Below are 57,671 nucleotides of genomic sequence, written 5' to 3' on the forward strand. Positions count from 1 at the left end.
ATCACCACTGACCTGACGTTTATAGCGCTGATCGCTGGAGCAGGCTGCCAGTAACACGACAAGTGACAGGCCAGCAACCTTCATAACCTTCGATTTTTGCAATAATGTTGCCATTAAAATTCCCTAAATTTTACAGTAAACCTGCGAGTTTCAAGGCATCTTCAATCTTTTGCTGTCCAGATACAGTTAACGGTGTCATTGGTAACCGTAAAGTATCATCCGCAATAAGACCTAAACGATGACAAGCCCATTTCGCAGGGATTGGATTCGGCTCAACAAATAACTGATGATGAAGTCCCATCAGCTGTTTATTCAATTCACGGGCCTCAGTATATTTGCCCGCAAGCGCTAAGTCACACATTTTTACCATCTGCGCAGCCGCGACGTTGGATGTGACCGAAATGACGCCCTTTCCACCGAGTTGCATAAAATCAAGTGCGGTTGCATCATCGCCAGAAAGCAGAACAAAATGGTCATCAACCAACTCTTTGATTTGATGAACACGTGCTAAGTTCCCTGTAGCTTCTTTAATTGCCACAATATTCGCCAATTTCGCCAAGCGGCCCACAGTTTCAGGTAATAAATCACACCCAGTACGCGATGGTACATTATAAAGAACTTGTGGCAAGCTGGTGTTTTCTGAAATCGCTTTAAAATGCTGATATAAGCCTTCTTGTGACGGTCTATTATAATAAGGCGTTACTGTTAGGCACGCAACTACGCCACTGTTTTCAAACTCATTTGTTAGCAAAATCGCTTCTGCGGTCGCATTTGCACCTGTTCCCGCTATAATTGGGATACGGCCATCAGCTAACTCAAGCGTCACTTTCACTACATCAACATGCTCTTTATGGTTTAATGTTGCTGATTCCCCAGTTGTTCCCACTGATACTATCGCAGAGGTTTTATTTGCGACATGGTAATCCACCAGCTGTTTTAAGCTTTTTCTATCAACGTTACCCGCTGAATCCATTGGTGTGATCACAGCAACAATACTGCCTTGTAAAAAGTCTTTGTAGTTTACGTTTTGATTAGCCATCGCAATGCCCCCTAAATAGATGAGTTTCCATGTTACGTTTTCATTTCACAGAAGAAAACCACCCAAACGCAAGATTTTAATGAATTTTGTTAATGCCAGTGACATTAACTTAAATAGAAGTAATAATTCACCCACATTTGTCGCAAGAGTGAATTGCCCCACTTGGCAGATTCATAATTTTATGGTTTCCTTACCACCATCCTGAGTCAATATCATTGACCTAAATTTAGTCAAAATAAGGAAGATACTTTGCCTAAGACTGAACCGCAATTTCTTGTTATTACTGCGCTGGGAACAGATCGTCCGGGCATTGTGAATACAATTACACGCCTTGTCAGTGAATGTGATTGTAATATTGAGGATAGTCGACTCGCTATGTTTGGCGAGGAATTTACTTTTATAATGATGTTATCCGGCAGTTGGAATGCTATCACTCTTCTGGAGGCGATTTTACCGACTAAAGGGGCAGAGTTAGATTTGCTGATTGTGATGAAACGCACGCAAAGCGTGCAAAAAACCTACTACCCGTCTACTGTAACAGTAAATGTGATGGTGGATGATGCGCCACGTATTATTGAACAATTTACTAATTTGTTTACCACTCAACAGTGCAACATCGCAGAATTAATTTCTAAAACACAGCCTGCAAATGATACACAACCGGCTCAATTGGAAATCCAAATTACAGCCCATGACCCACTAGATGATAATGGCATAATTATAAAGAATAAATTTCAACAACTATGTACAATGCTAAATGCCAAAGGCAACATCAGTATTGTTAACAACCCCAAAATGCAGAGTTAACGGAGATATATGTAATGAACCCATTGAAAGCCGGTGATAAGGCGCCTCAATTTAGCCTTCCTGACCAAGATGGTGAAATCATCAATCTTTCTGATTTCCAGGGTCAACGCGTATTAGTTTACTTTTATCCTAAAGCGATGACTCCAGGCTGTACAGTTCAAGCATGTGGACTGCGTGATGAGATGGATACACTAAAAGCAAAAGGTGTCGAAGTTTTAGGTATTAGTACAGACAAACCAGAAAAATTGGCTCGTTTCGCTGAAAAAGAGTTATTAAACTTCACACTATTATCCGATGAAGATCATCAAACTTGTGAACAATTTGGTGTGTGGGGTGAAAAACAATTTATGGGCAAAACTTATGACGGTATCCACCGCATTAGTTTCCTTGTCGATGCAAATGGTACCATCGAGCACGTATTTGACGATTTCAAAACCAGTAATCACCATGAACTTGTATTAGCGTATATCAACGCTCACGCCTAATGACTAAAAAGGGATGCTAATTTAGCACCCCTTTTTTCTTAATGACTCTCTTTTCTAGCCTTCTGCTTTTTCTGTTGTCTCACTATCACTCAAATCTTGTGGCCACACGTTAATCACCGCTTTGATTAAGGTTGCTAGCGGGATAGCAAAAAACACCCCCCAGAATCCCCATAATCCGCCGAAAATGACCACTGACAAAATAATCACTAATGGATGTAAATTCACCGCTTCAGAATACAACAGCGGTACGACGATGTTACTGTCTAACCCTTGGATCACCAGATAAACAATAAACAGTGACCAGAACTCGGAACCAATGCCCCATTGGAATAATGCGACTAAAACCACCGGAATGGTGGCCGCCACAGCACCGATATACGGAATCAAAACAGAAACCCCAACCAATACGGATAACAGCACTGAATAACGCAGATCAAAATAGGCAAAACCAATGTAGGTACAGACGCCAACAATCACCATTTCCGTAACTTTACCACGCAAATAGTTAGTAATTTGCTGATTCATCTCTAGCCAAACTTTACTGACTAACAGGCGATTTTTCGGTAACAGTTTTAAAAAACTTTTTGCGATTTTTTCTTTATCTTTTAATAAGAAAAACATCATCAGTGGCACTAAAACCAGATAGATTGCTAACGTGAAAATACCAATTAATGAAGCAACTGACGCTTTCACCACAGATTCCGCAACAACTGACAACCTACTGCGCACATTATCTGCCATCATATCAATGATGCCAGCATCAACCAGTGCAGGATATTGCTCCGGTAATCGGCGAGCAAACTCGCTAAAACGATTGACCATGTTAGGTAAATCCGCCACAAGATTAATCCCTTGTTGCCACGCCGTTGGTGCAATAATTAAGATCACCATGGCACTTATTCCAGCAAACAAGGTCAAAATGATGCTCACCGCTAAAACGCGGGATAATCCAAGCCGTTGGAGTAAATGTGTTGGCCATTCAAGTAAATATGCCAAGACAATTGCGACTAATAATGGAGCCAGTATACTGCTGAAGAAAAAAATGACCAGAAAGCCAACAACCAGCAAACTAAACAATGCAACTGCTTGCGGGTCAGCAAAGCGCCGACGGTACCATTGTAAAAACATTTCTAACATTCATTGGCTCCTGGGAATGTAAAACAAAGACAGTTCCTAAATTAAAGAAAATTATACCGAATAACAGATTTTGCGATAGCTTTTGCTATCATATCTCCCAATTAATTCGTATTTTCTGTAGGTAATAAGTGAAGATATGCACTATGACTAAAAAATTGAAATATCCACTGCTCGCTATCCTGATATCCGCACTTCTCCATGGTGCTGTATTACCTGCCTATAGTGCTGTTGAAGATACCCTGCCTGATATTGGTACAACTGCAGGAGGAACTCTCAGCATTAACCAAGAAATCATTATGGGTGATGCCATTACTCGTCAAATTCGAGGAAGTACCCCCCTCATTTATGACCCATTACTGACCCAGTACGTGAATAAGCTGGGACAACGTTTAGTGACGAATGCAGATTCTGTCAAAACACCATTTAAGTTTTACCTTGTCAATAACCCGAATATTAACGCTTACGCCTATTTTGGCGGTAACGTGGTTCTTCACTCTGCGCTATTTCGTTATAGCCAAAATGAGAGCCAGCTTGCTTCCGTTATGGCGCACGAAATCTCCCACGTGACTCAGCGCCACCTCGCGCGAATGATGGAAGACCAAAAAGCCACAACGCCATTAGCCATCGCGGGCACTATCGGTTCTCTATTACTGGTGATGGCGAACCCACAAGCTGGTTTCGCCGCATTAACGGGAACATTCGCGGGAGTGCAACAAGGGATGATCAGCTTTACACAAGCCAATGAGCAAGAAGCCGACCGCATTGGTTTACAAACGTTACGCCGCTCTGGGTTTGACCCCCATGCCATGGCTGATTTTATGCAAATCATGTCTGACCAAACTCGCTATATGTCTAAACCGCCAGAAATTTTGCTGACTCACCCCTTACCAGACAGCCGTTTAGCCGATGCCCGTAACCGTTCAAACCAATATCCGAAAGTCCATGCCCCATCCTCATTAGACTTTATGTTGGCACGCGTTCGCATTTTGTCTATGTATAGCCCGGCAGATCAACGCAATGCGCTAGACCAAATCATCGAAAACTACAGTAAAGGCAATGCTCAAGAGCAAATGGCGGCGAAGTACGGCAAAGCATTATTGTTATCTCAAGATAAAAAATACAGTGAAGCGGGCGTTATTATTTCTGAGTTGTTAGCTAAACAGCCTGATAACCCGTGGTTTATCGATTCCATGACAGATATCGATATTGAGCAAAAACAAGTCAGTAAAGCTATCGCTCGCCTGAAAGATGCCTTGAAGAAATCGCCGAAAAATACGGTATTTATTGTTAACCTTGCGAACGCATATGTCAGCAACGGGCAGTATAAAGATGCCACTAACTTATTGAATAAATACACGTTTGATTACCCTGATGACCCTATTGGTTGGGATCTGCTGGCTGAAGCCTCAGCAAAACTTGGGGATCGCAATGCAGAATTGGCGGCGTATGCCGAAGGCATGGCACTGCGCGGTAACTATGACACTGCCATTAATTATTTAAGTGAAGCGAGCCGTAAAAGCCGCTTAGGCAGTTATGAACAACAACGTTTTGATGCGCGAATCGATGAACTCACTCGATTAAAAGAGCGCGATAGCAACGCAAAACCGTAAGGAATAAAGATAATGACGGATTCAATTAAAATTTATCACAACCCTCGCTGCTCCAAAAGCCGTGAAACACTGGCTTTATTGCAAGAAAAAGGCATCACGCCAACGGTGGTTGAATATTTAACGACGCCACCTTCAGTGGCTGATATTGAAAAATTACTGAAGATGCTTGGATTCACTGATGCTCGTCAGTTAATGCGCACCAAAGAAGATATCTATAAAGAGTTAAAATTAGCGGATAACAGCGTCACTCAAGGGCAGCTTATTCAAGCCATGCATGACAATCCAAAATTAATTGAGCGCCCGATTGTGGTAAACGGTAAAAAAGCCAAGTTGGGTCGACCACCTGAGCAAGTGCTAGAAATTTTATAAACAGACTATTTGGCAGTCGATGGGCTGCCAAATTTTTATAATTTGAGAATGTCTTTAACGAAAGGAATGGTCATTTTACGCTGAGCGACAATCGAAGCATGATCAAGCTTATTTAAGATATCAAATAAGGTGCCCATCTTTCTGTCTAACCGTTTTAATACAAACCGGCAAACATCTTCAGGCAATTCAAATCCACGAATACTGGCACGTAATTGCAGCGCACAAATTTTGTCTTCATCACTTAAAGGGTGCAGTTTATAAATTTGCCCCCAATCGAGGCGAGAAGCTAAATCCGGGAGTTTCAAATCAATCTGGCGCGGTGGACGGTCCCCGGTGATGAGTAAGCACGTTCGACCAATTTCTAAAATGCGGTTATACAGATTGAAGATGGCCATTTCCCACTCTTCATCTCCCGCGATGCATTGAATATTATCAATACAGACCAGAGAGAGATGTTCCATACCTTCGAGCACATCGGGCACAAAGTAAGCGCGCTTATCCAGCGGTACATAACCTACAGCAACACCTTGCTCAGACAACTCAGCACATGCCGCATGCAGTAAATGACTCTTCCCGCCCCCTTCTCTTGACCAGTAATAGATATAACTACCATGAGGCTGATTAATCGCCGTTTTGAGCGCAGAGAGTAATCCCTCATTTTCCCCAGCATAGAAACTGGCAAAGGTTTCATCATCAGGAAGAGAAAGTGGTAATGAGAGTTGAGATGGTGTATTCAGAAGCGCCTCTGATTGTACAGTTCAATTAACGCCATTGAGTTTATCATAAATAACAAGAAGAGATGAACAGCCTGACGGTTAATTGCCGGAGCTTTAGCCACTCCGGCAATTTATTTATCTTAATACTGATTTATTTTTTGTTTTCGTCTAAGACTTTCACTTCTGAAGTCACAAACTGTTTTTCTGGGCGAACAAAGGTAATAAAGCGGAACAACAGCGCCATCAAAATACCGACAATTGTCGCCAACGCCATTCCTTTCAGTTCTGCTTGACCAATGTGGATCACCGCGCCACTCACACCGATGATTAAAATCACTGAGGTTAAAATCAGGTTTTGTGGTTTGTTATAATCCACTTTCGAATCAATCAGAACACGAATACCCGAAGCTCCGATTACACCGTACAGTAACAGTGAAACACCGCCCATGACAGGTACTGGCACTAATTGAATCGCTGCCGCTAATTTACCGACACAAGAGAGTAAGATAGCGATAATTGCCGCGCCACCGATGACCCACGTACTGTAGACCTTAGTAATCGCCATTACGCCAATATTTTCACCGTACGTGGTATTTGGTGTCGAACCAAAGAAACCCGATAACACGGTAGAGAAACCGTTTGCGAACATGGAACGATGTAAGCCAGGGTTTTTCATTAAATCGCGCTCAACGATATTCGCTGTCACCACTAGGTGCCCCACGTGTTCCGCAATGACCACTAACGCCGCAGGCAGGATGGTTAAAATCGCGAACCACTCAAAACGCGGTGTATAGAAAGTCGGAATGGCAAACCATGGCGCTTCAATAACCGGTGTAAAGTCAACAATCCCCATGAAGTAGGAAAGTGCGTAACCTGAAAGGAAACCGATTAAGATTGGGATAATCGATAAGAATCCACGGAAAACCACAGCACACAAAATAGTGACCGACAATGTGGTGATTGAGATAATTAAGGTATTTGAATCAACCGCCGCGCCTTCTTTTGGTAACAGCCCAGCCATGCTAGCTGCGGTTTGCGCTAATTCAAGACCAATAACTGCAACAATCGCCCCCATCGCTGCGGGTGGGAACATCACGTTGATCCAGCCGCGCCCGGCCACTTTGACGATCAATGCCACGATACAAAATAGCACTCCGCAGATAATAAACCCGCCAAGCGCTAGCTCATACCCAAGCGGCAGTAAAATTAATACCGGAGAAATAAAGGCGAAGCTCGACCCTAAATAAGCCGGGATTTTGCCCTTACAGATAAATAAATACAGCAGCGTACCGATCCCGTTGAATAATAAAATCGTTGCCGGGTTCACGCCAAACAAAATAGGAACAATAACCGTTGCCCCAAACATGGCAAACAAATGTTGAAAGCTTAATGGAATGGTTTGTAGTAATGGTGGTCTTTCTTCAACACTTATCGTGCGGCGTGTCATGCTCATCATCCTCTTATGCGTCGTGAATATTATTTTTTTATCAAAAAAAAGCCGACTCTTCAGTCGGCTTCATTATTATTTAGTACCAAATATCTTATCGCCCGCGTCTCCTAGACCCGGAACAATGTAACCTTCATCATTTAAGTGTTGGTCAATTGAAGCCGTGTACAATTCAACGTCTGGGTGCGCTGCTTCTAATGCAGCAATACCTTCCGGTGCAGCAACTAAAACTAAGACTTTAATTGAATTACAGCCGGATTTTTTCAGAAGGTCGATGGTTGCAATCATAGAACCACCGGTTGCTAACATTGGGTCTACAATCAGCGCCATGCGCTCATCAATGTTAGAAACTAATTTTTGGAAATAAGGGACAGGTTGTAACGTTTCTTCATCACGGTAAATACCCACTACGCTGATACGTGCACTTGGGATGCTTTCCAATACGCCGTTCATCATGCCAATACCGGCACGTAGAATAGGAACTACAGTGATTTTTTTACCTTTAATTTGTTCAATTTCTACAGGACCACACCAACCATCAATTGTTACTTTTTCAGTTTCTAGGTCAGCGGTCGCTTCATAAGTCAGTAGGCTACCAACCTCTGAGGCCAGTTCACGAAAGCGCTTAGTGCTTATGTCATGATCTCGCATCAGGCCGAGTTTATGTTTAACGAGAGGGTGTTTTACCTCAACGATCTTCATGGGTTTCTCCTACTTTTTTAAAACGTCACCGGACAAAAAAATCGCGGGATTATACCGCTTTTTTCCCTCAATGCCACTAGTATCATCTTGATTCAGGTCAAACAATCATCAATCAGGCGTTATTTGCTTAATTAGTATACACATACTATTTTTTATGGTGTAGGGCGCGAATAAAATCATGCGCTTTGCATCACGACATCACAATTTATTGCATCAAATATTTCAGTCAGAAAGCTATCGCAAACGTTTGCGGAGCCTGATAGAATATCGGCAAATGAAGTTATTTTTTTCCAAAATGCAATTGCCTTGGGGGCCGTAGTGACTGATAAAACCTCTCTCAGCTATAAAGATGCCGGTGTTGATATTGATGCAGGTAACGCATTGGTTGAACGTATCAAAGGTGTGGTGAAAGAAACTCGCCGTCCAGAAGTAATGGGAGGATTGGGAGGGTTCGGCGCACTGTGTGCCCTGCCACAAAAATACCGCGAGCCTGTTTTAGTATCAGGCACTGACGGTGTGGGAACTAAACTACGCCTCGCGATGGACTTAAAACGTCATGAATCCATCGGTATCGATTTAGTCGCTATGTGCGTCAACGACCTGATTGTCCAAGGTGCTGAGCCACTGTTCTTCTTAGACTATTATGCAACTGGCAAGCTGGATGTGGATACCGCTGCAAGCGTGATCACCGGTATCGCGGAAGGCTGTAAGCAGTCTGGCTGTGCATTAGTCGGTGGTGAAACCGCTGAAATGCCAGGCATGTACCACGGCGAAGATTATGATGTTGCAGGCTTCTGTGTGGGTGTCGTTGAGCGCTCTGAAATTATTGATGGCACAAAAGTCAGCGCAGGCGACGCGCTGATCGCGTTAGCCTCAAGCGGTCCTCACTCTAACGGTTACTCATTAGTGCGTAAAATTCTGGAAGTCAGCAAAACCAATCCAGAAACCACGCAATTGGCGGGCAAACCTCTCGCTGACCATCTGTTAGAACCAACCCGTATTTATGTTAAAAATGTCTTAGAATTGATCGCTAAAAACGATATTCATGCCATTGCACACATTACTGGCGGCGGCTTCTGGGAAAATATTCCTCGCGTTTTACCTGACAACACTCAAGCTATCATTGACGGCAACAGCTGGGAATGGCCTGCGGTATTCGAATGGCTGCAACAAGCAGGTGATGTCACCACCCACGAAATGTATCGCACATTTAACTGCGGCGTGGGTATCATCATTGCTCTGCCGCAAACCGAAGTTGAGTCCGCATTAAAACTGCTAACTACGCTAGGTGAAAATGCTTGGCAGATCGGGACAATTGCTGAATTACCTGCGGGTGAAGAGCAGGTTGTTATCCGCTAATGAAAAACATCGTTGTTTTGATTTCAGGCAGTGGCAGTAATTTACAATCGATGATTGATGCCTGCCAACGCCATGAAATCGACGGGCAAATCGTCGCGGTGATCAGTAATAAAAGTGATGCTTACGGTTTGGTTCGCGCACAAGAGGCTGGCATTCCAGCCCTTTGTGTTAGCTCAAAAGCGTTCACCGACCGCCAAGCTTACGATGCTGCACTGTTAGACGCTATCGAGCAGTATCAACCGGATTTAGTGGTCTTGGCTGGGTTTATGCGCATTTTAACCCCTGAGTTTGTGAAACATTTCACAGGGAAAATGCTGAATATTCACCCGTCTTTGCTGCCTAAATATCCGGGGCTGCATACCCATCGACGCGCACTTGAAAATGGCGATAGCGAACACGGCACTTCCGTGCATTTTGTTACCGAAGAGCTCGATGGCGGCCCAATTATTTTGCAAGGGCATGTGCCTGTTTTACCGCAAGACACCGAAGACGATTTGGTTGAACGCGTTAAGCTGCAAGAGCACCTGATTTATCCTCAAGTTATTGCGTGGTTTGTTTCTGGTCGCCTCGTGATGCAAGAGGGTAAAGCCCTGCTCGATGGCCAGCCGTTATCGGCAACGGGTTATCAAGCAAATTAATACGCAGTTAGGTAAGTTTAAATGTATTCGCTCAGATTTGGTTGGCAGGTCTGAGCGAATAACGGATACCTGAGTGAAGTAAACAGACACCCCCAATGATATTAGCCCGAAAGATTATTTAACTCGTTTTCCAGTTTCATCAATGACCTTTTTACCATCCTCTTTAGTAAAAGAGCCTTTCTGAGTTTCGGGTAAAATATCCAGCACAACTTCTGAGGGACGACAAAGAGCTGTACCAAGCGACGTAACTACAATTGGTCGATTAATCAGGATCGGATGCTGGAGCATAAAATCAATCAACTGCTCATCCGAGAACTTGTCTTCATCAAGACCCAATTCCTCATAAGGTTCAACGTTCTTACGCAGCAATGCACGTACAGAAATTCCCATATCTGAAGTTAGTTTGATAAGCTCATCGCGGGTTGGTGGTGCATCAAGATAGTAGATAATGGTCGGTTCGTTGCCACTGTTACGTATCATCTCCAGTGTGTTACGTGAAGTGCCACAGGCTGGGTTGTGATAAATAGTAATGTTGCTCATATCAGTATCTCATTACAAAGTGATAGATAGCCGCCACGCTAGCGCAGCCAGAGTAAAAAATAATACTGGCAAGGTCATGATAATGCCGGTGCGGAAGTAATACCCCCACGTGATTGTCATATTTTTTTGTGCCAGCACATGAAGCCATAATAGTGTAGCAAGACTGCCTATCGGGGTGATTTTAGGACCTAAGTCGCAACCAATCACATTGGCGTAAATCATTGCCTCCTTAATGACACCAGTCGCAGCACTCCCGTCAATCGATAGTGCGCCAATCAGTACCGTCGGCATATTGTTCATCATCGACGACAGAAATGCTGTCAGGAAGCCAGTACCAAACGTGGCAGCCCACAAACCGTTGTCTGCCAGCATATTGAGTACGGAAGAAAGATACTCAGTGAGTCCTGCATTACGTAGACCATAGACGACCAAATACATACCCAGCGAGAAAATCACTATCTGCCAAGGTGCACCACGAAGCACTTTCCCGGTATCAATGGCTTGTCCCCTCTTGGCCACCACTAACAATACCACTGCGCCAACAGCAGCTATAGCGCTGACAGGGATCCCCAACGGCTCCAGAACAAAGAAACCGACCAGCAGGAACAACAGAACAACCCAGCCTGCCCTAAACGTCGCAGGATCCTTAATCGCACTGCTAGGCATCCTCAGCAATGAAACGTCATATCTGGCAGGAATATCGCGGCGGAAGAAAAGATGCAACATGACCAGCGTGGCAGCAATGGCCGCCAGATTCACAGGAACCATCACGGAGGCATACTGCGTAAATCCCAGACCGAAGAAATCCGCTGAAACAATATTGACTAGGTTAGAGACAATCAGCGGTAGGCTAGCGGTATCAGCGATGAATCCTGCAGCCATGACAAATGCCAGTGTCGTCCCCTGACTGAACCCCAGAGCGAGTAACATTGCAATCACAATCGGTGTCAGTATCAAGGCTGCACCGTCGTTTGCAAACAGTGCAGCAACAGCAGCACCAAGCAGGATTATCCAGGTAAACAACAGACGACCGCGCCCGTTCCCCCAGCGGGAAACATGCAATGCAGCCCATTCAAAGAAACCAGATTCATCTAGCAGTAAGCTGATGATGATGACCGCAATAAATGCTGCTGTCGCATTCCAGACGATATGCCAGACGACGGGGATATCATCGAATTGAATCACCCCCGTTCCTAGTGCTAGCACAGCTCCAATACTTGCACTCCAGCCAATACTGAGTCCTTTAGGTTGCCAGATGACTAGAACCAAGGTCAGTATAAAGATACTCCCGGCAAGAAACATTTCCAGATTCCTTTATATATGTTTAAGTGTATGTAATTAAACTTATCAGCAAGAAGTACATGCAGATTTTTTCAGGCGTTCACGTATATCATCGCGCAGGCAATGCCATGCCGTCGTTATCGTTTCGCTGGCCCATGCAGGAATGTGGGGTGAGAGACGATAGTGAACCCATTTTCCTTCTCGACGATCTAATACCAGTTCAGCCTCACGCAGGATAGCCATGTGACGAGAAATTTTAGGCTGTGATTCTGTCGTAACCGCACATATATCGCATACGCATAGCTCACCCGATTCCCGAAGAAGCATGACAATGGCGAGGCGAGTTTCATCCGATAAGATTTTAAAAAGCTGTACTGGTTGTAGCATTACTTACTCCGTTTATCATGCTTGACACATATGGAATATCATATATGTTTACTGTAAAATTACCACCCCTCTTGTTGGAGAAATAAAACACTTTCCTACCCTGAATGCTTCGATCAATATATTACTAAACGCTTACCGCCCTTTTTATTTCTAATCACTTATTTTCCGCTGTCATCTTCACTTTTTTGGTCTAAACCCACCACCAACCTCCCCCCAACTATTTCCCCTTAAACGAACTAATCTTCGACAAACTCTCCCTCACCCTGCTTTCTGTCATTATTTTATTGCAAATAAGTGGTATCCTTATTAACGCGCTAAGTAATTAATTTTCTAGTTGATACTTTCGCCTTAAATAGTTTTATAATTAACAACAATCGAGGTGTTTTATGACGACCGGGCAAGCTCATCTGTTTAGATTGCGCCCACTTGAGCGTGAAGATTTAGCTTTCATCCACCAGCTGGACAATAACGCCAATATTATGCGTTATTGGTTCGAAGAACCTTATGAGGCATTCGTTGAGCTCAGTGATCTTTACGATAAGCATATTCATGACCAATCTGAACGCCGCTTTATTGTCGAATCTGACAGTGAAAAAGTCGATTTAGTCGAGCTGGTTGAAATTGATTATGTTCACCGTCGTTCTGAATTCCAGATTATCATTGCACCCCGCTACCAAGGCAAAGGGTATGCAAGCCGCGCTGCAAAACTGGCAATGGATTACGCCTTTTCAGTGCTCAATTTGTACAAACTTTATCTGATAGTCGATAAAGAAAATGTCAAAGCTATCCATATTTATAATAAACTCGGCTTCCACACAGAAGGCGAACTGATTGATGAGTTTTTTGTTAATGGGCGCTACCACACCGCAATCCGTATGTGTGTGTTCCAGCACCAATATTTTGCAATGAAACAGCAGTCTGAAAACGCGTAATATTTCCAAGAATAGCGCTATAGAAGTCAAAGGTGATAATCGGTTTTTATCAGCATTAACCAGCCAAATACGGAGCAACAATGTCCCAAGAACGCCTCTATCATGAAAAAGAGCTCAGCTGGCTCTCTTTTAACGAACGAGTTCTCCAAGAAGCCGCAGATAAGCGGAACCCTCTTATAGAACGAATGCGTTTTTTGGGCATTTACTCCAATAACTTAGACGAGTTCTATAAAGTCCGTTTTGCGGATGTAAAACGTCGCATCTTAATCAATGAAGAGCGCGGTTCCGCCAGCGGTGCCCGTCATCTACTTAAACGAATTCAGTCTAAAGTGGCCAAACAAGAGCAAGAGTTCGACGTTCTCTACAACGACCTACTCCTTGAAATGGCACGTAACCAAATATTCTTAATTAACGAGCGTCAAATTTCACCTCGCCAGCAAATTTGGTTACGCCAATACTTTCGTCAAAATCTACGCCAACACATCACGCCGATTTTAATCAATCGTGATACCAACTTAGTGGAATTTCTGAAAGACGATTACACCTACCTCGCCGTTGAGATTATTAATGGTGCTGAAGTGCAATACGCCTTATTGGAGATCCCATCGGATAAAGTCCCGCGTTTTGTGAATCTCCCACCAGAGATGCCAAAGCGTCGCAAATCAATGATTTTGATTGATAATATCCTTCGCTACACCCTTGATGAAATTTTCAAAGGCTTCTTTGACTACGATAAGCTCAACGCTTATTCCATGAAAATGACCCGTGATGCGGAATATGATATCGCCACGGAAATGGAATCTAGCCTGCTAGAAATTATGTCATCCACGTTGAAACAGCGTTTAACGGCTGAGCCGGTTCGCTTTGTTTATCAACGGGATATGCCCGATGAAATGGTCGCCCTGCTACGAGAAAAACTGGGGTTATCGAGTGATGACTCGGTGATTGCCGGTGGCCGTTACCATAATTTTAAAGATTTTATTAACTTCCCGAATGAAGGAAATAAAAACTTACTCAACAAACCGTTACCGCGTTTGCGTCACCGCTGGTTTGATAATTTCCGTAACGGATTTGATGCTATCCGTGAGCGCGATGTGTTGCTCTACTACCCGTATTACACCTTCGAGCACACATTAGAATTACTGCGCCAAGCGTCGTTTGACCCGAATGTATTATCCATCAAAATCAATATTTACCGCGTGGCAAAAGATTCTCGCATTATCGACTCTGTGATCCACGCAGCTCATAATGGTAAAAAAGTGACCGTGGTGGTGGAGCTGCAAGCGCGCTTTGATGAAGCCGCCAATATTCACTGGGCAAAACGTCTGACTGAAGCGGGCGTCCACGTTATTTTCTCCGCGCCGGGGCTTAAAATTCACGCCAAGCTGTTTATTATCTCCCGAATGGAAGAAGGCCAAATTGTTCGCTATGCCCATATCGGTACCGGTAACTTTAACGAAAAAACCGCGCGCCTCTACACCGACTACTCATTACTCACCTGTAATGAGCAAATCACCAACGAAGTGCGCCGCGTATTTAGCTTTATTGAAAACCCGTATCGCCCTGTGACTTTCGATAATTTGATGGTATCTCCGCAAAATACACGCATCAAAATCACTGAATTAATTGACCAAGAAATTGCGAATGCTCAAGCTGGATTACCTAGTGGCATCACACTGAAAATTAATAATTTAGTCGATAAAGAACTGACCGATAAGCTCTACGATGCGTCTAATGCGGGCGTTAAAATTCGCTTATTAGTGCGTGGCATGTGTTCACTCGTCTCAGGGCAACAAGGCTATAGCGAAAATATCCAAGTCACCAGTGTGGTGGACCGATTCTTAGAGCATGACCGCGTTTATGTCTTTACCAACGCCGGTGATGAAAAAGTCTTTATCTCCTCGGCCGACTGGATGACCCGTAACATCGACTACCGTATCGAAGTCGCCGTTCGTTTGCTGGATCCGCGACTTAAACAATTGGTTTTAGATATCCTGGAATTACAGTTCAGTGATACCGTCAAAGCCCGCTTTGTTGACAAAGAACTCAGTAATCATTATGTTCCTCGCGGCAATAAGCGCAAAATTCGCGCTCAATTAGCCGTTTATGAATTTTTAAAAGCACTCGAAATGCCAGAAACAAGAGCTTGATACTATGCCAATTGCCAGTTCACCTACCCCAAGACCACAAGAGATTGCCGCGATTGACTTGGGTTCAAACAGTTTTCATATGGTTATTGCGCGTATTGTCAATGGAGCACTACAAGTTCTAACCCGTTTAAAAAAACGTGTTCATCTTGCTGATGGGCTGAGTGATACCAATGAACTCAGTGAGGAGGCGATGGAGCGCGGCTTGGCGTGTTTATCGCTATTTGCTGAGCGTCTACAAGGTTTTACTCCCGATAACGTCTGTATCGTTGGCACCCATTCATTACGAGTCGCCACCAACGTTGAAGAGTTTCTACGTCGTGCCAAATCCATTATTCCCTACCCGATTGAAATCATTTCAGGGCAAGAAGAAGCCCGCTTGATTTTTATGGGTGTTGAACACACTCAGCCAGAAAAAGGACGCAAACTGGTTATCGATATTGGCGGCGGATCCACGGAGCTGGTGATCGGTGAAAAATTTGAACCGATTTTAATTGAAAGCCGCCGTATGGGCTGCGTTAGCTTCGCGCGTCACTATTTCCCTAATGAAACGATTTCCCCGGAAAATTTTAATCGCGCTTATTTAGCCGCCTGCTTAAAACTGGAAAGCACCGCGACCCTATTTAAAAAGCAAGTCTGGGACGTCGCAATGGGGGCATCCGGCACCATTAAAGCTGCACATGCTGTGATTATTGAGATGGGCGACCGTGATGGGATTATTACCCGCGAACGCCTCGAAAAAATCAAACAGCTGGCACTGAAGCATAAAACATTTCGTTCATTAGAAATTCCAGGACTTTCTTCTGATCGCAAACAGGTTTTTGTACCCGGTTTAGCTATCTTAATTGCGGTATTTGATTCCCTCGAAATCAAAGAGTTACGGCTCTCAGACGGCGCCTTACGTGAAGGTGTTCTCTATGAAATGGAAGGTCGCTTTCGCCACCAAGATATTCGCCAGCGTACCGCATTAAGCCTTGCTGAGCACTATAATATCGACCGTGAACAAGCCAAACGGGTTTTGAAAACCATGGAAGAGCTGTATTATCAGTGGCGCCAACAGAACCCTAAACAGGCCAACCCACAATTAGAATCCATTTTAATTTGGGCGGTGATGCTGCACGAAGTGGGATTGAGCATTAACCATAGTGGTATGCATCGTCACTCCGCTTATATCTTACAAAACACCAACTTACCGGGGTTTAGCCAAGAGCAGCAGTTACTATTAGCTACGTTGGTTCGTCATCATCGTCGCGCCATTAAATACGATGAAATACCTAAGTTTAATTTGTTTAAACGTAAACAATTTATGCCGTTGATTCAGATTTTGCGCTTATCCATTTTGTTGAATAATCAGCGCCAATCAACGACGACACCTTCGTCTATGCGCATTGAAACCGACGAAGGTCATTGGACACTTTTCTTGCCTGCACAGTATCTCGCCCACAATGCGTTAATGCTGCTCGACCTTGAAAAAGAGAGTCGCTACTGGGAAGAGGTTCCAGGCTGGAAACTCACCATTTGTGCAGAAAATGAGCCGTAGGCTTATGTCACTCAGAAATGAGCATGACTTAGAAAATAGAAACAAAAAATAATGATTTGCGGTCAGTGTTGTTTTGTTCTTCTTATTCAAAATATGAACAAATTTGATATTTTTTTGGGATCAGCGACAATACTGAGTAGAAGTTTCGTCACCTCGCAGGCGAATTAATTTAAAGCGCTTCAGCGCCGAATGGTTTAAGGATTAACATGTCACAAACTGCTTTTTCAACTGATGCGGCACCAATAATCAATCCGCATTCACAAAGACTGGCGTACATCCGCCAGCAAATACTGACGTTATTCATGGAAGACGAAGAGTTTGTCCACGCTCTTGTCGAAAAAGACCAACACGTCAGTATGGATGATAAAGCATTCAGTGAAAAAATTAGCACAGTTAAAGAACTGCTTGTTGACCTCCACACCGCGGATATCGCCGATATCCTTGAAATGCTACCGTACGACGAGCGTCTCGCACTTTGGCGCTTAGTTGATAACAACGAACGCGGTGAAGTATTGGTGGAAGCCTCCGTATCGGTGTGGGATAGCCTGATTAAAGATATGTCAGACCGAGAACTGCTGCGAGCGGTTGCCGGCTTACATGTTGACGAACAAGCGTATATCGCCGAGCACTTGCCCCGCGATACCATGCGCCGTCTTCTCACCTACTTAGACCCAAGCTTACGCAGCCGCATTCGTGAAGTTCTCCAATACGCCAAAGACAGCGTTGGGCAGATGATGGATTTCGAATTCGTCACCGTGCGTTCAAATATCACCCTAAAAACAGTGCAACGTTATCTACGCCAACGAGGAAAAATTCCTGAAGCAACAGATAAAATTTTCGTTGTCGATAAAAATAATTATCTGCAAGGTGAATTACCGCTGACCACCATTTTGATCCAACCGCCAGAACGTATTGTGGCCGACGTGATGAAAACCGATACCGTCACCTTCTTACCCGATGAAAAAGGGGAAGATGCGGCGAGCGCGTTCGAACGTTACGACTTAATTTCTGCCGCGGTTGTAGACAGCAACGGTTTGCTGATGGGACGCCTAACCGTTGAGGACATCGTTGATAATATCAGCGAAGAAAACGACAACAGTATCCGCCGTATGGGGGGATTAAGCCCTGAAGAGGACGTATTCGCCCCTGTTGGTCAAGCCGTTAAAACCCGTTGGACATGGCTTGCCATTAACCTGTGTACCGCTTTCGTTGCTTCCCGTGTTATCGGTGTGTTCGAAGATACGATTTCACAGTTAGTTGCCCTCGCAACATTAATGCCAATCGTGGCGGGTATCGGTGGTAATACCGGTAACCAGACCATTACGATGATTGTCCGTGCCATCGCTTTACACCAAATCCAGAACGGTAGCTTCTCCTTCCTGATGGTCCGAGAGCTTGGGGTCGCCTTTATTAACGGGGTGGTTTGGGGTGGTATTATGGGCGTTGTCACCTATCTCCTGTATGGGGATCTCGCTATGGGCGCCGTAATGACCCTTGCGATGGTGCTCAACCTCTTGATGGCTGCCATCATGGGTGTCCTGATCCCATTAATTATGATTAAGATGGGTAAAGACCCTGCTATCGGTTCTAGCGTGATGATCACGGCAATCACAGACACTGGCGGTTTCTTTATCTTCTTAGGGTTAGCTACCCTGTTCTTAGTTTAACTGCCTACCCGCATACCTTAAGCTAGGTGTGCGGGTTTATAAAAACCTGTCATTTACTGCAAAACCTCTCAATCCCACCAAAATAGAAATAGTTAACAGATCATATCAGCGAGTATTATTTATTTAAATAGCCTTATCCCCTGAAACTTAATTATATTAATTTATTTGTATCTGTTACTCACTCTATTTAATTTCACACTTAATAAATTAGCACCATTATATTTATTGCCTTTTTTTCCATTATTTTGCACCTCAAAATATACAATCGTCTGTAATTACTCGTTTATTAATATCATATCATGACATTCAATTGCCATTTGGAGCAACAAACTTAACATACTAAACTAAATAGAATCTTATGCTTGTTTTCAAGGTGATGGTTTACAGAATATGAAACTTTCTGCTATAAATGAAGGCACGTTATAGATACAGAGTATTACCTTGGTTTATTTTTCCTCGTTTTATCTCTCATATCCTTTGCCAAATAATATTAATTACTTCGCTATTTAACGTACCTATTATTACAAATAACCTCATCGCGCTAATATTGAAATGTTGTGTATTTAGAAGGACAGAATTATGACATCGCAAACAACCAGCCAGCCTGCGGCTAGACCGTTAGGCAAAGAAGATTATAAAACGTTGGGCTTATCCTCTTTGGGTGGCACATTAGAATTTTATGATTTCGTTATTTTCGTTTTTTACGCGAAAATTATCTCCCAGCTATTTTTCCCGGGCGATAATGAATTTCTCGCATTGATGGCGACGCTGGGTCTGTTTGCTGCGGGTTATCTTGCTCGCCCATTGGGCGGCATTATTATGGCTCACTTTGGCGATAAAATCGGTCGTAAGAAAATGTTTACCTTAAGTATTTTCTTGATGGCATTCCCAACTTTTATTATTGGTTTTTTGCCTACATTTGAGACCATTGGCGCCGCTGCTCCCCTGTTACTGTTATTAATGCGTATCATGCAAGGAGCTGCTATCGGCGGTGAAATGCCGGGTGCATGGGTGTTTATTGCCGAACATACTCCAAAACAGCGTTATGGTTTAGGCGTGGGAACATTAACCTCAGGGATCACAGGCGGGATTTTATTAGGCTCTATCGTCGCTATTATCATTGAGCGCTCCTATACCACCCAAGAAGTGCATGATTTTGCGTGGCGTATTCCGTTTATCTTAGGGGGCATTTTTGGTTTTATCTCTGTCTATCTGCGTCGCTTCTTACAAGAGACCCCAATTTTCAAAGAGATGGCAGCTAAAAAAGCATTAACCAAAGAGTTACCAGTAAAAACTGTGGTTAAATCCCATAAACAAGCTTGCATGATCACCGCTGCACTGACGTGGTCGCTGTCTACTGCTATCGTTGTCACCATTTTGATGACGCCAGACGTGGTATTAAAAGGTATTTATGGCATCGACCGTGATATCGCTTTGCAAGCCAACTGTGCTGCAACCTTGACCTTAACCTTAGGTTGTATTTTCTGGGGCTGGTTAGGGGATAAAACTGGAACACGTACGTCGATGACATTATCTTGGGGCGGATTAGCTGTCACGGCTATCTACTTCTATTCCTCATTGTCATCCGATATTTCTGCGAATACCTTGACGTTTAATTACGCATTAATGGGCTTCTTCGTAGGGGCAATTGCGACAACGCCAATTATCAGTACTCGTGCGTTTCCACCAGAAATTCGTTTCTCTGGATTATCCTTTGCGTATAACTTGGCGTATGCCGTATTTGGTGGATTAACCCCAATCTTGACAGGAGCATGGTTACAGCAATCCCATATGGGGCCAGCATACTATGTGGCGGGGGTTTCCTTGTTAGCCGTTGCTGTGGCGTTTATCCCTCTGTCATACAAAGGTTGGACTCGTACCACAGAAGAGGAACGTAACCCTGCAGCAGCATTAAAAACCAGCGTAACTCAATAAAACGAATGAGAACAATGACTCGCCTGTGGCTGTAAAGTCACAGGCTTTTTTATTTCCTTACGAAAAACCGTGCTTTTATCCATAGTTCTTTTCCATTTTTTCATATTTCCTCCATTTTCTTTTGTTCCCCTCACGCTAAACTATTAAGATACGCAACTGATTAATTTTTAATATATACCTTATTATATTCAGTTAAATTTATTGGAATGGTTCCTAACTGATTTTACTCAACCTTGAGTTAAGCGAATTACCCACCATGACGACACAGAAACGACGTACAATTTTAACTCGCTCTGCCCTATTTGTTGCTCTGTTAGCGGCGGCTGGCGCAACGTGGTATGCCTACCATAAAAATAACCAAAATGAAGTACCAACAACTGCGAGAGCGACCCAAGGTGGTCAAGCAAAAAATGTCAGTGGAAGACCATTACGTCCACTTGCACCCGTTCAATTTTCCACTGCTCAAGAAAAAGTCGTGCCGCGCTTCCTATCTGGTTTAGGTACCGTGCAGGCCGCTAACATGGTGACGGTCACTAGCCGCGTTGAAGGTCAATTAATGAATATCTACTTCACTGAAGGGCAATCTGTCAAAGCTGGCGATTTATTAGCCCAAATTGACCCACGTCCTTTTGAAGTGCAACTTGCCCAAGCGGAAGGTCAATTAGCCAAAGATAAAGCCACGTTAGCCAATGCTCGATTAGACCTAGCTCGCTATCAAAAACTAGCAGGAACCAAAGTCATCTCCCAACAAGAACTGGATAACCAGCGAGCTACCGTATTACAAGCTGAGGGTAGTATCAAAGTTGACCAAGCCGCTGTTGATAATGCCAAGCTGCAACTGACTTACAGTAAAATTACCGCCCCCATTTCTGGACGCATTGGTTTAAAGCAAGTGGATGTGGGTAACTTTATCTCTTCCGGAACTTCCACACCGATTGTGGTGATCACCCAAACACAACCTGCTGACGTGCTATTTGCCTTACCTGAAGGCGATATTCCCGCTATTCAGCAAGCACAAGCTGCGGGCAATAAAGTCCTGATTGAAGCATGGGATCGCAATAATATTGCCATGATTGCACGCGGTGAATTACTGAGTACCGATAACCAAATTGACCCAGCAACGGGCACACTGAAAATCAAAGCGCGCTTTACTAACGAAGAGCAAAAACTGTTCCCGAACCAGTTTGTGAACGTCAAAATGCAAATAGAGACCTTACAAAATGCCGTCGTAATCCCAACTGCTGCCCTGCAAATGGGTAATGAAGGTCATTATGTTTGGGTATTGAACGACGATGATACGGTCGCAAAACACCTCGTCACGGTGGGCATTCAAGATAGCCAACAAGTGGTGATTGAAAGCGGTTTATCCGCCAATACCAAAGTCATTACCGATGGCGTCGATAAGCTAACAGATGGCGCAAAAGTTGAAGTGATAACTGCTTCAACCCTTGAAAAGAAACCTACTTCCGCTGAGAGAAAACCTCGTAATAGTGCGGAGAAAGCCTAATGCAACCGGAAACACTTAAAGGCGGTGGACCATCCCGCCTCTTCATTCTACGCCCTGTTGCAACCACCTTATTTATGGTGGCGATTTTGCTGGCGGGGATCATCGGTTATCGTTTTTTACCTGTATCGGCGCTACCGGAAGTTGACTACCCAACCATTCAGGTTGTGACCTTGTATCCCGGCGCCAGCCCTGATGTGATGACGTCAGCTATCACTGCGCCGCTAGAAACTCAATTTGGACAAATGTCCGGTTTGCAACAGATGTCATCACGCAGCTCCGGCGGCGCATCGGTGATCACCTTAATGTTCCAGCTCTCTTTGCCTCTCGATGTGGCAGAGCAAGAAGTCCAAGCGGCGATTAACTCCGCCACCAGCTTGCTGCCCTCAGATTTACCGTACCCACCGATTTACAACAAGGTAAACCCAGCAGATCCCCCCGTTTTAACGCTAGCGGTCACCTCCGATACGATGCCATTAACGCAGGTACAAGATATTATTGAAACCCGTGTGGCTCAGAAAATTTCCCAAGTGACTGGGGTCGGCTTAGTCACCTTAGCGGGGGGGCAACGCCCTGCTGTACGCGTCAATCTTAATCCTCAAGCCATGGCGGCGAAAGGGTTAGACAGCGAAACCATTCGTACTGCTATCAATAATGCGAACGTTAACTCCGCGAAAGGGAGTTTTGATGGTCCAACCCGTTCTGTGACTTTATCTGCCAATGACCAAATGAAATCCCTTGAGGATTACCGCAAGTTGATTGTGGCCTTCCAAAATGGTGCCCCTGTGCGTTTGGGAGATATTGCCACCATTGAGCAAGGGGCTGAGAACGCCTATCTTGGTGCATGGGCCAATAGCCAACAAGCGATTGTGATTAACGTTCAGCGCCAACCGGGAGCTAACGTCATTAGCACCACGGATACTATCCGCGCGTTGTTGCCTGAATTGATTGAAAGCTTACCGGCGTCTGTTAACGTCGATATTTTGACCGACCGCACCAGCACCATTCGCGCCTCCGTCAATGATGTCCAATTCGAATTAATGCTCGCTATCGCCCTAGTGGTCATGGTGATTTACCTATTCCTGCGTAATGGTATTGCGACGCTGATCCCCGGCATTGCCGTACCGTTATCGTTAGTCGGCACCTTTGCCGTCATGTATTTTTGCGGTTTTTCCGTCAATAACCTCACATTGATGGCGCTAACCATCGCCACGGGATTCGTGGTGGATGACGCTATCGTAGTGATTGAAAATATCTCTCGTTACCTCGAACAAGGAGATAAACCGATTGTTGCCGCATTAAAAGGCGCAGGAGAAATCGGTTTTACCATTATATCCCTAACCTTCTCCTTGGTTGCCGTGCTGATCCCGCTGCTGTTTATGGGAGATATTGTCGGGCGTTTATTCCGTGAGTTTGCGATTACGCTGGCGGTGGCGATTTTGATCTCCGCCGTGGTGTCGCTCACCCTCACCCCAATGATGTGCGCCCGCCTACTCAAACCAGAGTCTCAGCATAAGCACAACCGCTTTGAAATTGCCTGTGAGCGTTTCTTTGAGTGGATGATTGCAGGTTACGGAGTCTGGTTAAAACGCATTCTTAATCATCAATGGTTAACTCTGTGTGTCGCACTGGGAACCTTGGTACTGACCGTACTGCTGTATATGTGGATCCCGAAAGGATTCTTCCCACTGCAAGATAGCGGCATTATTCAAGGTACCATTGAAAGTCGCCAATCCATTTCGTTTGCCGCAATGTCGAAGAAGCAGCAAGAAGTGGCGGGTATTATTCTGGCGGATCCCGCCGTTGAAAACGTCACCACCTATGTAGGAATTGATGGCAATAATGCCACGCTGAATAACGCCCGTATTCAAATCACATTGAAGCCCCTTGATGAGCGTGATGATCGTGTCCCTACGATTATTCCTCGCTTACAACAAGCCACCAGCGGCATTGCAGGGGTCAATCTTTACTTGCAACCGTCACAAGATTTAACCATTGATACGCAAGTTTCCCGTACCCCTTATCAATTCACGTTACAAGCAGGCTCCCTTGATGAACTCAGCACTTGGGTACCAAAATTGCTGGAAGCCTTAAAGCAGCAACCTGCACTCATCGATGTCAGCAGCGACTGGCAAGATAAAGGTTTAGTGGCGTATGTGAATGTGGATCGTGATACTGCGAGCCGTTTCGGTATTACTATGTCGAATATCGATAACGCACTGTATAACGCCTTTGGTCAGCGGATGATCTCCACCATTTATACCCAAGCTAACCAGTATCGCGTGATTTTAGAACACAATACCCAAACCCGTGATGGAATGGATGCGCTCAATGATATCCGCTTAAAAGGCACCGATGGCGCCATTGTCCCGCTAAATACCCTCGTCAATATTCAAGAAGGCTATGGACCTTTGGCGATTAATCACCTTGATCAATTCCCTTCAGTGACGTTCTCTTTCGATGTGGCGGGAGATTCCTCATTGGAGGAAGCAGTCAATGCGGTGAAACTGGCTGAAAAACAGATTGCAATGCCAAAATCGATTACCACCCAGTTCCAAGGGGCAACCCTCGCCTTTGAAGCGGCACTGAGTAGCACTGTTTGGCTGATTTTTGCCGCTATCATCGCAATGTATATCGTGCTTGGTATCCTGTACGAAAGCTTTATTCACCCCATCACCATTTTATCCACTTTACCGACTGCTGGCGTGGGGGCTTTGCTCGCGCTAATGATGGCGGGAAATGAGCTCGATGTCATCGCCATTATCGGGATTATCTTGCTGATTGGGATAGTGAAAAAGAACGCTATTATGATGATTGACTTTGCCCTCGCCGCGGAGCGTGAACAAGGTTTATCCCCGTATGATGCGATTTATCAGGCTTGTTTACTGCGTTTTCGCCCGATCCTAATGACCACCATGGCAGCGTTACTCGGTGCACTGCCGCTGATGCTCAGTACCGGTGTTGGAGCTGAGTTACGTCAACCGCTGGGAGTCTGTATGGTGGGGGGGCTTATCATGAGCCAGATTTTAACTCTGTTCACCACACCTGTGATCTACCTGATGTTTGACCGTTTAGCCCATCGCTTCAATCGCCATGAGCACAAGGTACAGGAGTCTTAATGAAACGCTTCTTTGCTTTGTTTATTAGCCGTCCGGTGGCGACCACGTTAATCAGTGTCGCCATTACCCTGTGCGGTGCATTGAGCTTTCTGTTTTTACCTGTGGCACCATTGCCACAGGTGGACTACCCCGTGATAAGAGTGACAGCGTCACTTCCAGGTGCTTCCCCTGAAACCATGGCATCCTCCATCGCGACACCGCTTGAACGCTCACTAGGCAGCATTGCAGGCTTAAATGAGATGACCTCAAGCAGTTCGTTAGGGCGAACCACCATTACCTTAGAGTTTGATTTAACTAAAGATATCAATAATGCGGCGCGGGAAGTGCAAGCGGCGTTGAATGCCGCACAGAATTTATTACCTAGCGGTATGCCAAGCCGACCGCGTTACTATAAATCAAACCCGTCTGACGCGCCGATCATGATTTTAACCCTCACATCAAAAACCCTCAGTACCGGGGAAATGTATGATGTGGCGTCCACACGCTTAGCTCAGCGTATTGCACAAATCGAAGGGGTCAGTGAAGTTGCCGTAGGGGGAGGGTCTCTTCCTGCCGTGCGTGTGGAACTCAACCCAACCGCCCTATTTAATCAAGGGGTTTCCCTTGATGCTGTACGTTCAGCCATCAGTAGTGCCAACGTACGCCAGCCCCAAGGTTATATCAATAATGACGATAATCGCTACCAAGTTCAGACTAACGACGAACTGAAAAAAGCCGCAGATTACCGTCCGATTATTGTGCATTACAGTAATGGCAATGCCGTCAAACTCAGTGATATTGCCCTCGTAAAAGATTCTGTCCAAGATGTTCGTGCCGCAGGGATGTCCAGTGGTGAACCGGCGATTTTGATCATTATTCGCCGCGAAGCGGGTGCCAATATCATTGAAACTGTCAAACGTATTCGTGAGGAACTTCCTGAATTTAAGGATATGATCCCCGCCGCCATTGATTTACAGGTTGCTCAAGACAGAACACCGACAATCAAAGCTTCATTGGCAGAAGTCGAACGCGCCTTAATGATTGCGATTGCACTGGTGATCCTCGTCGTATTACTATTTTTGCGTTCAGGCCGAGCTACTTTAATCCCTGCTATTGCAGTGCCAGTCTCATTAATTGGTACCTTTACAGCTATGTATTTATGCGGGTTTAGCCTCAATAACTTGTCATTGATGGCCTTAACCGTCGCCACCGGATTTGTGGTGGATGATGCCATTGTGGTGCTAGAGAACATTTCTCGGCACATTGAAAATGGTCGAAAACCGTTTATCGCGGCAGTGAAAGGGGTGTCTGAGGTAGGTTTTACCGTTGTTTCTATGAGTATTTCTTTAGTGGCAGTGTTTATCCCTCTGTTACTAATGGATGGATTAGTTGGGCGATTATTCCGTGAATTTGCCATTACGCTCTCTACTGCTATCGGGATTTCACTGATTATCTCGCTAACGTTAACTCCGATGATGTGCGCGCATTTACTGAAAAAACGCGGCACTGCCAATACCAAACAACGAGGATTTGGACGCGTTCTTATTCGGCTACAAGAAAGTTACGGCGTCACGTTGAATTGGGTGTTATCTCATCGTCGCAGTGTGCTGGCGGTGCTGATTGCGGCAATTGGCTTAAATGTTTATCTGTATATTTCGATCCCTAAAGCCTTTTTCCCTGAGCAAGATACGGGACGATTACTGGGATTCGTTCGAGCAGACCAAAGCATTTCATTCCAGTCAATGAAACAAAAAATGACCCGCTTTATGCAGCAAGTGAAGGCGGACCCTGCCGTGGATAGTGTTACCGGATTTACGGGTGGCAGCCGCGTCAACAGCGGTTCTATGTTTATCTCCTTAAAGCCACTGGATGAGCGCAAAGAGAGTGCCAACAGCGTGATTAACCGCCTGCGTATGAAACTGGCAAAAGAACCCGGTGCCAACTTATTTATGATGCCCGTACAAGATATTCGTGTGGGAGGACGCCAATCCGAAGCCAGCTACCAATTTACCCTGTTAGCAGACGAGCTGGATGCGTTACGTGCCTGGGAGCCAGCTATTCGTCGAGCGCTGGGAGATTTACCTCAGTTAACCGATGTAAACTCCGATAAAGAAGATAAAGGCGCGGAAATGGCATTAACCTATGACCGCGATTTAATGGCACAACTGGGTATCGATGTGCGCGATGCTAACAATCTGCTCAACAACGCTTTTGGCCAGCGTCAAATTTCCACCATTTATGAAGCCATGAACCAATATAAAGTGGTGATGGAAGTGGCGCCGGAATATACCCAAGACGTCAGCTCGCTGGATAAAATGTTTGTGGTGAATAAGCAAGGAGAAGCCATTCCCCTCTCCTATTTTGCCCGCTGGCAACCTGCCAATGCACCGTTAAGTGTTAACCACCAAGGGTTATCCGCTGCATCTACCATTTCCTTTAACGTAGCAGACGGTTATACCTTGGACGATGCCATTGTCGCTGTGGAAAAAACCATGACCGCGTTAGGGGTGCCATCGACGGTACGCGGCACTTTCGCTGGAACCGCTCAAGTTTTCCAAGAAACCTTAAAATCTCAGTTATTTTTAATCTTAGCGGCGATTGTTACGGTCTATTTGGTGCTGGGTATTTTGTATGAGAGCTATATTCACCCGCTCACCATTTTATCGACACTGCCCTCCGCGGGTGTCGGCGCATTATTAGCCTTAGAATTATTTGATACGCCATTTAGCTTAATTGCCCTAATCGGCATTATGTTGCTTATCGGCATTGTGATGAAAAACGCCATTATCATGGTGGATTTTGCCCTTCAAGCCCAACGTAATGCGAACTTATCGGCGAAAGAAGCTATTTTACGCGCGAGCCTGCTACGTTTTAGACCGATTTTAATGACCACCCTAGCCGCCATTTTTGGGGCGCTCCCCTTGATGCTCGGTACGGGTGATGGCGCAGAGTTACGCCAACCGCTGGGGATTGCGATTGTCGGAGGTTTGGTCATGAGCCAGTTGCTGACGCTATTTACCACACCGGTGGTGTATCTCAGTTTTGATAGCTTGAGACAGCGTTTTTCACGCAAAGCGCCTTCAATGCAGGAGAAATCCCATGAAGCTTAAACTCACGAGCCTCAGCACTCGATTATTTATCGCTATCTTTGCCACCTGTTTGCTGCTGGTTGTTATCATGCATCAAGGCGCCAGAATGGGCTTCCAGCATGGTTTTATTGACTACATTAAAGAGAATGACCAACAACGTGCTGAATTACTCGCTTTGGCGCTTGCTGAACAATATGAGGAGCAAGATAATTGGCGTTTCTTGGCGGTTGATGAGCGGATGTTTTTCCGTATTTTACGTAATGTCGATAACCAACACCAAGGGCAAGGTCATGGCGGTGGTCATAAACGAATGCGCGGTATGTTTTGGGTTTATGACGCCAAAGACAACCTGATTTGGGGGCGTGACCTCCCCCCTCCACCGGATCAAGTGATCCGTGTGCCAGTCAAAACAAACCAAGGAGCAACCGTCGGTTGGCTAGTCGCCAGTTATGAAAGTGGTATCAGCACGCAATTAGATCAGCGTTTCGATACCCAGCAAATGCACATTAGCTGGTTAATTGCAGGACTATCTCTGTTCGTAGCGTTGTTAGTGACTCTATTTTTAGCTCGCGGCTTTTTAAAACCCATCACCCGATTACTGGAAGGCACGCAACAACTTGCTAAAGGCAATTTCAGTGCACGGGTATCTGAAGTGGGTCAAGATGAGTTGGGACAACTGGCGAAAGACTTTAACCATCTCGCCTCGACTTTGGAAAAAAATGAGCAAATGCGCCGCGATTATATGGCGGATATTTCCCATGAATTACGCACCCCGCTCTCCGTTTTACGCGGAGAACTTGAGGCGGTACAAGACGGCGTGCGCCAAGCTACACCTGAAACCATCAATTCGCTACTTAATGAGACTCAAACACTGATAAAGCTAGTCAATGACCTGCATCAGCTTTCTTTATCCGATAGGGGCTCCTTGGTTTATCGTATGGAATCTATCGATATTATCCCGATTATTGAGATGAATTTAGGGCAAGCCAAATGGCGATTGGAAGATAGACAACTGACGTTAGAAACCCAATTTTCCGCCCATTCTCGTCTATTCGCTGACCCTGACCGTATCAACCAACTGTTTTATAATTTGATGGAAAACAGCCTGCGCTATACGGATCCTCACGGTAAAATTGCCGTCGACGTGAGCCAACATGAACAACAATTAGTGATCACGTGGGAAGATAGCGCGCCGGGATTAAATGTGGAACAGTGCCAGCGTCTGTTTGAGCGATTTTACCGTGTAGAAGTTTCTCGTAACCGTGCGAGTGGTGGCTCAGGCTTAGGGCTGGCAATTTGCTATAATATTGTCGAAGCCCATAACGGGACTATCTCTGCGGCACCTTCTCCCCTCGGTGGCGTGAAGATAACCATTCAACTTCCCATTGCGACGCAGGAGGATCAATAGTGTCTTTGTCTGAATCCCATTTGCTGGGAACAACTAGCGCCCATGTTCTAATTGTCGAAGATGAACCCAAACTTGGACAATTACTGTTTGATTATCTGCAAGCGTCGGGCTATGTACCCGCCCTACTGATGCGTGGTGATGAAGTTATCCCCTATGTACAAAAGCACTTTCCTGACCTGATTTTATTAGATTTGATGTTACCGGGGCTCGATGGCATTTCAGTCTGTCGTGAACTACGTAAATTCAGCGATGTTCCTGTGATTATGGTGACGGCTAAAACGGAAGAAATTGACCGTTTATTAGGGTTAGAAATTGGTGCCGATGACTACGTTTGTAAGCCCTTTAGCCCACGAGAAGTGGTTGCCCGCGTGAAAACGATTTTGCGCCGTTGCCAAAAAGCCCCTTCTTCTACAGGAAGCCAAGAGACTCAACTGGTTATCGATGAAAATGCGTTCCAAGTACGTTATGGGGATAAATTACTGGAATTGACCCCCGCAGAATTTCGTCTGCTAAAATTTTTGTCCGATAACGCAGGCACGGTGTTCTCTCGGGATCAATTACTGGATATTTTGTATGACGACCATCGCGTTGTCACCGATAGAACCATTGATAGCCACGTTAAGAATTTACGCCGTAAACTCGAATCGCTGGATGACGAAAAGACCTTTATCCGCTCGATTTATGGCTTGGGCTATCGCTGGGACGATATCTAATTCGCCCCAGCATTTCTGTAACAAAATTATAACCCTGTTTTTTGCATGGGAAATTTGGCATTCCCCGCATTTAGCGTTAAAATCCCCACCCTCGAATTTTTACACCAAGCCATCCGGCTTGGTGCTGACCTGACATCAGACTGAGAACTAACATGTTTACACCAGAATTATTATCCCCAGCAGGTTCCTTGAAGAACATGCGTTATGCGTTTGCTTACGGTGCCGATGCGGTTTACGCCGGCCAACCACGTTATAGCCTACGCGTGCGCAATAATGAATTTAACCATGAGAATCTCGCGAAAGGGATCAATGAAGCCCACGAACTGGGTAAAAAATTCTATGTGGTCGTCAATATCGCGCCACATAACGCCAAGTTGAAAACCTTTATTCGTGACCTGACCCCCGTGATTGAAATGGGTCCCGATGCATTGATTATGTCCGACCCTGGTCTGATTATGATGGTGCGTGAAGCCTTCCCGGAGATGGATATTCACTTATCGGTTCAGGCTAACGCCGTCAACTGGGCTTCCGTGAAATTCTGGAAACAAATGGGATTAACCCGCGTGATTTTATCCCGCGAATTATCGCTGGAAGAAATAGCTGAAATTCGCCAACAAGTACCCGAAATTGAGCTGGAAGTCTTTGTACACGGTGCGCTGTGTATGGCGTATTCCGGTCGCTGCCTGCTTTCTGGTTATATTAATAAACGTGACCCGAACCAAGGCACCTGTACTAACGCGTGTCGCTGGGAGTACAAAGTTCAGGAAGGCAAAGAAGACGATGTGGGTAACATCGTGCATGTCCATGAGCCAATCCCCGTTAAAAACGTGGCGCCAACACTCGGTGAAGGAGCTCCAACTGATAAAGTTTACATGATTGAAGAAGCGATGCGTCCGGGGGAATACATGACCGCCTTTGAAGACGAACACGGCACTTACATCATGAACTCAAAAGATTTACGCGCCATCGAACACGTTGAAACACTGACAAAAATGGGTGTTCATTCATTGAAAATCGAAGGTCGTACTAAATCATTCTATTATTGTGCTCGTACTGCCCAAGTTTATCGCCGTGCCATTGATGATGCGGTGGCAGGTAAACCATTTGATCCAACCTTACTTTCTACCCTTGAAGGGTTAGCACACCGTGGTTATACCGAAGGTTTCTTACGTCGTCATACCCATGATGCCTACCAAACCTATGAATATGGCTATTCCGTTTCAGATACCCAGCAATTTGTCGGTGAATTTACTGGCAACCGTGTAAATGGCTTAGCGGAAGTCGATGTGAAAAATAAATTTAGCGTCGGCGACAGCCTAGAGTTAATGACACCATCAGGCAATATCGTCTTCACTCTGGATGCATTAACTAACCGCAAAGGCGAATCTGTTGATGTGGCTCCTGGTAATGGGCATGTGGTTTATCTGCCAATCCCTGAAGATGTGGACGTGAATTTTGGTCTGCTGATCCGCAACCTTGCGGGAACCACTACTCGAGATCCTCATCAAACCCAAGCAGAAAAAGCGTAAACAAACTAAGCATTCCTTCGCTGATTGCTAAATACGTTTTGCTGAATAGAAGCCCATGGTCGATGACTATGGGTTTTTTCTTATGAGTTCGTGTAAAAAATGGTCATTTTATGCTTTATTTTAGTTGAGAATCATTCTCGTTATTGACACTTTCGTTAAAAAGTGCACTCAATATCCAAATTTATGCAACAGATCACATCAATTGGTTATTCTATATCGTATAGTCACTGTCGAAAACGAAGAACTAGAAAGTCATCAATTAAGACTAGGAACCACCTCCTTGGCTGGCTCAATCTCCCTTGAGCTAGCCATTTCTTTTTTCTAGCCCCTCAAAATGCTTACCACCATCGATGAAAATGGTGTACAGGCCCAAAGCCACTTCCGACTTCTAAACTATCCGCTTGTTCCAGCGCCCCTTGCAAATAGGCTTTTGCTTCCACAACCGTTTGTTGCCAATCCACAAAACGCGGTCTTAGTGCAGCTAGCGCTGCTGACAATGTGCATCCTGTACCATGGGTATTTTTGGTATCGATACGTACTGATGTAAAGCGCCACTCACCTTCTGGGGTGATCAGCCAATCCGGGCTTTGAGAATCGATTAAGTGCCCGCCTTTCATCAAGACACTTTGGCAACCCAATTGCAGTAAGCGTTGTCCTTGCTCACGCATTTTTTCTTCGGTTTGCGCCATCGGCTCATCAAGTAATACGGCTGCTTCCGGTAAATTTGGTGTGATCAGCGAAACCATGGGTAAAAGTTCACGTCTTAGGGTCTCCACGGCATCAGGCAATAACAGCGGGTCTCCGCTTTTTGCTACCATCACCGTATCGAGCACCACATAAGGCACGGGTGTTTTTTTCAACGCGTTGGCGACCACTTGAACATTGTCACGATTGGATAACATGCCGATTTTCGCGGCATCGATACGCACATCACTTAAAACAGAGTTCAATTGGGCCGCAACAAAGTCAGGAGGGATATTATGGATGGCTTGAACACCTTGCGTATTTTGTGCCACCAGCGCAGTCATCACACTGGCGCCATACGCACCGAGTGCGGAAAATGTTTTCAGATCTGCTTGAATACCGGCTCCGCCTGATGGATCCGTTCCCGCAATCGTTAATGCATTCACTCTCATTAATGCCCTCTCCATTGTCTTCAGAAAATAATTGTCTTCAGAAAAATAATTGCCTTCAGAAAGATAATTGACCTTAGTCATATTGCGTTTATTACGTTTTTAACTTAATAAAAATCATTAAGTTAATTAAATAACGACCTTAGATGGATTGTCTCATACACATCATTAATTACTAGCAGATTATCCATTGACATCAATAATTAAATGCGAATAATTTTCACATAAAGAAACTCTATATTTTATATAATAATCATATGGTTATGAAATACAAATTCATTCTACTATCGATAATTGATATAAATATCGAATTGCCCCCTTACAACAAATTACGAGCCCAATAAGTCATTATCCTAATTTAACCATTTATTGCTGTCCTATTTAGCTTATCTTTATTAAAATAATTTCCACTACAATTATTACAATTGCGATAATGATGTCATCATTGTCAATGTCTATCATGACTCATCTATCAGATAACACTAGATTGGATCCACAATGAGAGTTAATAAAAACATACAGTTGGTTGTAGGCGCAGCGGCAATTCTGAGCGCGTCAATCTGCATGTCATCACCTGCATTGGCTGAAGAGCAATCAGTCGGTTTATGGGATAAGTTCACCAATAACGTCAGTACCACTTGGGATTCTGACAAATATGAGTTGTATATACCGTTTTTCACTTGGCATAACCGTTTTATGTACGATAAAGAAAAAACGGATACCTACAATGAAGAGCCATGGGGTTTTGGTATCGGTAAATATCGTTATGATGAAGATAATGACTGGCATGCACTCTACGCGATGGCATTTATGGATTCTCATAATAAAGTCGAGCCAATCGTTGGTTATGGTTTCCAAAAAATGTGGATCCCGGGTGATATTGATGGATTCCGCATGGGAGCGGGTTTCACGTTAGGTATCACCGCGCGTGAAGAATATAGCTATATTCCACTCCCTGCGCCTCTACCTTTAGTTTCTATTGAATATGATAAGCTTTCTGTTCAAGCGACCTATATTCCAGGAACATACAATAATGGTAATGTGCTGTTTGCTTGGTTACGTTGGCAGTGGTAAGCGCTTGAGCTTACACTCATATCGCTAAAGACTGATTTAACAAAAAGTAAGCACAAAAAAACCGGTAGATTAAAATCTTACCGGTTTTTTTAGTGTCTTTTATTTACCAAGACTATTATTTATGACGCCTTGCTTTCTACACCTTGTTTTTTGGCACCCGAGAATTGATAACCAACCCACAGAACCGCGATCCAAACAGGCATAATCAGTACAGAAACGCGTAACCCATCCATTGTCAGAATAATAATCAAGATCAGCGACAAGAAGGCTAAACACAGATAGTTACCAAACGGATACCAAATACTCTTAAACTTCGTTTCAATACCTTGTTTATTCATTGCGGCTCTAAACTTCAAGTTAGAAACACAAATCATAATCCAGTTTAAAACTAACGTGGTAACCACTAAGGACATCAGTAATTCAAACGCCTTGCCTTCCATCATAAAGTTAATCAAGATCCCGCCAGAGGTCGCGATACCTGAAACAATCAGCGCCATCACAGGCACGCCGCCTTTATTAATTTTTGCCATAAAGCGCGGTGCGTTACCTTGTTGTGCTAAGCCATACAGCATGCGGCTAGTACAGTAAGCCCCACTATTATAAACCGACAGAGCAGCAATCAAAATCACCACGTTCAATGCGTTAGCAACGAGCAAATCACCCAGCTCATGGAAAATCAGTACGAATGGGCTAGTTTTACCATCCAGTTGTACCCACGGATACAGCGCCAGTAATACCGCCAGTGAACCGATATAAAAAATTAAGATACGGTAAACCACTTGGTTGATGGCTTTTGGAATGCTTTTATCTGGGTCTTCCGCTTCTGCCGCAGTGATCCCTACCAACTCCAATCCACCAAACGAGAACATAATAATTGCCAGTGCGACCAATAATCCATTATAGCCTTTGGCAAAAAAGCCGCCGTATTCCCATAAGTTACTCACTTTGGCTTGAGGCCCGCCATGACCACTAAACAGCAAGTAACAGCCAAATAAAATCATCGCGATAACCGCAACAACTTTGATCAGCGCAAACCAGAATTCTGTTTCTCCATAGGAGCGAACGTTAATCAGGTTAATCGCATTAACCACAATAAAAAACACCAGCGCCGAAACCCAAATAGGTAACTCAGGCCACCAGTGTTGCATATATTTACCCGCAGCGGTCAGTTCAGTCATCCCGACAAGGATAAACATAACCCAATAATTCCAACCCGAGAGGAACCCGGCGAAACCGCCCCAATATTTGAATGCGAAGTGGCTAAATGATCCGGCAACAGGCTCTTGAACAATCATTTCGCCTAACTGACGCATGATCAGAAAAGCGATAAATCCACACAATGCATACCCAAGCAGTACCGACGGTCCTGCCATTTGGATAGTGGTTGCTATCCCTAAAAATAGCCCTGTACCGACAGCGCCCCCCAAGGCAATTAACTGAATATGCCTGTTTTTCAATCCGCGCTTTAACGTCTGTTGCGCCATATCTTTACCCTTCGTCCTCTAGCTTTTGTTATCGTCCACAGTTGTGATAATCACGCAAGTTTATTTGAATTTTTGCATGAACTCCACTCGCAATTACACCACTGTAAAGCTGACTTTCTGCCTGTCTTCTAATGTTTCCAAATAATGATAAACTAATATCCAGTAAGACGTTACAAAATGCAAACTCAAAATGGTAACAAACCCGTCACGCGGCAAACTCCGAGTTGAAAGTCATCCCCGCCCTGATCGCAAAGATTATTCATCGCTAAGAGGTACAAAAAAGCAAAAATAATTGCAATGCTGATGATTAATAGCATATTTCGCATAGGTAATAAGGTTCTTAATAGTCACTTCACTTGCCAATATTAATCGATATTATCGTCTTGAGTTTGCACAAAATGGGTAATTCATCGTTTTCAAGAAAACAATTGTTTATTTTTGCAGCTTTTGAAAAATAACTGGCTATTGTTGTGTGATTTTTATACATAAATCTGTAATACCGCACAACCAACCTTTGTCATGGTGAAATGAAGTTGTGTATACTTCGGTTACCGTAAAACAAGAATGAATTTGAGATGGCACAAGATAACCACGTAGCACTTGTTAATGCTCTAAGTAAATGGATCGAAGAGCATTTAGGTCGAGTCATCCACTTGGAAGAACTCGCTGCCTATTCTGGGTATTCCCTTTGGCATATGCAAAAAATCTTTAAGGAAGTCACAGGGATCTCCTTAGGAAAATATATCCGTCAGCGTCGACTGGCTGGCGCCGTAAATTTATTAAGAAACAGCAGCCAAAGCATATTTGATATTGCATTAGATTTTGGCTTCGGCTCGCAATCTCACTTTACCTACATGTTCCGCAAAGAATATGGCATTACACCGTTTGATTTTCGTCAAAATGACCAAATTCAATTGGATGTAAAAGAGCCATTACACCTAACCTCGGATGATGAGTGAATTTGTTTTACGCGCATTAACCTGAATTTTTTTCAGTTTTAATGCGATAAAACATGGGCATTCTCATCCTTTGTACTGAGCAATTTATTCATTGCCCTCTTAGATAATTTACATTCTCGATAATCAGAGTAAGGTACGTGTAAAAGTTCTGTTTTAGGAGGCATTGATGTCAATCAAACTGGTCGCCATTGATTTGGATGGCACGTTACTCAATTCGCAGCACCAAATTTCTCCCGCAGTAAAAGAAGCCATTACCCGCGCACACAAGCAAGGGGTGCGAATTGTCCTTGCCTCAGGCCGTCCCTATTCTGGCATTTTACCCTACCTTCAAGAACTTGGATTAGATACCGCCAGTAACTACTGCATCAGTAACAATGGTAGCGTGATCCATCAAGCCAATGACGGCAGTCACCTGTATGAAAATCTGTTAGATTTTGAAGATTATCAATATTTTGCTGATCTGGCTAATAACGTGGGAGTCCATATGCACGCCCTGGCAGATAACACCATGTTCACCGCTAATCGTCATATTAGCCGCTATACCATTCATGATGCCTATTTTACCAATACCCCTCTGGTATATTGCCCCGTTAACGAAATGGATAGCTCGCTTAGTTTTACCAAAATCATGATTATTGACCATCCTGAGAAATTGGATGTTGGTATCAGCTATATTCCTGAAAATACCTTTGAAAACTATTCACTGATTAGAACCAGTCCTTATTTTCTCGAAGTTTCGAATAAGGATGCAAGCAAAGGCTCTGCGCTGAAAGTGTTATGTGAAAAATTATCCCTAACGCAAGACAAAGTCATGAGCATCGGTGACCAAAATAATGATATTACCATGCTACAGTATTCGAGTGTTTCGGTTGCGATGGGAAATGCTGCACCACATATTCGTGAAATAGTGAAATTTGTCACCACCACCAACGATTGTGATGGCGTCGCTGTAGCAATAAACAAATTTATTATCTAATGATCGGCTAATTTAGGGTTCAAATCTCTAGATAAAAATACAATTTAACTGGATATGCCTAGACATCCCCATTCTGGCATATCCATCCTCTGAACTCCTCTTAGAGCTATTTTATCCTTCCCCTTACTTACTCTTCCAAATTTGATACTATCTGCCTCTTTTCAGAAATTGTCATTCATCTATAAGTACAATAAAACCCACATCACTAACAGGTAGTAAAATGTTTTCGACTAAAGATATGTTAATTCTGGGAATGATGGTATTCGCCTTATTTTTAGGCGCGGGAAATATCATTTTTCCACCGATGGCAGGCTATCAATCAGGGACTGACTGGTTTAATACCTCATTAGGCTTTCTGATCACCGGCGTTCTGTTACCCTTCTTAACCTTGGTTACGGTTGCAGTAAAAGGGCGTGGTGAAAAGCTTTCTGTTGATTTACCCAAATGGGTTGCGGTCATTTTTTGGGTTGCACTCTACTTAATCGTCGGCTCCACATTTGCCATGCCAAGGGTGACGAATACCGCCTTTGAAATGGGCTTCTTACCATTAGGCTTCGTTGAAAAAAGCACATTTACGCATCTCACTTTTGCACTCATTTTTAACTTTACCTCGATGTTCTTCATGTTGAAGCAAGGCACCATGATCAGCGCAATCGGTAAGTTTATGACTCCAGCATTACTTGTTTTATTAGTGGTTGTGGGGATTGCTGTGGTCATTGACCCACTTTCTGACATGAATCCTCCTGTTAAACAGTATGCTGAGTTTGCCTTCTTTGGCGGTGTAATTGATGGTTATCAAACCATGGATGTACTATCTGCCATGGCGTTTGGTGGGATTGTGGCGCGTGCATTGGCTTCAAAACAAATCACAGAACCACGCCAAGTCGCGATCATCACGATTAAAGCGGGTTTAATTTCAGTGAGCTTACTCGCAGCACTGTATATCTGCCTGTTCTATTTAGGCGCGACCAGTGAACAAGTGGCGAATACCGCAACCAATGGCGGGCAGATCTTCTCTCGTTACGTAGATGTCCTGTTTGGTGCAGTAGGTACGTGGATCATGTGCGGAATTGTATTACTGGCAAGCATGACCACGTTAGTGGGTGTGACCAGCGCATGTGCAGATTACTTTGCCACTTTCAATCACCGTTTAGGTTATCGCTTCTGGGTGGTTTTCTTCACAATGTTAACCACGGTAGTGTCCACGTTTGGTCTCGACACCTTATTGAGAGTCACCATTCCAGCGCTGTTAATGATTTATCCTTCATCGGTCACTATTGTGTTCTTGCAATTTGCACGCAAGTTTATGGCGGCGCCTCGGGTCACTTATGGGATTACCATTGGCGTAGTTGTGCTAATGAGCCTGTTCGATACACTAAATAATATGGAATTATTGAGCGCGGCAGTAAAAGCAAACCTGATCACCTACTTACCGTTATTTGAACAAGGTATGGGCTGGTTAATTCCAGGTATTATCACGTTTATTATCTCGATGTTTATCGGTAAATTTACCGCGAGAAACTAGCCTGCCCCTGAGCAAAACGTAGCGTAATCTGGATATTTAAAAGCCTAATGTTGGCATATCGCTGACATTCGGCTTTTATTTTTTAGCATGAGCACGCTCCCCTCCAAAATTTAACTCATCGCCTTGTGGCAATAAAACAGGTGATTGACCCTATGGTTACCATCAAGACACCTTGCCAGAAGCCCAGAGTTAATGCGGTGCTTAACAACATTGAAGAGAACGCCGTAGAGATCACTGGTGTGAAATAGGACAATGTCCCGAGAAAAGCCACATTACCTTTGATGATTGCCACCGTCCAAAGAGCGTTTGCCCCACCAGTTGCAATGGCAGTGATAAATAACAAACTGACACTATTAATATTGATATTAAATGGCGCTGGCGTTGAAAAAATAAATAAGATCCACAACCCGACCGATGTCATGATAAAAAACAGCACCATACCATTGCAGCCATTCGACATTCGTTTCGTAATATTGCTATAAAAAGCCCACAGTAATGCGCCTACAAAGGCTAAACCGTAGCTAAGTGGGTTACTTTGAATATTAAAAAGGATCGCGTTCAGGGACAAAGGTTGATCGCCGGAGATAACCCACAATAAACCCGCAAATGCCAAAATAAGCCCTATAATCAGTAATAGGCTAAAACGCTGTCGATTAAATAAAACCGCCAAAGCAATTGTGAAGCTGGGCCACAAGTAATTTACCATACCCAGCTCAATGGCTTGCTGACGGCTATTGGCAAGCCCTAAAGCTAAAATAAAGCAGATTTCATAACTAACAAATAAAAATGCCCCCCAAAATAAATAGCGTCTAGGGAAAAGATGAATTTTTGGCAACCCCATTACAACAACCAAAACCAGGCTACCTATCGAATAGATAAGTGCCGCACCGCCAATAGGACCAAAGTTTTCGCTCGTACTGCGAACAAGCCCTACCATAGTGCTCCACAATAAAATGGACACGACCCCGTAAAATGTTGCTGCATATCGTCCAAGTTTCATCTTCTTGATCAACACCTTATTTCATATTTATCTTGCTTATTATTTTCCTCCAAAACCTTACGCTCTAAAGACAATAAATCAAGTTTTTTATATTTATTGACCAGACAATAAAAAATAAAAAAAGCGCTTAGAAATAAACCTAAGCACTTTTCCATTTACACTTCTATTTACTTTCAACTGCGGCCAGGTAAATTGCGGTCCGCTACCGCAAAATTAATGGGCTTCGTTCTTAACCCACTGCTCAACCGACTCTTTTTCCCAAATTCCGTCATTGAGCTGTTTTTTCAGCTCTGGGTGTTCATTAATATCAAATGTGGGAATTTTTCCAGCACCTAACTGCCTGTTGTAATCTTTCGCGAGTTTGAATGCCACCCCGGACAATAAGAGGATGGCAATCAAGTTTGTAATTGCCATTAAACCCATCGAAACATCCGCAAGCTTCCAAATTAGTGGCATTTCACCTAGTGCCCCGAACATCACCATCCCCAATGCCGCTAAGCGGAAAATAAACAGCCCTGCCGTATGATTATTTTCCAAGAAAATCATATTGCTTTCCGCATATGCATAGTTGGCAATGATTGATGTAAAGGCAAAGAAGAAAATCGCAATTGCAACGAAAATACTACCCCAACTGCCCACCGCAGAAGATAAGGCAAGCTGAGTCAGCTCAATACCATTGATTTTATCCACCGGGCCATCTAACACGCCAGAAGCCAAAATAATAATGGCTGTGGCGCTACAGATCACAATGGTATCCATGAATACCCCCAACATTTGGACATAGCCTTGGGAAGCTGGATGTGGTGGATAAGGTGACGCAGATGCCGCTGCATTTGGCGCAGAACCCATTCCGGCTTCATTCGAGAACAATCCACGCTGAATGCCTTGCGTCATCGCTTGAGCGATACCATAACCAATTGCGCCGCCTGCTGCTTCTTGTAAACCAAAGGCGCTACGGAAAATCAGCATAAAGACATCAGGTAAACGTTCAATATTTTGACCAACGACCCAGAAAGCCAGCAATAAATAAGCGATAGCCATGATTGGCACGACAAATTCGGCAACTTTAGCAATTGATCTTAATCCACCAAAAATAATGGTGCCACTGAGGATCACTAAGGCAATTCCAACATAGAGTGGGTTAAAATCAAATGCCACAGCAGTTGCTTGTGCAATGGAGTTCGCTTGGACTGCATTAAAAACCAAACCAAATGCAATGATTAAGAAAATAGAGAACAATATACCCATCCAGCGTTGTTTTAAGCCTTTCTCCATATAATAAGAAGGCCCTCCGCGATAGTTACCTTGGTCATCTTTCGTTTTATAAAGCTGCGCTAATGTGCATTCAACAAATGACGTTGCCATTCCTAATAATGCAACGACCCACATCCAGAATATAGCGCCGGGGCCGCCTGCCGTAATCGCGATAGCAACACCGGTTAGATTTCCAGTACCGACTCGAGCTGCTAGGCTGGTACATAACGCTTGGAATGAAGAAATACCTGAGTTGTCCGATTGAGTGCTATTTTTTAGTACTCCGAACATGTGACCAAACTGCCTAAACTGAATAAATTTAGATCGTATTGTAAAATATAAACCGGCTCCCAGTAATAAATAAATTAATAACGAGCCCCAAATAAGATTGCTGATTGAGTTTATAAATTCTATCAAATTATGCTCCTTTTATTATATCCACTAATAGAGGTATTAGTTGGTGAGTTATTTAGCTCCATATTATTTAAAAAATTAGACACATAAAAACATAAACCACGATGGTTCATCATGAATAATCAATGTTATTAAACAAGACCCATGAATTATATTTTTTTTACTTTCTCTGTAAATTTTTTTCTGGCTATCAGTCTATTTAATGCCTAATACAGCGAATAATCATACAAGACAGAATGAGAGAATAAAATAAAATACCAATAAAAACAGATGGATACAATCAAATAGATTATTTTCCGAACAACCTTAATCAATTGATTAAAACACTGACAATTTTTAACCAATATTTACGATTACAAGTAAAAAAACATTACATTTAATTAAGTGAAAGCGTATTTAATTAAATTATTTTTCAGTTTTTTAAATTGAATAACTAATTGATGAAGTCTAATTATTACTCTTTTGAATAATCATTGAGGATAAATATTAAATATAGTTTGATATGTCTTTATTGAATTATATTTTACTTATTTTAAGTCTATCGCTTAACCCCATTTCAGAGTCAGGTAATCATTTTCGTATCATCACAATAAGATTATTGCTAATGTTTTATGATACCAATACACTTATCGCTAATTAGCTTTCTACATCAAAGGGTAATATATGGAAATCCACATCAAAGTATCTGACGATTTAGTCTCAACGCTCTCTGAAAAATCCTACGATGCGTTCACTGCTGAATTGCACGCCAGAGTTTTAGAAGTATACCCAGGTAGTAACCTTTTCATTACACATGACAGTGGTGCAACCACCTTCAATACCAAAGGCTTCCATGATGATAAAGAAGCGCATATCGTTCTCCATGAACTGGTTGAAGATGTTTTCCATCATGGTCACTGGTTAAAAGCATAAATCTTGCTAGCCCTATCTTCCAGCCTCCAGCAATAATTGCTAGGCTGGAACTCCTCACTCTTATCCTTCCCCCTATTTCAAACCCTGATCAAGATCATAATTAATGATGATGTTAGTCGACTTTGTATAAAAGTCCTTTTCTTTTAAGCGTTATATGATAATGTATATAACGAATTTTCATTTACATTGCTTTTGCTAATTTATAGCAGCCAGTATTTATTACTGGCTTTTTTTATGGGGAAAATTTAGGCGAATGCCTGAATTGAGTACTCAGATATGCCGTAGGTATCGTAGATAAAACTACTGTGATTTTTCACACAATGACACAATGGCAGTGCGTAGCTCCGGTGTATCACTAGTGATCAATTGATGATGCTCAGAGAATTTTCCACCTTGAACACTTACGCTGGCAACAAACGGTAATTTCTCACCTTGCTCACGGGTTTGATAAAAACCACAGACTCGGTAACTTTCACCTTCTTTAAATTCGCTTTTCAGAACAATTTTGACATCATCAAAAGTCAGAGGGCTTCCTGAACTTAACTTATTCTCGATAAGCTTTTCAGCTTGCTTGGTGACATCGCTATCACCGATTGTTGTATAAAACTGATAAGCAAATGCGCCTAGCGCCAATAAAATCACTATCAGTAGCTTGCTTTTTATACGTTTCAATCTCAAATCCTTCTCATACTACACTTATGGGCTTATCGATTATGTTAACACCTTTACCCTATCAATAATAAGTATCTCGATATTTATGCAGCACAAAAAGTTCCATTTAATAGACAGAATAAAAATGAATTGATTTTACATTTAAAATCTTATGGTTTATATAATACTTACCCGCGGCCTTTGGAATATTAGCAGAATTTATTTAACAATTATTTATCACTGTGAAGAAATAATGAATAACTGTGTTTGAAATATGAAATCCCTCTATATTTAAGTAAATCAGATTGAAATAAAAAGCCACCATGGCAAACTAATAAAAAATAAAGAGGAGAATTAAAATGAAAAACTTAAAATCACTTATTTTAGTCGGTAGCTTATTAGCGGTGAGTTTCTCTACATTTGCTTATCATGGTAATGGTTATCATAGAAATGGCAATGGAACCTGGTGTAATGGAGCCAATCAATCTCAATATGATAGACCATGCGATGGTAACTACCGTGGGCAATATATGGGGCGCCATCAAGGAATGATGCAATACTCGACGACTGTACAAACCGCTCAACCTGAAGAGGCTTTAAAGAAAATTACAGCGGAAGTTCCAAAGGGTGAAAATAACAAAAAATATATGGTGAAAGTGGCGGTAATTGAAATTTCACCTAACTTAGTGACACAAGAAGCTCAATAAATTTCACTCTGAATAATAATAGCCAGTCATATCTTTAATAATGCTGGCTATTACGTATTAACAAAAAGTTAGCTATTTATACCTATTGGTAAATATCCTTTCCATAATGGTTGATATTTATTTCCATTCTCACTTTTACTTAAGTAAATATAATATTCACCTATTTTTTTAGTAATAAACAATCATCAGCATCTTTTAAATTATCTTTATGCGGCTGATGGCTATTTACTAAGAGCTGGCTTATTGCTTTTTGTTTGGCTTCTTGGGTATTTTTTGCCACAAAGAGATCAAACTCATGCAACTACACAAGTGTTGATAAAATATACCCGCCTACATGGATTTTATCTTGATTCCCAAATCAAGCATTTCGCAATAATGGCCAAATTTCTTCTGGTATATTGGCTGCGACAAACTGTACATCATGTACCTTGATATTGAATTTTCCGGTATTCCCACCAACATAAATAGCTTCATTATTATCTCTCTGTGACTCACTATCGATATATATTTTTATATATAACCATATCAATTCAAAGTGTAATGATGAGCATTATTGCCAAAAATAAATACTAAGTAAAATTATCAATTAAAATCAGAATCTTATATGGATGTTGGAATATTAACCATCTAAAGCCCACTCTTTACAAATATAAAAAAGTGAATAAAAAATCACTTTAACCATATATTTATTTACAACTAAATTATTTCGAGTAATCTAATGACACAAGATAAATATATTTCAGGGACTCATTATGGATCGCCGTTCATTTCTAAAATCAAGCTCACTTGTGGCGGGTGGCTTAGCACTAAATTCAGTTTTAAATCAAGCAAGTGCAAACACTAGCGCACTCGTCAAACCGAATGCTCAACACCCTTTATTGCTTAATTTCAATGAGAACTCATTGGGAATGTCACCCAATGCACAAAAAGCGGTCATTGAAGCTTTACCGGGTTCATTCCGTTACCCTGATGACGCACGTTCTGAGCTTATTGACAATATTGGTACACTGCATAACCTCAATAGCAAGAACGTGACACTCGGAAATGGTTCGTCAGAAACCATTCAGGCGGCTGTCGCCATGCTCGCAAATAAGGCAAGAAAAGAAGGTCTAAAAATTCAGCTTGTTACCCCAGATCCTACATTTAACTATGCTGAACTTTATGCTCTCCCACTCGGTGTAGAAATTACTAAAGTTCCATTAAAATCGGACTTGAGTTTTGACCTGAAAAAAATGGAGCAAATCGCCAATGATTTCGACGGTTTATCCATTATCTATATCTGTAATCCAAATAACCCAACGGCGATGATAACCCCTCATAGCCAACTCGATGGTTGGATGAAAAAAGTTTCAGATAAGCAATTTTTTATTGTCGATGAAGCCTATGCTGAGTTTGTTGAAGATCCACAATTTGTGAGTGCAATTGAATTAGTTCAAGCAGGACAAAAAAACCTGATTGTGACACGAACTTTCTCGAAGATTTACGCATTAGCTGGCTTGCGAGTGGGATACGGCATTGCGACCCCAGAAATCATTGAAGCAGTTGATGAGTTCATCTCGATTGATAACACCAATACTGCGGGTGCAGTCGCTGCGATTGCTTCGTTGAAAGATAAGAAATTCCTAGAATATAGCCTTAAATCTAACAATCTGTCGCGTAAAATCGTTGAAACTGCACTCAATGAGTTAGGCTTAGAATATGCGCCATCACAAGCTAATTTTATTTTCCACAAAGTAAAAGGCGATGTGAAAACCTATAAACAGCGCATGAAAGAGGCCAATATTATGGTTGGCAGAGAGTTTCCGCCTGTTATGGGTTGGAACCGTTTAACCTTAGGTACCCCGCAAGAAATGGAGCAGTTCGTTGCGGTACTTAAAGAGTTTCGTCAAAAAGGTTGGGTGTAACTAAACATCCGACTTATTTATCAAGCATCTTCTACCCTACCATTCTCTATAAAGTAGAAGATGCTTTAACTAAAAAGGTCCTTTGAAAATAAAAAATGCGCCTGCAAAAATAAGAATAAAGCCAATAATATGGTTTATTGTAAAACTCTCACCTAGATAAAGCACAGAGAACCCGGCAAATACGCATAACGTAATCACTTCTTGCATCGTCTTCAATTCAGCCGCACTGTAATATTGATGCCCTAAGCGATTTGCAGGTACCGCAAAACAGTATTCTACAAAGGCAATCAACCAACTAAAGAATATGACAATATATAATGGCTTATTAGTAAATTTTAAATGTCCATACCAAGCGAACATCATAAATACATTAGAAATAATTAATAAGATGACAGGATAAAATTTTGCTAGCATGATAAGCCAATGGCGAGTTCAAATATGAATATATTATGCGAACAACTCTCCCTAATTTCAATCATCTTCCTATACTTATTCATTATTATACTGACTTATAACCAGCCAAATAACTTGCATTTTTACCTAATAGAAAAATAAATTGTACTTTTAGGTACATTTTATCATTTACTTTAATCTTGCCACGGTTACAATGACCTCAATTAATGTATTTATAGGTACACTTTATGATGGATTTTATTACTGCTAATCAAAAGGCATGGGATAAACAAGCAGCATCTCAACAACCCTGGTCTACTCCGGTTGATAGCCAAACAATTGAAGAAGCAAAAAAAGGAGATTGGGAAATACATCTAACGCCAACACCATTGAATAAAACTTGGCTTGGTGACATAAAGGGGAAAAAAATTCTCTGTTTAGCTTCTGCTGGTGGACAGCAAGGGCCACTCCTCGCTGCTGCTGGTGCTATCGTGACAGTATTTGATTTGTCAGAAAAACAGTTAGAACAAGATAGCATGGTGGCTAAGCGGAATAATTTAGCACTGACGACGGTTCAAGGGGATATGCGTCATCTGCCTATATTTGAAGACAATTCATTTGATATTATTTTTCACCCGATTTCAAACTTATATATTCCCGATGTTAATCCTGTATGGCAAGAATGCTTTCGAGTACTGAAACCGCAAGGTCGATTGCTTTCAAGCTTTTTTAACCCTGTCGTATTTATTGATGATAGAGAAAAAAATCCTGCAGAAAATACAATTATTCGACCTCGATATACCATGCCGTTTTCAGAATTCGAGAATTTATCGCAAGAACAAATAGCGTCAAAACAAGCGAAACAAGAAGCGTTTGTCTTTGGTCATTCACTGACTGACTTAATTGGTGGGCAAATACAGGCAGGCTTTAACATTGCAGGTTTTCAAGAAGATTGGCAGCCAAATCCACGATTTGTTATCGACAATTTCTTGCCAACATTCCTAGCGACACTGGCAATAAAACCATAAGGTAGTTTTGATAATGAAAAGATCAATCTACCTTTTAATTATTATGATTTATGATGATCGATTGCAATAACGTTCCCAGATCGGATCAAATTGTTCAACGGGGACAATGTCATCGACTTTTTCAACCAGTGGAATAGAAACCACTGTTTTACCTTCTTTGTTTTTATGTAAACGAACAATAAATCGTTTATACCCGGAAGGTAAACCATCTTCAAACCCAAAAACTTCACCACAATAGTAACCAGTCTCATCGCCCTCTTCATTATGATTCAGGACATGATATTTGACATTTTTGTATGTTGCGGCTGATGGATATACCAGAAAATCCTCAACGGCGCTTTTGACTTTACTCTCTGCATCCATCTCAGTGTTTGAAGAAACTTCTGTCATCACACCTGCTATGTAGGAACAGCCCGCAATTAATAATAATACAAGGACTCTTAGTAACATTTTTCTCTATAAAATGGTGAATTAGAACACACTGAGTATTATTATAAATTGTCTAAAAAATAATTCGAGTGCAAGCCTAACACCGATATGTTGTATATGAAATTAAATGCTGAAAATTTCACTTTTTAATTTAATTCACGATATAATATCTTTGTATTTATGAATTTCACTGCGTAATTTGCCAGAAATACACTAAAACAGCTGCAGCAACTATCCAAATTAACGTTGCTAAACTTAAGCAAAACCACGGTGTTAACTTAGTTGCAAAAATATAAACAGTGATTAAATACATTGCATAAGGGATTAATGACCACAAACCAAACAATGCTGTTTTTCTTAACGCCTCCGCGCCTTGCTCCTGAACCACTATAACATGGGCAATTAATGCGAAAGTGGGGAACAAAGGAACCAATCCCGCAATATAATAAACCTTGCTACGCGAGAGAATCGCGATAACAAAAACAGCTAGTGCACCAAACAAACATTTGACCAATAAAGAAATCATAGCGAACTCAATAAGATTAAGAATATCTATACTAATTATTACTCTAAACCACTCTCATTGACTAGTTAGCTTTCATAAACAATCCTTTCCCGATCACATATTTAAGCATGTAGTTTTTTACACCATATATGTTTATTTGTGGTTGAATATTTTTTGCCATTATTCTGATATAACTTCTTTGGATAATGAAACAACCAAAGAAAAGAGATAAAAATGACAATAAAAATTTCTGTACTCGTTGATAACAACACCATCATTGACAGCTATTTCTGTGGTGAGCCCGCGGTCTGCTACCACATTGAAGCTGACGGTAAGAAAATCCTATTTGATACTGGCTATTCCGATGTTTTTATTAACAATGCCAATATCCTCAATATCGACCTAGCTCAAATTACTGACCTCGTTTTATCCCATGGTCACAATGACCACACATGGGGAATTAATCACCTTATTCAATATTTAGATCGCCGAAATGTTGAATCCCATAAGTCCAAAAAATTGATTTATCACCCAGACGCTTTGCAACCTAAAAGTTATCACTCAAAAATTATTGGCGTGAATACCCCCAAAAATGTTTTAACTGCCTACTTTGATACAGTTGAAACCAAAGGTGCTTACTCTGTTTCTGAGAATGTGATTTTCTTAGGTGAAATCCCAAGAAATAACACATTTGAAGGGAAAGAGCCGGTTGGTAAAACTATTGATGAGCATAACAATAGCGTTGATGATTATGTGCTTGATGATAGCGCCCTTGCGATTAAAACTTCCGAGGGATTGATTGTTATTACGGGGTGCTCACATTCAGGGATCTGTAATATTGTAGAGCACGCTAAGCGAGTCACCAAAATAGACAAAATTGTGACTGTCATCGGCGGATTCCATTTACAAAAAGCTTCTAATGAGCTGTTAAACCAAACCAGTGAGTATTTTAAAAAACAGAATTTATTGCAGATACACCCATGCCACTGCACTGACTTGGCTGCCAAAATTCATTTAGCGAAATATGCCCCTGTTCAAGAGGTTGGGACTGGTATGCAACTCACTTATCCTGCATAAAATAACATTTAATCATGTAACTAATTGAAATAATTCCTATATTAGCTACATGGTTTCATATTAATTACCTTATAATATGTTTATGTTCTTGAACCCAAATCATTATCATGTTTTAAACCTGATAACATTCTCGTCAGCTCTTCACATCGAATAATTTTTCCATTCATCAAATGGAAGCAAGCAAATACTTCAAATTCACTCACTGTGCCCTCTTTCTTTACTGCCTTCGCAATATGTTGTGTATGAACACAGTTTTCACCTTCTGCAATCGACTTAATATTGATCGTGATACTCTCAGTGGCTTCTTTTAACACCAGCACATGCTTACAGAACTCGGTAAAATCAATCAGCTTTCCATCAACTACTTGCACATAATCTAATGAAAAAAAATTGCTTAATTACTTCTAACTCTCCAATTTGTTTACCCAGAACCGATTTTAATGCCTGTTCTACAAATATCATCTTATTCATGCCTACTCCTCTGTATAATATTATTTTTACATTTTTAATATTATATTCGGGCAACTCACCCGGCTTTCAATCACCAAACTTTTTATTGGGTACAAATAATTCTTATTTGCATTACGCAAATCTATTCATCTAATTCTTATCATCAAAATAAACTTATTGAACTTTATAAGTAGAAAGACTACAACGTAGAATAATCGAGAAAGAATTCTTTTAAGGAATAATATGAAGCTGTTTAAATCTATTTGGCAGTTTTTTGGTACTTATCAAACACCCGCAGTTCGCTTAACTCATTGTATGATATTTTTATTGGTTGTTGGGCAAATTATCATCAGCAATTGGATGTCTGTCAGCAAAATTGGTGCTATCCCAGCAAGTGGGCTTGCATATTATTTTACTTGGCTACACATTATCATTGGGTTTTGCTTATTATTTTTGGCGGCTATTCTCATTTTTATCTGTCTCTCAAATCGAGGATTTCGATATTTCTATCCTTATCTATGGGGAGATCTCACACAGATAAAAAATGATGTCAAAAGCTTATTTAGTTTAAAACTTCCCGACAGCTCACCTAAAGGATTAGCAACCAGTGTACAAGGACTTGGATTAGGTGCATTGGCACTTGTTGTCCTTTCTGGTGTGACTTGGTTTATTTTATGGTGGCAAAATTCATCATTAGCTCCTGAAGCGAGAAATATTCATAAAACACTCACAGGGCTAATCGAAGCTTATATTGTGGGGCATGGCCTTATGGGATTATTGCATTTTATCCTATGGAGAAAAGCCCCCCATTAACTTACGACTAAGCGAATAAAGCATCCGTCGTACTGTGTTTTTCCAATATGATTGGCTTTCCTTCCGAAATAAGTGTCAAAATAAATTGGCACTTAAATATCACAGCTTGCTGATTATATTCACATTTAGAATCAGCCATCAGTGCTGATTGATTAAGTACTTTAACCTCTAAAAAAATTCATGTGGTTTAGCAGGGCCACTATTATATTCTACAACCGTCTTTAAAAATAACTTATTATCATTATAATATAGCGTATAAGCTTCCGTTCTTATCATAATGAAATTCACTTGGTTTTTGAGTCTTGCAATCCATGTACTCTTAATAAAGCCACCCTCACCATATTGATACAATAATTTATCATCTGAATCTTTTTTAGATAAAATTAAGCAATTACTCACAACTTTCATTTCAACCGGCCCGTTAACGTCATCTCAAATAATCTTATTTTTATTACACTTAACCGAAAGTTCATTATGTTCGCTATTAATATACTCATCTTTTTTTGCATTAAACTAAAGCAGTTATCCCCTCTTCATTTAAATACTTCATACCTTTAGTCTCAGATTATTATAAATCCAAAAAATCAGCGTAATATTTTATAAAATAGAAATAAGCTGCTAGAATTAATATGGATTTTCGTAATCATATCTATTTTTAACAGATTACTCTATGGGCATAGATTATTTTATTAAGAATTATCTTACTGTTACATTGAAATATACAGATAATGCTGATTTACACAAATTTAAGCTCTTCCTATACTCACCACTCAATTTTTCGTTAAGGAATAAACATGAATTGGTATTTAGAAGTCATCAAGAATAATTATGCTAATTTCGAAGGTCGCGCTAGACGCCAAGAATATTGGATGTTCACCTTAATCAACACTATTATCATTATGGTGTTATATTCACTCGTATTTTCATCTATTGATTACACAACAGACGAAATGGGTGGACTAGGCATGATTGCAGTAATTTTATTGGGGATTTACGCTTTAGCAACCATCGTCCCTTCTATTGCTGTATCTGTTCGTCGCTTACATGATACTGAAAAATCAGGTTGGTGGTATTTAATCACATTCATCCCATTTGGTGGGATCGTATTACTCGTTTTCATGTGCTTAGAGGGTACTAAAGGCGATAACCGTTTTGGCGCAGATCCAAAAGTATAAAAATAGTGCCCCTTATTAAGTAAGGGGCTTATTTCACTGCCTTCTTAAACCCTTTTCAAAACAGTTTTAATCTATTTGCTTCAATTTCTTACCCGCTAATAAAATACGGTTTCCGTAATACTTCTTTTTGGTAACTTTATTGGTTTTCCATTTGATATGATTGTGAGTATAAAATTGCATTTATGTGCAATATTTTGCTTGTCATAGTCACATTTGGAGTCGACAAATAAGATAGGTAAACCAAGTGCCTTAATTTCCATTTGAAGATCAAATGGCTTTTTTATGTCTTTGCCGTAACTAATGATACTTTCAGAGAATACAATATTATCTTTATAATATTTTATCGTCTCAGGAAGGTTATTCTCGTTATACGTATTTTCGCTGTATTGAACTTTAGGCTCTGCATTCATTGATCCTATAATTATCCCATCATTATTGTACTGATATATTAACTTCCCGTTACTATCAGTCCTTGAAATAATCAAGCAATTCCCTGCCACTTCCATTTCAACAGGTCCATTCACATCTGAACCCACTAATTTATTTTTTTCTCGTTTGATTGAAAGCCAGTTATCAATGCTATTTAAATACTCATCTTTTTTTTGTTTCATCGTGAAACTATCAACACAACCATCACGACCAATCTTTAATGTAGATTGGTAATTAATAGTTTCATCCTCATTATAAACAAAGGTGTTCAGTTCTTTGATATTCCCTTTAACTGGATTGAAATCATAGAGTTGCGCAAAATTAAAAACGATCGGATTATACTCATTATTTTGAAATGCTACGGATTGGAAGGAGACGGTAAATAATGCCAATTGAACAATTGAAGCTAAGCATTTGTTATTCATATAATTACATACCTCAAAATTGCTAAATTGCTGTGTTCTAAACTTTATAACTGTTTTTTCTAGTTTTTATTTACATCGTTAATTTCACTACAAATAATCCTTGTCATATTAACATTTATCAAACTAACTTCCAGCGCCATTTTTTATAAAAAAACACAACAAATGCGTAATTATACGTATTCACTAAACCTCTTCACGCTGCATTAAGATAATCGCAGGATGATTCATGGGTACCGTCGTGATAAAATATTTCCACTGCAAGTAAATGGTAAATAGGTACATTTTGATGAGGTTACTGCGTTTTTTTTCTTGGGTGCTTCTATTTGTTTTCATTTTTTTGACCTGTGGGTATATCTACATTGAAATGAAGATAGCAAGCCTGAATAAAAATGAAGTTGTAGTGATAGCTCATGCAGGTGGAGAAATTGATGGTAATATTTATACTAATTCTCTAGAAGCCCTGAATAGTTCATATGAAAAAGGTGCTCGTGTTTTTGAACTTGATATCAGTGAAACTAAAGATAGTCACCTCGTCGCAGTTCATGAATGGGATGAGTGGGCTGAATTTACTGGATATCAAGGCAATCTACCTCCAACCTTATCTGATTTTAAACGCTTAAATATCCTTGAGAAGTACACCCCTTTGAGTTTTGCGGATATAAATAATTGGTTTCTTGAACATGGTGATGCAGTTCTTATCACAGATAAAATAAATGACCCAGCACTCATAACATCGTTATTTGTAGATAAAGACCGCTTAAAGATGGAGCTATTCTCAAAAGAATCTCTGATTATAGGTGGAGAGCTTTTTGATGGCGGAATGGCAAACTATGACGCTTTTTCTAAAATCTTACAAACTCCGTCTGCAAAAATGTTTTTTCTCCCCAAAATTAACCAGTTAAAAGAGATGAATATACAGTACGTTGTTACGGGGGCACCTAGAACAAGGAAAGACAAGTTACGGCTAAAAATGCTTAGAGTGCTTGACGTTAAAATATACATGTTTTTTTTCGGTACTGATGATGAAATAGAAAAACAAGTAAAGGAAAATAGAGATTATTTAGATGGCACATACTATGACAGAATCCCTAGATAAATAGTCTCTGACTTGACAGTGATGGATTTAATTAAATTTTATCTCTTACTGTTACTTTAGCCTTGCGTGTAAGACACGGCGCCATCGGCTTGTACTTCGTTAGGAATAGAAGTTTGATCCCCTTGTGTGGCAAAGAGGATTTTGACATTTTTAGTCATTATATTTATGCTCCGAAATGACTGCTCAGGAAGTTTTTGCGGAATTTTCCGTAACTGAAGGATTTATTCGTCATAATGCGATATTTGACGCTAACACCCGAAGGGTGAGGCGTAAGGTCGAAGTTTTCTAATAGAAGCCACAGACGTTCGCAGGGTTATAGTTAAAGACGTAGTACATGTAATAGCAAATTATTGCGATTTAAATAGCCTATTTTTTGAACCGTTTTGGGGAAGAGTTTTGGGGAAGATTTTAATTGAACAAAAAAACGGGAGTTTTTAGGCTCCCGTTGTTGTTCACACTAAGTAATAAATTACATGTGTGCGATCATTGCGTCGCCGAATTCGCTACATTTCAGTAATTTAGCGCCTTCTAATTGACGTTCGAAATCGTAAGTTACAGTCTTAGCCGCGATTGCGCCTTCCATACCTTTAACGATTAAGTCTGCTGCTTCAACCCAACCCATATGACGCAGCAGTATATAGATACATTAATCATAACCATCTGATATTTATCATATTACTATAAATATTTTATCTTTTTCATGATAAAAACAGAGAGTTTTAAGTCATTGATAACATAAATGATTAATTTAGTTTTGATAACTGCTATTTCTCAAACATTGAGTGGAAATTAATCGATTTTAACACAATTAACCCATCACAATAATCGTCTTTTCTAATCGCTTAAATTATCTTTGCTTTAATTAGACAGCTAAACTCGAGTGTCTGGTTTGAACAATAAGCGGACGTTCATAATTATCCCTGTTCAGGAATGCATGGTTAGCGCGACCGCTAATGCATTTTTAGGTAACAACCTACTTTATATAGGCTCTTGCGTTGCTAATAAGCGGAACCGACGAAAACATATGCTATCAAACATCACTTCACCATCAGGTTGAAAACCCAACCGTAAAATAGTTTTAATTTTTACCCTACTCAAGGGCAGTAAAATAGTGATGCTTTCTAGTTTCATCTCACAGAAAGCACGTCTGATAATTTCGTCATAGATTATTTTACCAGCCCCCCAATAATCTGGGTGAAGCACCAGGGCAAGGTCTGCATCACCGTCTTCATATTGTAATCCCCCCCACCCAGCAAAATGCTCATTAATCATAATTGCCCACGGGCCATAACCATGTTCTTTCCATTGAGCATCTTTTTGTGCCACCCATTCTATACACTTTTGGTAGTTAAAATCGGGGCTTCCCAATGGCATGTGCCGTAATACATCAGGATGGTTATTGAGCGTAATAATATTGCTAACATTGACCTCTGTTAGTCTTTTAAATTCTAAAATCAAATACAGATCCCTTATGAAAAAATGCATGAATAAAATAATTCTACTGACATTATCATAACGTTATGGTTCTAATGATACTTTCATGACCTATTCAGCAAAGAATTGGGATAGTAGAACTTATCACATCTATCAAGATAAGCTATTAGAACACTTCTGATGATATTTCTTCTAAGAAATAAATCATATTCACTGCTGCGCTCCATTACATCGGACTTTTTTAATTATTTACAGCGTCCGTTTGAATTTCCGCTCATGGCACAAAGCTGATGGAGACCAAAACTTAAAGGTTTACTCTGAATAAGTACCTTATTATAACTTTTTTAGAACAACATTATCTTGTGTTAAGGGGATCAGATATCGCTTCGCATCATTTTCCATGACGCAGCAGTATATAGCTATATTAATCATCTGATATTTATGACATTATCATTAATATTCTATCTTTTACATAGCAAAAATAGAGGTTTTTAAGTTATTGATAATATTAGAAATTAATTCGTTCGTCTAGAATCCATTAAATCAATTGCAATGGCATATATGGTAATCATTTGTTTCTCTTGCTCACTTTCTTTTTGCTCTTTTAAGATCGCAGATATGCGCTCTCCAGTAATGTTATGCTTTGACTCATTTAGCAACATAACAGCCCGACCAACTACTTGGCATATTCGCATATAAATTACATCTTTATCCGTATCCATAATCACCTCTGAGTATTCTCTCAACAGTATCACTTAGTTAACGTAATTCCCAGATAAGATTTGTATAGTTTTACTATAATTAATTTTTCTGTAAAAAATTTAATGAATTCATTTAATATTTTTCATATTCAAATATTTTCTGATTTTTAGTTCATTAATTATTTTACTTGTTTAGATCAACTTTCCTACCATAGCTTATCATTAAGCTAATTATTTATTTTATAATAAAATCATTCTTTGGGCTTTAACCTATCAGCATTGGAAACATATAGAGCAAAAATAAGTACTAATATTGATACGGAGTAAATAATAAAGAGTTGTGGATCTTTATGCTCAACCACTATTAACCTAATTACTGCAGTAATTGCAATATAGATAAAATACTGTAATGGAAAATGATAGTTAGATTGAAAATATTTAATAATCAATGCAATGAACTCAAAGTATAAAAAATAAACAATAAGGCCATCTACTAATAAATAAATTGATATGGAATCATTAGCTGTAAATAATAACCCTGCTAATACAACAGTTTCTTTTATTAAAAAGGCTATTAATATAACAGCAAGTAAAAGTAATGCGGCACTACTAATCCACTGCAATATTCTACAAATCAATTTGGATTGACTTAGTCCTGACATGATACACCCACAGGATATTAATCCTTTGATATTAAATAGTAATATCATTAATTAAGGAAATGGACCACCATCGAGGCATCGAACCTCGACTCTTAGACTTAATAAGGCTAAATACTCTTCCAGTTGAGTTAATGGTGGGAAAAAATCATTTAAATAAATTAACTACATATGAAGTAATCAAAATTAATATCCCTACTAATATAATTACTACAAATATATTTCCTGAATATATAACAATACGTCGATAAAGAGGAAACCAGTTCACAGAATACACCTTATGAGTTAATTGTTAGAAAACACATACCCATTACCAAGCTTATTTAATGATGGCGTATCAAAGAAATAAATTGCACCAAGGATCGCTATAGTTAACACAGCCAAAATGAGTATGTTCTTATAAATAGTTACAACTAAACACTGAACTGTTTGCTTTTTCATTAGTATACCTTGGGTAAATATCCCTTGGATACCACATTTATTTTTAGATAAAAGCTTGCGGATGCAAGATTTGCTATTCATAGCAATGAGGTATAATTATTCCTTAACCTTAACACATCCATTTAAATAAATACGATTTAAATAAAAAAAACCTCGTTGTAACGAGGTTTTAAGTGCTATTGAAATTTTAATCAGCAAACTTTTGCTTTCATTGAGCTTTTGCAAAAAATGCATTTAGCCCCATGTGGATTATTTACTGAAATATCAAACTGTGAGGTTCTATATTGAGATCCACTACAGCAAGGACATTTAAAGTATAGATAGACTTTTATAGTGTCTTTAAAGCGCCACCACTTGTCCTGCAGCAGGACCTTTTGCACCATTTTCAATGATGAATGAAACTTGCTGACCTTCAATTAAAGATTTGAAGTTATCGCTCTGAATTGCAGAGAAATGAACAAATACATCTTTAGAGCCATCAGCTGGAGTAATGAAACCAAAACCTTTATCGTCGTTAAACCATTTTACTGAACCAGTCATTGTA

Annotated in this window: 55 protein-coding genes, 1 tRNA gene and 5 pseudogenes (2 of these 61 cut by a window edge); 29 read left to right on the forward strand and 32 right to left on the reverse strand. The window is 41.4% G+C overall.

All coding sequences use genetic code 11. From position 1 onward, the window contains the following. Positions 1-114, reverse strand: the beginning of a protein-coding gene (gene bamC / locus LDO51_RS16700) for an outer membrane protein assembly factor BamC (protein WP_225575479.1). 939 nt of this gene lie to the left of the window's left edge; only the first 114 of its 1,053 coding nucleotides appear in the window; its start codon is at positions 112-114; its stop codon lies beyond the left edge, outside the window. Between the two features lie 16 nt (positions 115-130). Continuing rightward, on the reverse strand, positions 131-1,039 hold the full coding sequence (gene dapA / locus LDO51_RS16705) for a 4-hydroxy-tetrahydrodipicolinate synthase (RefSeq protein WP_225575480.1): 909 nt from the start codon (positions 1,037-1,039) through the stop codon (positions 131-133). Positions 1,040-1,288: 249 nt separating this feature from the next. Between dapA and LDO51_RS16710 the strand changes: the two genes are divergently transcribed. Both LDO51_RS16710 and bcp read left to right on the forward strand, forming a co-directional pair. Continuing rightward, positions 1,289-1,846, forward strand: a complete 558-nt coding sequence (locus LDO51_RS16710) for a glycine cleavage system transcriptional repressor (RefSeq protein ID WP_225575481.1) — start codon at positions 1,289-1,291, stop codon at positions 1,844-1,846. Positions 1,847-1,860: 14 nt separating this feature from the next. Continuing rightward, on the forward strand, positions 1,861-2,331 hold the full coding sequence (gene bcp, locus LDO51_RS16715) for a thioredoxin-dependent thiol peroxidase (RefSeq protein ID WP_225575482.1): 471 nt from the start codon (positions 1,861-1,863) through the stop codon (positions 2,329-2,331). A 54-nt stretch (positions 2,332-2,385) separates the two neighbouring features. On the opposite strand, the gene LDO51_RS16720 is transcribed toward bcp, so the two are convergent. Next, positions 2,386-3,468: an AI-2E family transporter gene (locus LDO51_RS16720; RefSeq protein ID WP_225575483.1), complete on the reverse strand. Its 1,083-nt coding sequence runs from the start codon at positions 3,466-3,468 to the stop codon at positions 2,386-2,388. A 143-nt stretch (positions 3,469-3,611) separates the two neighbouring features. Here LDO51_RS16720 and LDO51_RS16725 point away from each other — a divergent pair, with 143 nt between their 5' ends. Both LDO51_RS16725 and arsC (LDO51_RS16730) read left to right on the forward strand, forming a co-directional pair. Further along, positions 3,612-5,078: a tetratricopeptide repeat protein gene (locus LDO51_RS16725; RefSeq protein WP_225575484.1), complete on the forward strand. Its 1,467-nt coding sequence runs from the start codon at positions 3,612-3,614 to the stop codon at positions 5,076-5,078. A gap of 12 nt (positions 5,079-5,090) precedes the next feature. Beyond that, the gene (gene arsC / locus LDO51_RS16730; RefSeq protein ID WP_225575485.1) at positions 5,091-5,447 is read left to right on the forward strand and encodes an arsenate reductase (glutaredoxin); all 357 of its coding nucleotides are present in this window, start codon (positions 5,091-5,093) and stop codon (positions 5,445-5,447) included. Between the two features lie 35 nt (positions 5,448-5,482). On the opposite strand, the gene hda is transcribed toward arsC (LDO51_RS16730), so the two are convergent. From hda to upp, 3 genes are all read right to left on the reverse strand, one after another. Further along, positions 5,483-6,184, reverse strand: a complete 702-nt coding sequence (hda, locus tag LDO51_RS16735; RefSeq protein WP_036953226.1) for a DnaA inactivator Hda — start codon at positions 6,182-6,184, stop codon at positions 5,483-5,485. 130 nt (positions 6,185-6,314) lie between these two features. Then, entirely contained in the window at positions 6,315-7,610 is a 1,296-nt protein-coding gene (gene uraA / locus LDO51_RS16740; RefSeq protein ID WP_225575486.1) for a uracil permease, read from the reverse strand. A 75-nt stretch (positions 7,611-7,685) separates the two neighbouring features. Beyond that, positions 7,686-8,312 carry a uracil phosphoribosyltransferase gene (upp, locus tag LDO51_RS16745; RefSeq protein ID WP_006658899.1) on the reverse strand — a complete coding sequence of 209 codons (627 nt, stop codon included), beginning with the start codon at positions 8,310-8,312 and terminating at the stop codon, positions 7,686-7,688. Positions 8,313-8,630: 318 nt separating this feature from the next. Here upp and purM point away from each other — a divergent pair, with 318 nt between their 5' ends. Then, positions 8,631-9,671, forward strand: a complete 1,041-nt coding sequence (gene purM, locus LDO51_RS16750; protein ID WP_225575487.1) for a phosphoribosylformylglycinamidine cyclo-ligase — start codon at positions 8,631-8,633, stop codon at positions 9,669-9,671. Beyond that, positions 9,671-10,309: a phosphoribosylglycinamide formyltransferase gene (gene purN / locus LDO51_RS16755; RefSeq protein WP_225575488.1), complete on the forward strand. Its 639-nt coding sequence runs from the start codon at positions 9,671-9,673 to the stop codon at positions 10,307-10,309. Before purM ends, purN begins: the two co-directional genes overlap by 1 nt. A 114-nt stretch (positions 10,310-10,423) precedes the next feature. Here the strand turns inward: purN and arsC (LDO51_RS16760) are convergent, their stop codons facing one another. From arsC (LDO51_RS16760) to LDO51_RS16770, 3 genes are read right to left on the reverse strand one after another with little or no spacing between them, the layout of a single operon-like run. Further along, the gene (arsC, locus tag LDO51_RS16760) at positions 10,424-10,849 is read right to left on the reverse strand and encodes a glutaredoxin-dependent arsenate reductase (protein ID WP_225575489.1); all 426 of its coding nucleotides are present in this window, start codon (positions 10,847-10,849) and stop codon (positions 10,424-10,426) included. A gap of 12 nt (positions 10,850-10,861) precedes the next feature. Further along, positions 10,862-12,151, reverse strand: coding sequence for an arsenic transporter (locus tag LDO51_RS16765; protein WP_225575490.1), 1,290 nt, complete (start codon positions 12,149-12,151; stop codon positions 10,862-10,864). Positions 12,152-12,196: 45 nt separating this feature from the next. Beyond that, positions 12,197-12,517, reverse strand: a complete 321-nt coding sequence (locus LDO51_RS16770) for a metalloregulator ArsR/SmtB family transcription factor (protein WP_225575491.1) — start codon at positions 12,515-12,517, stop codon at positions 12,197-12,199. A 386-nt stretch (positions 12,518-12,903) separates the two neighbouring features. Here LDO51_RS16770 and speG point away from each other — a divergent pair, with 386 nt between their 5' ends. The 11 genes and pseudogenes from speG (at position 12,904) to yegQ (ending at position 32,079) form a co-directional block, all read left to right on the forward strand. Beyond that, positions 12,904-13,449 carry a spermidine N1-acetyltransferase gene (gene speG / locus LDO51_RS16775; RefSeq protein WP_225575492.1) on the forward strand — a complete coding sequence of 182 codons (546 nt, stop codon included), beginning with the start codon at positions 12,904-12,906 and terminating at the stop codon, positions 13,447-13,449. 80 nt (positions 13,450-13,529) lie between these two features. After that, positions 13,530-15,599: a polyphosphate kinase 1 gene (ppk1, locus tag LDO51_RS16780; RefSeq protein WP_225575493.1), complete on the forward strand. Its 2,070-nt coding sequence runs from the start codon at positions 13,530-13,532 to the stop codon at positions 15,597-15,599. Positions 15,600-15,603: 4 nt separating this feature from the next. Beyond that, a complete protein-coding gene (gene ppx / locus LDO51_RS16785) occupies positions 15,604-17,136 on the forward strand; it encodes an exopolyphosphatase (RefSeq protein ID WP_225575494.1) in 1,533 nt (510 codons plus the stop codon). A gap of 395 nt (positions 17,137-17,531) precedes the next feature. After that, positions 17,532-18,803, forward strand: a pseudogene (mgtE, locus tag LDO51_RS16790) (magnesium transporter); the annotation flags it as partial. A gap of 579 nt (positions 18,804-19,382) precedes the next feature. Beyond that, positions 19,383-20,738 (forward strand): MFS transporter, encoded by a 1,356-nt coding sequence (locus tag LDO51_RS16795; RefSeq protein WP_225575496.1) that lies wholly within the window; start codon positions 19,383-19,385, stop codon positions 20,736-20,738. A gap of 256 nt (positions 20,739-20,994) precedes the next feature. After that, positions 20,995-22,245 carry an MdtA/MuxA family multidrug efflux RND transporter periplasmic adaptor subunit gene (locus tag LDO51_RS16800; RefSeq protein ID WP_225575497.1) on the forward strand — a complete coding sequence of 417 codons (1,251 nt, stop codon included), beginning with the start codon at positions 20,995-20,997 and terminating at the stop codon, positions 22,243-22,245. Then, positions 22,245-25,361, forward strand: coding sequence for an MdtB/MuxB family multidrug efflux RND transporter permease subunit (locus LDO51_RS16805; protein ID WP_225575498.1), 3,117 nt, complete (start codon positions 22,245-22,247; stop codon positions 25,359-25,361). The genes LDO51_RS16800 and LDO51_RS16805 overlap by 1 nt, the downstream gene beginning before the upstream one ends. Further along, positions 25,361-28,450 (forward strand): multidrug efflux RND transporter permease subunit MdtC, encoded by a 3,090-nt coding sequence (gene mdtC / locus LDO51_RS16810; RefSeq protein ID WP_225575499.1) that lies wholly within the window; start codon positions 25,361-25,363, stop codon positions 28,448-28,450. The genes LDO51_RS16805 and mdtC overlap by 1 nt, the downstream gene beginning before the upstream one ends. Further along, complete coding sequence (gene baeS, locus LDO51_RS16815; protein WP_225575500.1) at positions 28,440-29,837, forward strand: two-component system sensor histidine kinase BaeS; 1,398 nt, start codon at positions 28,440-28,442, stop codon at positions 29,835-29,837. Before mdtC ends, baeS begins: the two co-directional genes overlap by 11 nt. Beyond that, positions 29,837-30,550, forward strand: a complete 714-nt coding sequence (gene baeR / locus LDO51_RS16820) for a two-component system response regulator BaeR (RefSeq protein WP_225575501.1) — start codon at positions 29,837-29,839, stop codon at positions 30,548-30,550. Before baeS ends, baeR begins: the two co-directional genes overlap by 1 nt. Positions 30,551-30,702: 152 nt before the next feature. Next, positions 30,703-32,079 (forward strand): tRNA 5-hydroxyuridine modification protein YegQ, encoded by a 1,377-nt coding sequence (gene yegQ, locus LDO51_RS16825; RefSeq protein WP_225575502.1) that lies wholly within the window; start codon positions 30,703-30,705, stop codon positions 32,077-32,079. Between the two features lie 338 nt (positions 32,080-32,417). Here the strand turns inward: yegQ and thiD are convergent, their stop codons facing one another. After that, on the reverse strand, positions 32,418-33,215 hold the full coding sequence (gene thiD, locus LDO51_RS16830; RefSeq protein WP_225575503.1) for a bifunctional hydroxymethylpyrimidine kinase/phosphomethylpyrimidine kinase: 798 nt from the start codon (positions 33,213-33,215) through the stop codon (positions 32,418-32,420). A 495-nt stretch (positions 33,216-33,710) separates the two neighbouring features. On the opposite strand from thiD, the gene pagP reads away from it, so the two are divergent. Beyond that, entirely contained in the window at positions 33,711-34,286 is a 576-nt protein-coding gene (gene pagP, locus LDO51_RS16835) for a lipid IV(A) palmitoyltransferase PagP (RefSeq protein WP_225575504.1), read from the forward strand. A 119-nt stretch (positions 34,287-34,405) separates the two neighbouring features. On the opposite strand, the gene LDO51_RS16840 is transcribed toward pagP, so the two are convergent. Together LDO51_RS16840 and mgrB are read right to left on the reverse strand one after the other, a co-directional pair. Then, positions 34,406-35,770: an amino acid permease gene (locus LDO51_RS16840; protein WP_225575505.1), complete on the reverse strand. Its 1,365-nt coding sequence runs from the start codon at positions 35,768-35,770 to the stop codon at positions 34,406-34,408. Positions 35,771-35,955: 185 nt separating this feature from the next. Then, positions 35,956-36,096 carry a PhoP/PhoQ regulator MgrB gene (gene mgrB, locus LDO51_RS19810; RefSeq protein WP_336432173.1) on the reverse strand — a complete coding sequence of 47 codons (141 nt, stop codon included), beginning with the start codon at positions 36,094-36,096 and terminating at the stop codon, positions 35,956-35,958. A gap of 249 nt (positions 36,097-36,345) precedes the next feature. Between mgrB and LDO51_RS16850 the strand changes: the two genes are divergently transcribed. The 3 genes from LDO51_RS16850 (at position 36,346) to brnQ (ending at position 39,230) form a co-directional block, all read left to right on the forward strand. Next, entirely contained in the window at positions 36,346-36,729 is a 384-nt protein-coding gene (locus LDO51_RS16850) for a helix-turn-helix domain-containing protein (protein WP_225575506.1), read from the forward strand. A gap of 166 nt (positions 36,730-36,895) precedes the next feature. Then, entirely contained in the window at positions 36,896-37,705 is an 810-nt protein-coding gene (yidA, locus tag LDO51_RS16855) for a sugar-phosphatase (RefSeq protein WP_225575507.1), read from the forward strand. 220 nt (positions 37,706-37,925) lie between these two features. Then, a complete protein-coding gene (brnQ, locus tag LDO51_RS16860) occupies positions 37,926-39,230 on the forward strand; it encodes a branched-chain amino acid transport system II carrier protein (protein ID WP_225575508.1) in 1,305 nt (434 codons plus the stop codon). 115 nt (positions 39,231-39,345) lie between these two features. Here the strand turns inward: brnQ and yddG are convergent, their stop codons facing one another. Together yddG and LDO51_RS16870 are read right to left on the reverse strand one after the other, a co-directional pair. Beyond that, positions 39,346-40,230: an aromatic amino acid DMT transporter YddG gene (gene yddG / locus LDO51_RS16865; protein WP_225575509.1), complete on the reverse strand. Its 885-nt coding sequence runs from the start codon at positions 40,228-40,230 to the stop codon at positions 39,346-39,348. 213 nt (positions 40,231-40,443) lie between these two features. Further along, a complete protein-coding gene (locus LDO51_RS16870; protein WP_225575510.1) occupies positions 40,444-41,901 on the reverse strand; it encodes an alanine/glycine:cation symporter family protein in 1,458 nt (485 codons plus the stop codon). Between the two features lie 660 nt (positions 41,902-42,561). Between LDO51_RS16870 and LDO51_RS16875 the strand changes: the two genes are divergently transcribed. Then, complete coding sequence (locus tag LDO51_RS16875) at positions 42,562-42,810, forward strand: DinI-like family protein (protein WP_036953155.1); 249 nt, start codon at positions 42,562-42,564, stop codon at positions 42,808-42,810. 300 nt (positions 42,811-43,110) lie between these two features. Here LDO51_RS16875 and LDO51_RS16880 read toward each other — a convergent pair whose 3' ends face one another. Further along, positions 43,111-43,482 carry a hypothetical protein gene (locus LDO51_RS16880; RefSeq protein ID WP_225575511.1) on the reverse strand — a complete coding sequence of 124 codons (372 nt, stop codon included), beginning with the start codon at positions 43,480-43,482 and terminating at the stop codon, positions 43,111-43,113. A gap of 338 nt (positions 43,483-43,820) precedes the next feature. Here LDO51_RS16880 and LDO51_RS16885 point away from each other — a divergent pair, with 338 nt between their 5' ends. Continuing rightward, positions 43,821-44,168, forward strand: coding sequence for a hypothetical protein (locus LDO51_RS16885; RefSeq protein ID WP_225575512.1), 348 nt, complete (start codon positions 43,821-43,823; stop codon positions 44,166-44,168). A gap of 68 nt (positions 44,169-44,236) precedes the next feature. Here LDO51_RS16885 and LDO51_RS16890 read toward each other — a convergent pair. After that, positions 44,237-44,634 (reverse strand): annotated as a pseudogene (locus LDO51_RS16890) (DUF1543 domain-containing protein). Positions 44,635-44,920: 286 nt separating this feature from the next. Here LDO51_RS16890 and LDO51_RS16895 point away from each other — a divergent pair. Further along, complete coding sequence (locus tag LDO51_RS16895) at positions 44,921-46,072, forward strand: pyridoxal phosphate-dependent aminotransferase (protein WP_225575513.1); 1,152 nt, start codon at positions 44,921-44,923, stop codon at positions 46,070-46,072. Positions 46,073-46,141: 69 nt separating this feature from the next. Here LDO51_RS16895 and LDO51_RS16900 read toward each other — a convergent pair whose 3' ends face one another. Further along, on the reverse strand, positions 46,142-46,486 hold the full coding sequence (locus tag LDO51_RS16900) for a DMT family protein (protein ID WP_154637746.1): 345 nt from the start codon (positions 46,484-46,486) through the stop codon (positions 46,142-46,144). 227 nt (positions 46,487-46,713) lie between these two features. On the opposite strand from LDO51_RS16900, the gene LDO51_RS16905 reads away from it, so the two are divergent. Beyond that, positions 46,714-47,493 (forward strand): class I SAM-dependent methyltransferase, encoded by a 780-nt coding sequence (locus LDO51_RS16905; protein ID WP_225575514.1) that lies wholly within the window; start codon positions 46,714-46,716, stop codon positions 47,491-47,493. Positions 47,494-47,541: 48 nt separating this feature from the next. Here the strand turns inward: LDO51_RS16905 and LDO51_RS16910 are convergent, their stop codons facing one another. Continuing rightward, the gene (locus LDO51_RS16910; RefSeq protein ID WP_225575515.1) at positions 47,542-47,883 is read right to left on the reverse strand and encodes a hypothetical protein; all 342 of its coding nucleotides are present in this window, start codon (positions 47,881-47,883) and stop codon (positions 47,542-47,544) included. Positions 47,884-48,109: 226 nt separating this feature from the next. Further along, positions 48,110-48,448 carry a GlpM family protein gene (locus LDO51_RS16915; RefSeq protein ID WP_225575516.1) on the reverse strand — a complete coding sequence of 113 codons (339 nt, stop codon included), beginning with the start codon at positions 48,446-48,448 and terminating at the stop codon, positions 48,110-48,112. Positions 48,449-48,661: 213 nt separating this feature from the next. Between LDO51_RS16915 and LDO51_RS16920 the strand changes: the two genes are divergently transcribed. Next, positions 48,662-49,504: an MBL fold metallo-hydrolase gene (locus LDO51_RS16920; RefSeq protein WP_225575517.1), complete on the forward strand. Its 843-nt coding sequence runs from the start codon at positions 48,662-48,664 to the stop codon at positions 49,502-49,504. Positions 49,505-49,584: 80 nt separating this feature from the next. On the opposite strand, the gene LDO51_RS16925 is transcribed toward LDO51_RS16920, so the two are convergent. Continuing rightward, on the reverse strand, positions 49,585-49,875 hold the full coding sequence (locus tag LDO51_RS16925) for a nuclear transport factor 2 family protein (protein ID WP_225575518.1): 291 nt from the start codon (positions 49,873-49,875) through the stop codon (positions 49,585-49,587). Between the two features lie 322 nt (positions 49,876-50,197). Between LDO51_RS16925 and LDO51_RS16930 the strand changes: the two genes are divergently transcribed. Next, a complete protein-coding gene (locus LDO51_RS16930) occupies positions 50,198-50,767 on the forward strand; it encodes a cytochrome b/b6 domain-containing protein (protein ID WP_225575519.1) in 570 nt (189 codons plus the stop codon). Between the two features lie 168 nt (positions 50,768-50,935). Here LDO51_RS16930 and LDO51_RS16935 read toward each other — a convergent pair whose 3' ends face one another. Next, positions 50,936-51,175 carry a hypothetical protein gene (locus tag LDO51_RS16935; RefSeq protein ID WP_225575520.1) on the reverse strand — a complete coding sequence of 80 codons (240 nt, stop codon included), beginning with the start codon at positions 51,173-51,175 and terminating at the stop codon, positions 50,936-50,938. A 386-nt stretch (positions 51,176-51,561) separates the two neighbouring features. Here LDO51_RS16935 and LDO51_RS16940 point away from each other — a divergent pair, with 386 nt between their 5' ends. Next, positions 51,562-51,942 carry a DUF805 domain-containing protein gene (locus LDO51_RS16940; protein WP_225575521.1) on the forward strand — a complete coding sequence of 127 codons (381 nt, stop codon included), beginning with the start codon at positions 51,562-51,564 and terminating at the stop codon, positions 51,940-51,942. Positions 51,943-52,037: 95 nt separating this feature from the next. On the opposite strand, the gene LDO51_RS16945 is transcribed toward LDO51_RS16940, so the two are convergent. Further along, positions 52,038-52,796 (reverse strand): YnfC family lipoprotein, encoded by a 759-nt coding sequence (locus tag LDO51_RS16945; protein ID WP_225575522.1) that lies wholly within the window; start codon positions 52,794-52,796, stop codon positions 52,038-52,040. A 183-nt stretch (positions 52,797-52,979) separates the two neighbouring features. Further along, positions 52,980-53,129, reverse strand: coding sequence for a hypothetical protein (locus tag LDO51_RS16950; protein WP_225575523.1), 150 nt, complete (start codon positions 53,127-53,129; stop codon positions 52,980-52,982). 31 nt (positions 53,130-53,160) lie between these two features. On the opposite strand from LDO51_RS16950, the gene LDO51_RS16955 reads away from it, so the two are divergent. Beyond that, positions 53,161-53,892, forward strand: a complete 732-nt coding sequence (locus tag LDO51_RS16955; RefSeq protein WP_225575524.1) for a glycerophosphodiester phosphodiesterase family protein — start codon at positions 53,161-53,163, stop codon at positions 53,890-53,892. A gap of 163 nt (positions 53,893-54,055) precedes the next feature. Here LDO51_RS16955 and LDO51_RS16965 read toward each other — a convergent pair. The 9 genes and pseudogenes from LDO51_RS16965 to cspE all read right to left on the reverse strand — a co-directional run. Further along, a pseudogene (locus tag LDO51_RS16965) lies at positions 54,056-54,231 on the reverse strand (DUF2612 domain-containing protein); the annotation flags it as partial. 130 nt (positions 54,232-54,361) lie between these two features. Continuing rightward, a pseudogene (locus LDO51_RS16970) lies at positions 54,362-54,529 on the reverse strand (NADP-dependent isocitrate dehydrogenase); the annotation flags it as partial. Between the two features lie 341 nt (positions 54,530-54,870). Beyond that, positions 54,871-55,350, reverse strand: coding sequence for a GNAT family N-acetyltransferase (locus LDO51_RS16975; protein WP_036979447.1), 480 nt, complete (start codon positions 55,348-55,350; stop codon positions 54,871-54,873). 491 nt (positions 55,351-55,841) lie between these two features. Beyond that, positions 55,842-56,048 carry a DUF2767 family protein gene (locus LDO51_RS16980; protein WP_154599179.1) on the reverse strand — a complete coding sequence of 69 codons (207 nt, stop codon included), beginning with the start codon at positions 56,046-56,048 and terminating at the stop codon, positions 55,842-55,844. 230 nt (positions 56,049-56,278) lie between these two features. Continuing rightward, complete coding sequence (gene psiE, locus LDO51_RS16985; RefSeq protein WP_154599178.1) at positions 56,279-56,689, reverse strand: phosphate-starvation-inducible protein PsiE; 411 nt, start codon at positions 56,687-56,689, stop codon at positions 56,279-56,281. 60 nt (positions 56,690-56,749) lie between these two features. Continuing rightward, a tRNA-Asn gene (locus LDO51_RS16990) sits at positions 56,750-56,827 on the reverse strand. Between the two features lie 144 nt (positions 56,828-56,971). Then, entirely contained in the window at positions 56,972-57,127 is a 156-nt protein-coding gene (locus LDO51_RS16995) for a hypothetical protein (RefSeq protein ID WP_154599177.1), read from the reverse strand. 209 nt (positions 57,128-57,336) lie between these two features. Further along, a pseudogene (locus LDO51_RS17000) lies at positions 57,337-57,510 on the reverse strand (hypothetical protein); the annotation flags it as partial. Beyond that, positions 57,467-57,671, reverse strand: partial view of a transcription antiterminator/RNA stability regulator CspE gene (cspE, locus tag LDO51_RS17005; RefSeq protein ID WP_036975560.1) — the 3' portion only. Its footprint extends 8 nt past the window's final position; 205 of the gene's 213 nt are visible here — the last part of the coding sequence; its start codon lies beyond the right edge, outside the window; its stop codon occupies positions 57,467-57,469. The gene cspE and the pseudogene LDO51_RS17000, both read right to left, overlap by 44 nt.

This window comes from Providencia alcalifaciens, from assembly GCF_020271745.1.
GTDB lineage: Bacteria > Pseudomonadota > Gammaproteobacteria > Enterobacterales > Enterobacteriaceae > Providencia > Providencia alcalifaciens_B.

Bases quoted from the DNA above. Each gene is read 5' to 3' on its own strand.
- dapA (WP_225575480.1), bottom strand. From the start codon at position 1,039: ATGGCTAATCAAAACGTAAACTACAAAGACTTTTTACAAGGCAGTATT.
- bcp (WP_225575482.1), top strand. From the start codon at position 1,861: ATGAACCCATTGAAAGCCGGTGATAAGGCGCCTCAATTTAGCCTTCCT.
- LDO51_RS16720 (WP_225575483.1), bottom strand. From the start codon at position 3,468: ATGTTAGAAATGTTTTTACAATGGTACCGTCGGCGCTTTGCTGACCCG.
- LDO51_RS16725 (WP_225575484.1), top strand. From the start codon at position 3,612: ATGACTAAAAAATTGAAATATCCACTGCTCGCTATCCTGATATCCGCA.
- arsC (WP_225575485.1), top strand. From the start codon at position 5,091: ATGACGGATTCAATTAAAATTTATCACAACCCTCGCTGCTCCAAAAGC.
- uraA (WP_225575486.1), bottom strand. From the start codon at position 7,610: ATGACACGCCGCACGATAAGTGTTGAAGAAAGACCACCATTACTACAA.
- upp (WP_006658899.1), bottom strand. From the start codon at position 8,312: ATGAAGATCGTTGAGGTAAAACACCCTCTCGTTAAACATAAACTCGGC.
- purN (WP_225575488.1), top strand. From the start codon at position 9,671: ATGAAAAACATCGTTGTTTTGATTTCAGGCAGTGGCAGTAATTTACAA.
- arsC (WP_225575489.1), bottom strand. From the start codon at position 10,849: ATGAGCAACATTACTATTTATCACAACCCAGCCTGTGGCACTTCACGT.
- LDO51_RS16765 (WP_225575490.1), bottom strand. From the start codon at position 12,151: ATGTTTCTTGCCGGGAGTATCTTTATACTGACCTTGGTTCTAGTCATC.
- LDO51_RS16770 (WP_225575491.1), bottom strand. From the start codon at position 12,517: ATGCTACAACCAGTACAGCTTTTTAAAATCTTATCGGATGAAACTCGC.
- speG (WP_225575492.1), top strand. From the start codon at position 12,904: ATGACGACCGGGCAAGCTCATCTGTTTAGATTGCGCCCACTTGAGCGT.
- ppk1 (WP_225575493.1), top strand. From the start codon at position 13,530: ATGTCCCAAGAACGCCTCTATCATGAAAAAGAGCTCAGCTGGCTCTCT.
- ppx (WP_225575494.1), top strand. From the start codon at position 15,604: ATGCCAATTGCCAGTTCACCTACCCCAAGACCACAAGAGATTGCCGCG.
- LDO51_RS16795 (WP_225575496.1), top strand. From the start codon at position 19,383: ATGACATCGCAAACAACCAGCCAGCCTGCGGCTAGACCGTTAGGCAAA.
- LDO51_RS16800 (WP_225575497.1), top strand. From the start codon at position 20,995: ATGACGACACAGAAACGACGTACAATTTTAACTCGCTCTGCCCTATTT.
- LDO51_RS16805 (WP_225575498.1), top strand. From the start codon at position 22,245: ATGCAACCGGAAACACTTAAAGGCGGTGGACCATCCCGCCTCTTCATT.
- mdtC (WP_225575499.1), top strand. From the start codon at position 25,361: ATGAAACGCTTCTTTGCTTTGTTTATTAGCCGTCCGGTGGCGACCACG.
- baeS (WP_225575500.1), top strand. From the start codon at position 28,440: ATGAAGCTTAAACTCACGAGCCTCAGCACTCGATTATTTATCGCTATC.
- yegQ (WP_225575502.1), top strand. From the start codon at position 30,703: ATGTTTACACCAGAATTATTATCCCCAGCAGGTTCCTTGAAGAACATG.
- thiD (WP_225575503.1), bottom strand. From the start codon at position 33,215: ATGAGAGTGAATGCATTAACGATTGCGGGAACGGATCCATCAGGCGGA.
- pagP (WP_225575504.1), top strand. From the start codon at position 33,711: ATGAGAGTTAATAAAAACATACAGTTGGTTGTAGGCGCAGCGGCAATT.
- LDO51_RS16840 (WP_225575505.1), bottom strand. From the start codon at position 35,770: ATGGCGCAACAGACGTTAAAGCGCGGATTGAAAAACAGGCATATTCAG.
- mgrB (WP_336432173.1), bottom strand. From the start codon at position 36,096: ATGCGAAATATGCTATTAATCATCAGCATTGCAATTATTTTTGCTTTT.
- LDO51_RS16850 (WP_225575506.1), top strand. From the start codon at position 36,346: ATGGCACAAGATAACCACGTAGCACTTGTTAATGCTCTAAGTAAATGG.
- yidA (WP_225575507.1), top strand. From the start codon at position 36,896: ATGTCAATCAAACTGGTCGCCATTGATTTGGATGGCACGTTACTCAAT.
- brnQ (WP_225575508.1), top strand. From the start codon at position 37,926: ATGTTTTCGACTAAAGATATGTTAATTCTGGGAATGATGGTATTCGCC.
- yddG (WP_225575509.1), bottom strand. From the start codon at position 40,230: ATGAAACTTGGACGATATGCAGCAACATTTTACGGGGTCGTGTCCATT.
- LDO51_RS16875 (WP_036953155.1), top strand. From the start codon at position 42,562: ATGGAAATCCACATCAAAGTATCTGACGATTTAGTCTCAACGCTCTCT.
- LDO51_RS16885 (WP_225575512.1), top strand. From the start codon at position 43,821: ATGAAAAACTTAAAATCACTTATTTTAGTCGGTAGCTTATTAGCGGTG.
- LDO51_RS16895 (WP_225575513.1), top strand. From the start codon at position 44,921: ATGGATCGCCGTTCATTTCTAAAATCAAGCTCACTTGTGGCGGGTGGC.
- LDO51_RS16900 (WP_154637746.1), bottom strand. From the start codon at position 46,486: ATGCTAGCAAAATTTTATCCTGTCATCTTATTAATTATTTCTAATGTA.
- LDO51_RS16905 (WP_225575514.1), top strand. From the start codon at position 46,714: ATGATGGATTTTATTACTGCTAATCAAAAGGCATGGGATAAACAAGCA.
- LDO51_RS16910 (WP_225575515.1), bottom strand. From the start codon at position 47,883: ATGACAGAAGTTTCTTCAAACACTGAGATGGATGCAGAGAGTAAAGTC.
- LDO51_RS16915 (WP_225575516.1), bottom strand. From the start codon at position 48,448: ATGATTTCTTTATTGGTCAAATGTTTGTTTGGTGCACTAGCTGTTTTT.
- LDO51_RS16920 (WP_225575517.1), top strand. From the start codon at position 48,662: ATGACAATAAAAATTTCTGTACTCGTTGATAACAACACCATCATTGAC.
- LDO51_RS16930 (WP_225575519.1), top strand. From the start codon at position 50,198: ATGAAGCTGTTTAAATCTATTTGGCAGTTTTTTGGTACTTATCAAACA.
- LDO51_RS16935 (WP_225575520.1), bottom strand. From the start codon at position 51,175: ATGAAAGTTGTGAGTAATTGCTTAATTTTATCTAAAAAAGATTCAGAT.
- LDO51_RS16940 (WP_225575521.1), top strand. From the start codon at position 51,562: ATGAATTGGTATTTAGAAGTCATCAAGAATAATTATGCTAATTTCGAA.
- LDO51_RS16945 (WP_225575522.1), bottom strand. From the start codon at position 52,796: ATGAATAACAAATGCTTAGCTTCAATTGTTCAATTGGCATTATTTACC.
- LDO51_RS16950 (WP_225575523.1), bottom strand. From the start codon at position 53,129: ATGAAAACAAATAGAAGCACCCAAGAAAAAAAACGCAGTAACCTCATC.
- LDO51_RS16955 (WP_225575524.1), top strand. From the start codon at position 53,161: ATGAAGATAGCAAGCCTGAATAAAAATGAAGTTGTAGTGATAGCTCAT.
- LDO51_RS16980 (WP_154599179.1), bottom strand. From the start codon at position 56,048: ATGGATACGGATAAAGATGTAATTTATATGCGAATATGCCAAGTAGTT.
- psiE (WP_154599178.1), bottom strand. From the start codon at position 56,689: ATGTCAGGACTAAGTCAATCCAAATTGATTTGTAGAATATTGCAGTGG.
- LDO51_RS16995 (WP_154599177.1), bottom strand. From the start codon at position 57,127: ATGAAAAAGCAAACAGTTCAGTGTTTAGTTGTAACTATTTATAAGAAC.